Consider the following 55,104-nt stretch of genomic DNA (forward strand, 5'->3'; position numbering starts at 1 on the left):
GGAACCCGCTTGCTGAGCAAAAAATTCACCCGAACCCGATCGGCATGGGACTGGTTGGAGCTGTAGGCCAACAGCACGCCATCCAGATCCTCGAGCGAGAGCCCGCGGCCAAGCTTGAGCGCCGCGGCCTCCACCAGCAGTTCAACGTCGACGTTCGGCATGCCTGCAGCCTACCGTTTCGTGGCTACAGCAGAGGACACCTGACGCCCTGCAACGCGACATGTGTCGAGGTTTGTTTCTCCGGAACCCCGGAATGGCGGGGATCTGTTGCTCATCCCCGGGAAGCTCCGGTGTCTGCCCGCTCACAATCGGGCCTATTCTTGGTCCGTACGTTTTTCCCGCGGCGGCCAACAGAGCACGGAGTTTCCCATGATCATCGGCGTTCCCAAGGAAATCAAGAATAACGAATTCCGCGTGGCCATCACCGCGTCAGGCGTCCACGAGTTCACGACTCACGGACATACCGTGCTGGTCGAGAAGGGTGCGGGCTTTGGTTCCAGCATCACGGACGAGGAATACGCTGCTGCGGGCGCGGAACTGGTCGATGCGGCCGCTGACGTCTGGGGGCGCGCGGAGATGCTGATGAAGGTCAAAGAGCCGATCGCCTCCGAGTACGCCTATTTCCGCAAGGGTCTGGTGCTGTTCACGTATCTGCACCTTGCAGCGGAGCCGGAGCTCACGGCGGCGCTGATCTCCGCCGGCGTCACGGCCATTGCCTATGAGACGGTCCAGGAGGGCCGCTCGCTGCCGCTGCTGGCGCCGATGTCCGAGGTAGCCGGCCGGCTGTCCGTCCAGGTTGGTGCGCAATCTTTGATGGCGCCCGCCGGCGGTCCCGGCATCCTGCTGGGCGGCGTGCCTGGCGTCCGTCCGGCAAAAGTTGTGGTGCTGGGGGCCGGTGTTGCCGGCACCAATGCCGCCGCGATGGCCCTGGGTGCCGGCGCCGAGGTGACCATCCTGGATATTAACATCAACCGGCTGCGCGAATTGGACGCCATTTACCAGGGCAAGCTCAAGACGGTCGCCTCCAACACCTTGGAGATCGAGCGGTCGCTCCTTGAGGCGGATCTGGTGATCGGCTCGGTCCTCATCCCCGGGGCCAAAGCGCCGAAACTGGTGACCAACAATCTCGTTTCCCGGATGAAGCCGGGCTCGGTGCTGGTGGATATCGCGGTGGACCAGGGCGGCTGTTTCGAGGATTCGCACCCCACTACCCACGAGAATCCGACCTTCCTGGTGCACAACTCGCTGTTCTACTGCGTCGCCAACATGCCCGGCGCCGTGCCGAACACCTCCACCTACGCGCTGACCAACGTCACGCTGCGCTACGCCGTCGCGCTGGCCAATCTCGGCGTGAAGGCAGCCCTGCAGCGGGACCCGGCATTGGCAGCCGGACTCAACGTTGCCGGCGGCAAGGTCACCCATCACTCGGTCTCCACCGCCCACGGCCTGGATCTCGCAGCGGAGTGGTCCGAGCTCGTCTGAGGCAGCTGCCGCCCACCTGCCGGATCAATGGAGGGCGACGACCGTGCACGCCCGCCGTCGCTCTCCATCTGGCGGAGGTCACGGCGGCATGGTCGTTGTGTCCCCGATGGAGCTCTTTGGAAAACTTTTGATGCCTGTGCAGCAACATAGGCGGTAGTCTGTTCTTGTGACTGAGCAAACTACACGCGCCAATGATGCCGCCGCCGCCCGCCCAACCCTCTCCGGCACCGCGGATGTCCTCCCGGTGGAGGCCACCGAGGCGATAGCCCGGGCCCAGGCGGTCAGCACCGGTGGCATTCACCCGCATGAGGTGCTGCTGTCCGCGCGGGCGGCCAACATTAAGCAGTCGGCGGTCCGCGACGTTTTCGAGATTTCGATGCAGCCCGGGCTCGTCTCCCTGGCCGGTGGAAACCCTTACCTGCAGTCGCTCCCCTTGGCCGAATTGGGCCGGGTGGCCGAGCGGATAATCGCGGAGCAGGGGCTTGAAGCGCTGCAGTACGGCGGAGGTCAGGGGCTCCTGGAACTTCGCCGGCAGATCTGCGCGGTGATGGCCGAAGAGGGCATTACCGATGCCGATCCCGAGAACGTGGTGATCACGGCCGGCTCACAGTCCGCGCAGGACGTGGCGGCCAAGGTGTTCTGCGATCCCGGGGACGTGGTCCTGATCGAGGACCCCACGTACGTGGGCGCGCTGAACACCTTCGAGGCCTATCAGGTGGACGTCCAGGCCGTGGCGGTCGACGAGGACGGGTTGGTTCCAGCGGAGCTGCGGCGGCGGATCGAGGAAATCACGGCCGCGGGCAAGACGATCAAGATGTTGTACACCATTCCCAGCTTCAACAATCCCTCCGGCGTCACCCTGTCCCCGAACCGGCGGCAGGAAATTGTGGACATCTGCCGCGGGGCGAACATCCTGGTCCTGGAGGACAACCCATACGGACTGCTTCGGTTCGACGGCGATGTGCAGGCACCGTTGCGTGCCGGAAATCCCGACGATGTGCTCTACCTGGGCTCATTTTCGAAGATCTTCGCCCCGGGCCTGCGGATCGGCTGGGCCCTGGTGCCCGCCCACCTGAAGCAGCGTTTCTACCTGGCCAGCGAGGCGGTGACGTTGTGCCCGCCGTCGTTCAATCAGATGCTGGTTTCGGCATACTTCCGCGACTTCGACTGGAAAGGGCAGATCCGCACTTACCGGGCGCTCTACCAGGACCGCTGCCAGGCCATGCTCGATGCCTTGGAGCAGCACATGCCGGCCGGCGTCAGCTGGACCAAACCCGCCGGTGGATTCTTCATCTGGCTGACGCTCCCCGCCCAGATTGATACCTACCCACTGCTGCAGCAGGGCATAGACGCCGGTGTTGTCTTCGTCCCCGGCGCCGCTTTCACCTCGGTTGAAGGGCCCAGCAATAAATTGCGACTGGCCTTCAGCTCCGCCACGGAGGACAACATCCGCGAGGGTGTGCGCCGACTCGCACCGGTGCTCGCGGCAGCCTGCAGCGGCAACTGAGGGTCCCGCTGGCTAACCGCGGGTTAGGGCAGCGGTGGATGTGCCCTGCGGCGGCAGCTGAAGATGAATCGGCGACGCCGGATCCGCAGCCGGTGGCTCCTCCATCGGGACCGTTTTCGGGAATCCTTTGACCGGGACCAGCCGTCCGGCAGCGTCCTCGGGGATGGATTGATGCGCCAATCCCTGCGCCGGGACCACCTGCCGGCCGATGACCAGGATGGGTGTCCCGACGGCAGCCCGCTGTCCCTCCTGGACCAGGATCCGGGCCACCACTCCTGCGAACGGGGCGGGCAGCGCCAGACGAGAGGTGGCCGTTTCGACCTCCACCAGGACGTCGTCGAACGCCACCACGCCGCCCTCCATGACCTTCCAGGAGACGATCTGCGCGTCTGTCACGCCCGCTCCTAATTCGGGCAGACACAACGTAGCGGTGCTGGGCGTTCCCGGGTCAACCACGCGGCTCCCTCAGTAGGCCAACGCGCGGTCGAGGGCCTCCAGCAGGCGGTCAACATCCGGAAGGTAGTGCTCCTCCACTCGCGCCACCGGGTAAGGCATATGGAATCCCCCCACGCGCAGCACCGGGGATTCCAGTGCGTAGAAGCACCGTTCGCTGATCCGGGCCGCGATTTCACCGCCGACTCCGCCAAAGGTGGGTGCCTCATGGGCAACGATCAACCGTCCGGTCTTCTCGACGGAGGTGCTGACCGTTTCGAAATCCATCGGCGAAATGGAGCGCAGATCGATCACCTCAACGCTGTGGCCGTCCTCCTCCGCTGCGTCCGCAGCGGCCAACGCCACCGGAACCAAGGGCCCGTAGACCACGATCGTGGCATCCGTCCCCGGATGGATCACCCGCGCCTGGAAGGGATCGAGGCCAGGGTCGTCCGTGTTGATCTCACCCTTTTGCCAGTATCGGCGCTTGGGCTCAAAGACTATGACTGGATCGGGACACGCGGCCGCCTGCTGAATCATCCAATAGGCGTCGTGGGCGTTGGAGGGGGAAATGATGCGCAGTCCAGCGGTGTGCGCAAACAGCGCTTCCGGTGACTCGGAATGATGCTCAATGGAACCAATCCCACCGCCGTAAGGGATGCGGATCACCACCGGGGTACTGAGCTGGCCGGCGCTGCGGGCATGGATCTTGGCCAGTTGGGTGGTGATCTGATTGAACCCGGGAAACACGAAACCATCGAACTGGATTTCGCAGATCGGGTGGTAGCCCCGCAGCGCCAACCCAATGGCGGTGCCGATGATGCCAGCTTCGGCCAGGGGTGTGTCCACCACACGGTCCGCGCCAAATTCCTTCTTCAACCCCTCCGTCACCCGGTAAACGCCGCCTAAGGCACCGATATCCTCCCCCATCAGCAGCGCCTTGGGATTGTTTTTCAGAGTGGCCCGCAAACCTTCATTGATGGCCTTGGCTATGGTCATGGTGGTCATGCGGCGCCGCCATTTCGCTCGTCGACGGATTCCGCGGCATCAGGAAAGCTGGCTTGGTAGCGCTCAACCCACTCGAGTTCCTCTGTCACCAGTGGATGCGCCTGGGCGTAAACCTGGGCGAAGGAGGCGCGGATGTCAGGCACCGTCATGGCGAGCGTCGCCTTCCGGAGGTAGCCTGCCAGCTCATCGCCATCGGCGCGTATCCCGGCGAAAAAGGCGTCATCGACAAGGTTTTCCTTGCGCAGGTACGTCTCCAACCGGACCAGGGGGTCCTTGGCGCGCCACTTGTCCTCCTCCGCCGCCAACCGGTATTTGGTGGGATCGTCCGCCGTCGTGTGAGCCCCGAGCCGATAGGTGAACGCTTCGATCAGCACCGGCCCTGCTCCCGACCGGGCGTGCTCAAGGGCCCACTGGGAAACGGCATGCACGGCCAGCACATCGTTGCCGTCAACCCGGATGCCGGGGAAACCATACCCGGCGGCGCGGTTCACCAGCGGAACCCTGGACTGTACTTCGGAAGGCACCGAAATGGCCCAGTGATTGTTTTGGCAAAAGAACACAACGGGCGCCTGAAACGAAGCGGCAAAAACCATGGATTCGTGAACGTCTCCCTCGGAACTGGCTCCGTCCCCGAAATAAGCCATCACGGCCGCCGGCACCGCATCCGGGTCCGAAGCAAGATCGCGCTGGATACCCATGGCGTATCCCACCGCGTGCAGGGTCTGTACGGCCAGCACCAGCGTGTACAGATGAAAGTTGGTGTCCTTGGGATTCCAGCCACCGTGGGAAATGCCGCGGAACAGCCGCAGCAGCTGCGCCAGGTCCACACCACGCGTCAGGGCCACGCCGTGCTCCCGGTAGGTGGGGAAAATGTAATCCTGCGGCTCGCTCGCCTGCCCGGATCCGATCTGGGCTGCCTCCTGCCCGGTGAGCGGCACCCAAAGGGCAAGCTCGCCCTGACGCTGCAGGGCTGTCGCCTCCTGGTCAAAGCGGCGGATGGTTGCCATATCCCGATAGAAACTGCGGAGCTTTTCCGCGTCCAGACGCTGCAGGTAAGGGCTGAACGTCCCGTCGTGATGCAGGTTTCCGTGTTCGTCCAGCAGTTGCACCATGTGCACTTCCGGGGCCCCCGCCTCCGCTTCCGCCAAGGCTTCCCTGGCGTCATCGGGACCGGTCAGATCAAATTCCGTGGTGGGTAATTGCGCTTCGGCCACATCTCTCCTCGCCCGCCGCATCCACCGGACCGGCACCCATTACGGACATATGCCCGGCGCAACATACATAACGGCCGGCATATATCCACTGACTATTTGGTCTACTGTAGCGGTCGGGTGTCCCCGGCCCGCTGTCCTGAAGGCTAGAAACTCAGCGGCGCTTTTGTATATTCGGCACAGAGTTCCAGGAACCGCGAGTTGGCCTCGACCTCTCCGATGCTCACCCGAACTCCCTCATTGCCGAAGGCCCGGACCGAAAGTGCCTTTCGCTCGGCCAGCGCCGCAAATTCGGAGCTGTTACTGCCGAGGTTGAGCCAGACAAAATTCCCCTGCGCGTCGGGAACACTCCACCCCAACTCTTTCAGGCCAGCCGCCACCCGCTCCCGCTCGTCCACCAAGCTTTGCACCCTCTCCGCAACTTGGTCGTAATGCTGCAGGGAGGTTACAGCTGCGTGCTCGGCGACCGTGGACACACTGAACGGTGTAGCCGCCACCCGCAGGTACTGGGTCAGTTCGGGCCGGGACACCGAGTACCCCACCCGTAGTCCAGCCAAACCATGAGCCTTGGAGAAGGTCCTCAGGACCACGACGTTCGGGTACTTGCGGTACATGGCGATGCCGTCCACGGCGTCCTCGTCGCGGACGAACTCCAGGTACGCCTCGTCGATCACTATGACAACGTCCGATGGAACGGCTTGGATGAAGTTTTCGACCTCGGCCGTGCGCAGAATGGGCCCGGTGGGGTTGTTGGGCGTGCACAGCAGTATCACACGGGTTCGCACCGTGACAGCCGCCGCCATGGTCTGAAGGTCATGGGTGCCGTCGGGGTGGAGTGGAATCTGGACGCTTTCGGCCCCCGCGAGCCCCACGCAAATCGGGTACGCCTCAAAAGAACGCCAGGCGTAGATCACTTCGTCGGCCTTACCGTCGTCGTTTTGGCCGGCAAAGGTGGCCAGCAGCTGGTTCAAGGCACCAAGGCTGCCTGCGCCCGCCACGATGTCCGACGCAGGCACGTCAAGGAAACGCCCTAGTTCGGTGCGCAGAGTGGTGCTCAGCGAATCCGGATAACGGTTAACGTCGGTCCGGGAACTGATGGCCTCCAGGACGGCGGGAATCGGGCCAAGCGGATTTTCGTTTGACGAAAGTTTAAAGCTCTGCAGCCCCTCGACGACAACGGGCGGCTTCCCGGCGGCGTAGCTGGGCAGTTTGCCCAGAACCGGGCGGGGCGCGATGGCAGCAACGGTGCGGGGGTTCTCAGTAGACATAATTACAGCCTAAACCTCCGCGGCCAGCGGCTCTTCGCCTTGATCCACCGATGTCATTTGGGGTTGATCGGCGCTTTAAACCCGAGATGCCCATCTTTTCAGAGAAAGCCGGACTTACCACAGCTCAAATTCTCTGAAGAAGTAGGGACATCTCGCAGATGCAAGTTTCCATAGCCGGCGCTAAGCATCCTGGCGCGCCGACTCAAAAGTCAGCGCGGAATCCGGGGCCGTCGTTCAAAGCGTTGACCACCTATCGGAACGCTGTTAGCTTTTCCTGTTACGAAGTGATTTCGGCGATCTTCGATCGGGAGTGCCGTTTTGGCTGTTGAACCCCTCGCTTACCTGGACACCGGTGGAGCCTTTCCCTCCATCGTTTTCATCCACGGAATGACCTTCTCCAAGGAGACGTGGGACCCGATCGTTGACCGCCTCAAGGACCGGTTTCGCTGCCTCGCCGTTGATCTGCCCGGGCACGGCGGATCTCCCGGTTCAGGTGCCGACCCGCAGACCGTGGTCGCGCGGATCCGTGCAACGATCGTCGCCAACGCAGTGGTTCGGCCTGTCGTCGTCGGCCACTCGGCCGGCGCCATCCATGCAACCGCTTACGCCGCCTTCCACGATACCGCCGGGGCGGTGAACGTTGATCAGTCCGCTCGTGTGCTGCCCTTCGCCCGCTTCGTGCAGCAGTTGGCGCCAGCCCTCCGCGGACCGGATTTCGCGAAAGCCTTCGAACCCTTCGCGACCAGCATCGGGGTCATGAGGCTAGCCGCGCCCGAACGGGGGCGGGCGCTTAGGACACAACACATCGACCAGAAGCTGGTCCTCGATCACTGGTCCAGCCTGCTGAGTGAAACCCCGTCCGACTTGCAAGCCGGGATCGACAGGATTCTCGACCGTGTGACGGTACCGTACTTGTGGCTTGCGGGAGGGCCGGTCGACGTCGCCGACCGCGACCACCTTCTGGCCCACGTAGCTCAGGCACGCATCGAGACCTGGTCTGACGAGGGCCACATGGCGCACCTGGCCGAACCAGACCAATTCGCCGCCCGCGTCACCCAGTTCGTCATCGACGCAGAGTGAACCGGGACGCGTTGCGGGAGACTCTGCGGACCGGCCAGGGTCGGATCGGTCGTGGATCGACTCAGATGCGCAGTTCTGGTATCGAAAAAAGTCGCTCATGACACAGCTGGCACCTCCCTGCCCACTGGCCCTGGGAGCTTAACCGCGGCAATTACCGGTCTGCAAAACGCCTGCTGGTATGGAATTATGGCGCCATGGGTAAATTCATTGTCCGCGTGCTGATCAATGCCCTGGCCTTGTGGATTGCCAGCTGGGTCCTGCCGGGGCTCCAGGTCGCGTCGTCCGCTGCCACCGGTCTGGTCAAGGGCAACAGCGCGGCCGGCACGGCACTGGCCTTCGTTTTCGTGGGCCTCATTTTTGGCGTGGTGAACGCCCTGGTCAAGCCGATCGTCAAGCTGCTCTCGCTCCCTGTTACATTTCTGACCCTTGGCCTGTTCACGATTGTCATTAACGCCGCAATGCTGTGGCTGACATCCTGGTTGAGCTCGTATACCCCCGTCAGCTTCACGATCGACAGCTTCTTCTTCACGGCCATCCTGGCCGCCATCCTGATCAGCGTCATTTCCCTGATCGCGTCCGCCATTACCGGCGTGGGCAGGAGACGGTAGGGTCCGGCCCCGGACGGTCCGCTTCATCGGTTCCTTTCCCGCTCCGATGCGTCACTGCTTGCCGGCTTGAGTCCCGGTTTCCGCCTTCTGTGGCGGGTTCTGAGGCGTCATGGATTTATCCCTTCCCCGGTAGACGAACTTCCGGTAGGCCACTGCTCCTGTCAACGCCGCCGGTCCCAAAAATGCCAGCACGGCCGCCTTGTGCGCCAACACGGAGGGATCGATGCTCTCGTCCAGCCGGGCCGCGTCGGCAATGTAGGCATCCAGCTCGTGCGCACCAGCCGCTAATTGGCCGGGGTTGCCGATCCATGCTCCGGCGCGGCGGTCGGAGGTCACCGTAGTCCACTGCGCTGAATCCGGGGGCGGCCGCAGATCCAACGCCGCAACGATGTCATCCATGTTCTCCAAGGCGAGCACCCTGATCCCAGGCGCCACTGCGTAGTTTGCTCCCGGAGTCCCTGCAATGTTGATGATCTGCACATTGACGGCCGCGAGGAACACAGGATCGGCTGCCATCGCGGCGGCGTGGATTCCGCCCCCGCTGTGGGCATTGATCATCACTGGATCCGCCGTCTTTGCACCGGCGGCCGCAAGTGCCGCCCTGAGCCATTCCTGAACGAGGATCTGCCGCTGCGCGAACCAATTAGGCTGGCCGGCAGTGAGCGCCTCCAGGTCTCCCTCGACGTCCCAAGGGTTAGCGGCGTCCAGCGGCCACCATTGCTCGGTTCCCGGCAGATCGGCGATCCATGCCACCGTGCCATCGCCCCGGTCTACCCGCTTGATCACCAGGGCCCCCGGAGCAACGCGGTACGCGGCCCGGCTTCCGGCGTACAGGTCGTGCAGCGTGGTGGCCATTACCCCGCCAACCGAGCCGTCCTTTGCAACTGGACCACTCCCGCCCTGGCCGGGGCTGAAATCCGCCGGGCGAAGCTGCGTCAGCTCGAGCTGCCCAGGACGCAGCACCTCGGTACGGTCCAGAAAATACCGCAGACCACCGGCCGCCATCACTCCGAGTGGCTCCGGTGCGCGGCCGCCGTTCCCCACCGTCCGGGTCAGCAGCGTGCCAAGTCCCAGTGGAAGTCTAATCAGACCCGCCAGATATTCCGGAAAGCCGTTGACTGCGCCCTCCGTGCCATCCCGCAAACCGCGGTTTTCTATGCCTGACAGGACCGGCACGGCCTGCGCTGCCAGCACCCACGGGGCAAGGAATGGACCGCCCTGGCGCAGCTGCACACCGCCCAAGTAGGCGGCCGAGGATTTGACGGCCGCCATGGCAGCCGAGGAGCCGGTCTCAGCTTCCTCGTATCTGGTGAACGCCGTTCTGGCCTCGGACGCGATTTCCTGGACCTCCTGCTGGCAGTTCTGGCAGCCCGCCCCGGCAGCCCGCAGTTCCTCCAGCGCGGAGTATGGATAGGAATACACGCCCAAACATGCACGATCCAGGAAGGTCGCCGCGTCCAGGACGGTCATGACCAGCGGCGCCAGCCCGTCCGCGACCCGCTGGAGCGCCGGACCTGCGAGCGCCATCTGCTCCAGCACATACCGGATCGACCCCACTCCGCCGTAAACGGTGTACCCGGGATCTGAAGCCGCGCCGCTGGAACGGCCGCCGGACCCGGGCCAGGCAGCAGGCGGGAAAATATTGACGCCCGGGCTCAATGTGGCCCCCTGCCAACACCGGGAGCGCCCTCATCCCAAGCCAGCTGGTCCGCATAGCGCTGCAGCTCCGCGGACGCCCCGCGCAGTTGGGCAGCCGTATCCCGCATCCGCCGCTCGCGCAGCAGCAACGCATCCTTGAACAGGGTGGCCGCGCGCGAAAACCACTGTATTTGGCCTGCCGCGTGCACCTGCGCGCGCAGTCCGTCCATCAAATCCGCCGCCCGGGCCAGCTCGGCGGCGAGGTGCTGCACGTCCGCGGCCAGCGGCGGCGGGTGACCGGCCGTCGTCGTCATACTGTTTCTCCCTCCTCGTCCCACGCTAGGCCGGAGGCATCGCGGCTGTCAGCGTTCGACTACCGGAATGTGCATAACCCCGGGCCTCCGTCGCCCGGGGCAGGACAAGTACGGCGAACAGCCGCCCCGGGGCCCGGGACCGGACAAGTACGGCGAACATTGACCGCCGCCACTTCATGAAAGAATTGAGCCATGGCTGATACCGTTGCTCCCCGTACGCCCTCCGGACGACTGGCCTTGGCGGCGGTTGCGCCACATATCGCATTAGGCCCCCTGGATGGGCGATACCAAGGCGCCGTCGCTCCGCTGGTGGACTATCTGTCCGAGGCCGCACTCAACCGCGATCGTGTGGCCGTGGAGGTGGAGTGGCTGATCCACTTGACCGACAACGCAGTTCTGCCGGGCGCCGCCCCGCTGAACGCGGAACAGCAGGCCCAGCTGCGGGCCAACGTCACGGAATTTGACTCCGCTGCTGTGGCCGAACTCGCGGAAATCGAAAAGGTCACCGTCCATGATGTGAAGGCCGTCGAGTACTTCATCGGACGCCGGCTGCCCGGCCTCGGCGTGGAAAACCTGACCGCGCTGGTCCATTTCGGCTGCACCAGTGAGGACATTAATAACCTGTCCTACGCCCTCGGCGTCAAGGGTGCGGTCGAGGATGTCTGGCTGCCGACCGCCCGGAAGCTGGTGTCCAAAATTGCGGAAATGGCTCAGGCTAACCGGGCCGTCCCGATGCTCTCGCGCACGCATGGCCAGCCAGCCACGCCCACCACGCTGGGCAAGGAGCTCGCCGTCGTCGTGCACCGCCTCAACCGTCAACTGGAACGGATCGGCCGGACCGAATACTTGGGCAAGATCAGTGGCGCCACCGGGACCTACGCCGCTCACTACGTGGCGGCCCCTGAAGTGGACTGGCAGGCGGTGGCCCGGAGCTTTGTCGAGGGGCTGGGGCTGACCTGGAATCCGCTTACCACCCAGATCGAGTCCCATGACTGGCAGGCGGAGCTGTACGCGGATATGGCCCGGTTCAACCGGATCCTGCACAATTTCTGCACGGACGTCTGGAGTTACATCTCGATCGGCTACTTCGCCCAGGTTCCGGTGGAAGGCGCCACCGGCTCCTCCACCATGCCGCACAAGGTGAACCCGATCCGCTTCGAAAACGCCGAGGCCAATCTGGAGATTTCCAGCGCCCTGCTCGATACTCTGGGAGCCACGCTTGTCACCAGCCGCTGGCAGCGGGACCTGACCGATTCGTCCAGCCAACGCAACATCGGCGTAGCCTTCGGGCACTCGCTGCTGGCTATCAATAACGCCCTGGCTGGCCTCGGCCGCCTTGATACCGCCGAAGCAGTATTGGCGCGGGATCTCGATGCCAACTGGGAGGTCCTCGGTGAGGCCGTGCAGATGGTCATGCGCGCCGAGGCCGTCGCCGGCGTGCCGGGGATGGGTAATCCTTATGAACGGCTGAAGGACCTCACCCGCGGGCAGCGCGTTGATGGGGCCAGGATGCAGGAATTCGTTTCCGGTCTAGGGCTGTCCGCGCCGGCCCAAGCGCGGCTGCTGGCGCTCACCCCCGGCGGCTACACGGGCATCGCCGATGCACTGGTGGACCATCTGGGAGACTAACCGCCCGGCTCAGCCGTCCGCAGCCTCAGTCGTCCGCTGCCATGGTCCGTCCGCGGCTCAGCCGTCCAGTGCTCAGCCGCCCAGCAACCGGGCCCTTCGCTGGCAGCCCGTCCCGTGCTTAGCCGCCCGCCACGGATTGGATGATCAGGACTTCCTGGCCCGGCTGCACCTCGGTGGCAGTACCGCGCAGCCGGCGGACGTCGTCGCGCTCCACGTAGACGTTCACGTACCGCCGCAGGCTCCCCGTCTCGTCGCGGATCCGCCGGTTGAAGATGGGGTACTGCGCACCAAGCACGTCCAGCATTTCGGCCAGCGTGACCGGGCCGTCCACCGAAAGCCGAAGCTCCTCATGCCCATCGGTGAACTGCCGGAGCAGGCTGGGCACCAGCACCGTCACATCGGCTGGCATTGCGCGCTCCGCATTCCGCCGCTCCGGCCGTCTCCAGATCCTGCCACGGTCAGCCGACGACGACGGCGGCCCGGACGCAGAGCACGTCCGGCAGGTGCGCGATGACTTCGGTAAAGGAATTACCCTCATCTGCGCTGGCGTACACCGATCCACCGCGGGTTCCGAAGTAGACTCCAGCCGGCTCCGCCGTGTCGACGGCGGCGGCGTCACGGAGCACCACGTTGAACTCGGACTGCGGAAGTCCGGAGTCCAGCCGCGTCCAGCTGGAGCCGGCATCATCCGTGCGGTGCACGGCCAGCTTGCCGTCCGGCGGGATGCGCTCACCGTCTGCCTTGATGGGGATCACCCAAGCGGTCCCGGAGCGGCTCGGATGCGCCATCATCACGAAGCCGAAGTCCGCTGGCAAGCCGTCTGCAATGGAAGTCCAGGTGTCCGCATTATCGTCCGAGCGGTAGACGCCGTGGTGGTTCTGAGCGTACAACCTGTCCGGCACCTGGGCATCGCGGGCTACCTTGTGCACGCACTGACCAAATTCCGGGTCCGGGTCCGGCATGAAGTAGGCGGAAATGCCGTGGTTGCGCGCTTCCCAAGTTTCGCCGCTGTCGGTGCTGCGGTAGACGCCCCCGGTGCTCATGGCCACATGCAGCGTGCGCTCATCCGTTGGGCTGGGCAGCACAGTGTGCGCCGCGGCTCCGCCGAAGCCCGCGCCCCACTGGCTGCGGTGGGGATGGTCCCACAGTCCCCGGTTGAGCTCGAAGTGTTCTCCGCCGTCGGTGGATTTCCAGACTGAGATCGGCTCGCAGCCTGCCCAGACAACGCCGGGGCGATCCGCCGAGTCGGGATAGATCTGCCAGACGCGCTCCAACGCGCTGTTGGCGTCTTCCGGAAATCTGATCGCGCCCTGCTCGGGCTCGGTCCAGGTAGCCCCCAGATCGTCCGAGTGCGCGACAGTGGGACCCCAATGCTCGCTTCGGACGCCGACCATGATCCGGGTCCGGCCGCCGCGGGTGTCGATGCCGATGCTGGGGATTTCGTTCATGAGGAAATGCGGGCCGCTGAAACTCCATTGTTCCCGGTCCTGGCTTGTGGCCAGCCACAAGCCTTTTTTGGTGCCGATTGCCAAAACCGTTGTTTGCGCCGTTACCATGCTCTATTCGACCATTCCGGCGCGGCAGCCGCAATGGTTTGGCGCGCACTTCCTGACCGGGTTCGTCCACATTCAGTGGGTGCCGAACCGGATGGCGGCGCGGGCCTTCGCCTTCACTGCCTCATCCTCACGGTTTTTAGCCGGCATCTGCGTCACCAGCGATTCGAGCAGCCGCTGCGTGCTCTGGGCGATTTCCCGCACCGCGCGCTCAAACGACTCTTCGTTGGCCTTGGATGGTTTCGTGCTGCCGCTAATTTTGCGCACGTACTGCAGCGCGGCGGCGTCCACCTCCGCCGTCGTTGCCCTCGGTTCAAAGTTGTACAGGGTATGAATATTTCGGCACATATTTCCATGCTAGGCAGTGCCCGTACCGCTGACCATAGTCGTCCGCGGAATCCCCACTCATCGACTGAGCACTTGGTGCGCTTTATCGCGCACGGACTACTCACTCGATGGGAAGAGTGGGTGGGTGTGGGCTGGCTGGGCGCCGACGGGGAGGGGTTCGACGTCGTTGCCATGGTCGAGCTCAGGGTGGCCGGGACCGCGGAGCTCGTCCACACGGACCAGCACCACTCCGCCGACAATCAGGGCGCCGCCCAGCAATTGGATAGGGCGAGGCAGCTCAGCCAACAGCAGCCAGGCCCAGACGACGGCGAAAAGGACTTCGAAGAGAGCCAGGAAGGAGGCCACCTTCGACCCCAAGCCGCGGGTGGCGATGATGCCGGCGACGTAGGCAAAGACAGTGGTCACCAGCACCAGTCCCAGCATCGGCACCAGCCAGCTGACTTCATGGCCGGCAAAGACGGCGTTCTGGGTGGACAGGGTCAGCGGCATGACTCCCAGGGCACCAAGTCCGAAGATCAGCACGGCGCCTGCAGCCATGCCACCGCCCGCCATCAGGACTGGCGGAACATTGTCATCGGCCCGCGCGGACATAACGAAGAAGGCCGCCGAACACACCGCCGCCGCCAGGCCCCAGAGCACCCCTGCTCCATCGAGCGTGTGCGATCCCGCGAGGTCGAGCACCAGCAGCAGTCCCCCCATCGCGCAAATCGCGCCCAGCACTGTGAGCAGGCGCGGGTGCTGATGGCTGCGGAACCAGACCCAGCAGACCAGGAGCACCGGAGAAAGATACTCCAGCAGCAGGGCAACACCAACGGAAAGGTGCTGTACGGCGTTGAAGTAGAAAAGCTGACATAGCGCGATCGGCACGATTCCGTACAGTGCGACCCGGCCCAGCGAGCGCCGGACGGTGGCCCACTGGCGAATCAAAATGATAAGAGTGGGTATCAGCAGGACGACGGCGGCGCCCCCGATGCGTCCGGCCACCGCAGCACCAGGTGACCAGCCGCTCTCGAACAGCGACTTGGCGAAAGATCCAGACAATCCGAAGGCTGCCGCCGAGACCAAGGCAAACCACAGCGCCGATGTGCCGCGTCGGGCGCGTACAGGGGCGAGAGTCATGGGCACTCCTTAAGGCGCAGCTGACACCGCATCCCATCGCGGAGTGTCATGGGTAAAAAGGGTTATACTCATGACAATACTTTGTCGGCATGTCAGGAGTCAACATGGTCTTTAGCAATGACACCGAGCAGGCCCTGCTTTCGGCTGCTGCTTTGATCAACACCGTCAGCGGGTCCCTGGATGCGCTCGCCACCGAGCACGATTTGGACGTCTTCATCGACGAACAACAGTTTTCCGGAGGCCGCACCGGCAGCCTGGCCGAACTTCGTTCGGTGCGCCAGCTCCGTGCCCAACTGCGGGAGATCTGGACGGCGACCGAGGACGAGGCCGCCCGATTATCCAACCTTATCCTCAGCAACGCCCGTGCCCTGCCACAACTGGTCAAGCATGATCAGTGGGACTGGCACCTGCACGCAACCCCGCCGGAGGCGCCGCTGGCCCTGCGGATGGGCACCGAAGCGGCGATGGCGCTGGCTGATGTCATCCGGGCGAAGGAACTGAGCCGGCTGCGCATCTGTGCGGCTGCGGACTGCGAGGCTGTTCTGGTGGACTTGTCCAAAAACCGGTCCCGGCGCTTTTGCGATACCGGGAACTGCGCGAACAGGACGCACGTCGCGGCCTACCGGCGCCGCAAATCAGCAGCAAGCTAGCCCCCGCTGGGACTGCGGCAGTGCTGCGACCCGTCCTGCCGCCGCATAATAAGGCCGTCAGGCATCAGGACACGTCCCCGCTCACTGGCACGTGGCGGGATGCCGTGTGGCTGGCTATTTCATTGTCCCGGCGGAAACCGAACCCTGCAGCTGACGTTGGAAAATCACGTAGACGATCAGCACTGGGACCACTGTCACGGTGACTGCGGCGAAGAGAGCACCAAAGTCGACGGCGTAGCCCATCTGCCCGGCGAAAGCCGCCAGCCCTTGGGACAGGACACGCGGGCCGGCCGCGTTGATGGAGACCGGAATGAGGAACTGATTCCACAATCCGAGGAAATTAAAGATCGCCACGGAGGCCAGGCCCGGCTTGGCCATGGGCAGCATCACCTGAAAGAAAGTCCGCCACTCACCGGCACCATCGATCGACGCAGCCTCGGTAATTTCATGCGGCAGCGTCTTGAAGAAGGAGAACAGGAAGAAGACGGTGAAGGGCAAGGCAAATCCGACATACGTCACGATCAGGCCCGGCAGCGTGTTCAGCAGCCCGATGTTCCGGAGGATGAAGAACAGCGGGACCATGGCCAGGAAGATCGGGAACGTCAGTCCGGCCAGCAGCAGATAGTAGATCGCCTTGCTGCCCGGAAAGGTGTACCGGGCAAGCACGTAAGCGCACATGGCCCCGAGCGTCATCACGATCAGCAGGGCGAAACCAACCACAATAACGGAGTTGAGGAAGTAACTCCCGATCCCGGCACTGGTCCAGGCCCGAATGTAATTGTCGAAGTGCCAGACCTTGGGCAGCGCAAACGGTGAGGAGAAGATTTCCTCGGATGACTTAAAGGAGGACATGAAAGTCCACAGCAGAGGGAGAATGACAATCAGGGACCAAATGGCCAGCGCCGTATGGGAGATGGCGCCGAACACCCTGTCGCCGGGGGATTCGGCCACCTTCCTGGGCTCAAAATGGAGCGACCTGCGCGGTGCGGCTTCAATATTGGTAGCCATTATTCGGACACATCCTTATTGCCGCCGGTTAGCCGGTTGACCAGGAACACAATGCCGGAGAACAGCAACGTCATCACGGCCAGGACGACGCCCATGGCACTGGCCAAACCAAACTGACCCTTGTTGAAGGCCGTGAAAAACAGTTGCTGGGACATCACCAGGGTGGAATTGTTCGGTCCACCGCCGGAATTGAGCGCAGCCATGTAGACGAAGGCATCCAGTGCCAGGATGCCCATATAGATGTAGGCGGTCTGGATGTTGTCCCGGATCAGCGGAACCGTGATGGAGACCGCGGTGCGGATCCTGCCGGCACCATCGATGCGTGCGGCTTCGAACAGTTCGGCGGGTATGCCTTTGATGCCGGCCACGAAGAGCACCATGTAAAAACCAACGAAACTCCATACGATGACGAAGATGGTGGCGATCATGGCAGTGCGTTCGTCACCGAGCCAGGGGAAAGATTTGAACTGGTTCAGGCCGACGGAAGTCAGCATTCCGTTGAGCAGACCGCTGGAGGGATCGTAGATCTGGCCCCACATGATGCCGATGGCGATCGCCGGAATGGTGTAGGGAAAGAAGGAGACCACGCGGTAGAAGCTCGAGTTGCGCAGGCCCTTGATCTGCCCCCTGCTGCTTCCGCCCACGGTCACCAGGGTCGCGAGGATCAGCGAGAGAATAATTGTCACGATAGGCAGCACGATCACCAGCAGGATGTTGTTGCCCACGGCCTTCATGAACGTTTCGTCGGCAAAAAGCTTCTGATAGTTGGACAGCCCAATGAAGTTCATGGTCGGGGTAAAGCCGGACCAGTCAGTCATGGAGTAGTAGAAGGCCTGCGCGAAGGGCGAAATCACGAAAATCAGGTAGATCACCAGAGGCACGCCGAGGAATACAACCATGAAACTGACCTTGTCGAATGTCAGCTTTTTCCGGCGCCGCCGGGCGGCGACAGATCTGCCGCTGCCCGGTTGCACCTTGGTGTCGAGAGGAATCATTTCACTTCAATCTTCTTTACCGAGCTGTCGTTGCGGACTTTGTCCGTGATCTTCTGCAGACCGGACGTCAGGGCCGCGACGTCGGACTTACCGTCCAGGAAGGTGTTCCAGACGACCAGCATGTCCTTGTTCGTGCCGTACAGATCAATGAAATTCCAGGTGTAGATGTTGGAGCCCGCGGCGTCCAGCATCTTGGTCTGGGACACCAGCGCCGTCGAGCCGAAGCCGTCCGCCGGAACGGTGCCCTTGACGATGGTCGGCGCCAGCTTGGTCTTGGCAAAGTTCGTTGCCGCGTCCTTGGAGAGCATGACCCGGAGCAGTTCCTTTCCACCGGCCGCGTTCTTGCCCTGAGTCGGGACGACGAACGGCTCGCCTGCCGCACTGTGCAGTGCCTCGTACGGGAACTTCCCGCCCGAGCTGATGGCCGGAACCGGCGCGCCGGTCATCTTGAAGTCCGCCTTGGTCTGATCCTTCATCTCGTTCTCGATCCAGGACCCGGATGGATACAGCAGCGCGTCCTGCGCGTTGCTCCACTGCGCCTGTGCAGCGGTGAACTGAGTTCCGGAGCCGCCGGGCTTAAAGTAGCCGGCCTTAATCGCCTTCTCCATGGCAGCGAAAACGCTCTGCAGGGCCGGCTGCGACCAGCAGTCCGCCTTGAGGTTCTCCAGTGCCAGCCGGACGTCGTCGCCACCTTCCTTGACGGCGGACGCGATCGCCATTTCCTGGTAGTACGTTGCCGCTTCCTTGCCCCAGACGAAGAGGTACTTGCCCTTGTCCTTGGCCTTGGCGCCGAGCGCCAGTGCCTCGTCCCACGTCTTGGGCACGGTCCAACCGTTTTCCTCGAACAGACTGGCCGAATACCACATGGCGTAGACGGTGAGGACATAGTTCAGGGCCGCCAGCTTTCCGTCGAAGGTGCCCGGTGCCAGCACACCCTCGTACAGGGTGTCCTTAATAACGGTGCCCTCAAGGTTCTTGGCCTCAGTGACGGAGGTCAAGTCCTCCAGCTGGGCCAGGATAGTGCTGAAACCGATGGACTTCGCGCCCGAGTTGTCGATCAGGTCCGGCGGGTTGCCACCCACAAAGCGCGGCTGCAGTTCCTGCGAAATATCCGTCGAGGGCGCAATCTTGGCGGTGGAGCCGGAGTGGAGGGGCTCGAACTTCTTGCCGGCGAAATCCACGTAGTCGATGCCGTAGCCGCCCTTGAAAATCACCGCGTCAACCGTTGCCTTGTCGGCCATCCCGAAGGGGTTGGTATCCGAGACGGTTCCCGTGGGTCCGGCGGGAGTGGTGGTCCCGCCGCCTCCGGCGCAGGACGCCAGCGAGCCGCCCAACGGGAGTAGTACGGCTGCTGCAAGGGCGCCGCGAAGGAAGTTGCGGCGTTCCATCGGTTTGGGATGCATGTTCATTTTTTACTGCCTTCCATTGGTGCTGCCATTGCGGTTTTCTGCGTCATTTTCGTCCCGTGCTTATCTGCACGGACTGCACCGGTAACGGGGCTGATCATGCCTCCCGCCTGATCCGGTCCTTGTACAGGTTCTCCAGCGCCTGGTTGTGCTCGTCGCCACCGGGAATGTTCGCGGAGATGTAGATGGGGGGCGTCTTTCCTGCCGCACGGATGCGCTCGGCTGCCCCGATGGTGAGCAGTTGCGCAATGAACGCCGCCGTGATCGAGGAGACGGCTCCGACTCCTCCTCCGTCCGGGAGTTCAAGGGTCGTATCGCCGAACGGAGCCTTGTTATCAATAACGACATCCGCTATTTCGCTCAGACGCACACCACTGGGATGTTTCGTGGCAACGCCGGCGGTATGCTGCAGGCTGGTGACCGCGATGAGCTTGTGCCCGCGCGACTTCGCCAGCAGAGCCAGCCCGACGATGGAGCCGTTGACGCCCGAATTGGAGGCAATGATGAAAACGTCGTGTTTCCCAACCGGGGAGAGCTTAAAGAGCTCTTCGACGACGGCCGGATCACGCTCCAGCGACGAGCCCTTCAGTGTTCCGGCTTCCCGGCTGCCCCTGAGCACGACATCCCGGAGCGCGATCTTGTTCGTCGGGATCAGGCCGCCGGCCCGGCCGGCGATTTCCATCGCAAAGGCCTCCGAATGTCCCGTTCCAAAAGCCTGTACCACCCCGCCGGCCTCAATGGCGCCCACAATCAGCTCCACCGCGGCATCCAGCGCACCGGCGTTCGCCTCCGCGGCCAGCTGATTCAACCGCGATGCCACCTCCCGCAGATACGTGGAAACTAGTTCAGACACGGTTCCGCCTCCTTCGCTCCGCAGCCGGGCGTGCCAGCTGCTCCATCGGCGCCGCCTTGGACGCCGCCCGGTGCGGTCGCCGGTGCGCCGAAACGGCGATGGCTGAGGCGGCGAGTTTCGTGGTGGACTGGCCAAAGTTTTCCTGCGCCACCAGCAGGTACAGCAGGTCAAGAACCAGCAGCTGGACGTGCTTTGCCGACAGGTCATCCGGCTGCAGGAATTGTTCATGAACCGAGGTGATGATCTGCAGGTCCGCAGCCTCCGCCAGCGGCGAATCTGGATTATTGCTCAGCGCCACTGTCAGCGCTCCGGCGGCGCCAGCCTGCCGCAGCATCTGAATGGTTTCCTCGGTCCGTCCAGTATTGGAAATCCCCACGGCCACGCACGACTGGTCCTGGATCGCGGCGCTCGTCAGTCCGGCATGCACCTCGGACCAGTGGTGGGTGTTAATGCCGACCCGGTAGAGCCGGGACTGCATCTCCTTGGCCATCACGGCGCTTCCGCCGATGCCGTAGATGTCCACGTGAGTGCTCAGAGCAATTCTGCGGGCAATTTTTTTCATCAGGACCAGGTCCATCAGGGATGCCGTTTCCTGCAGCGAGCGGGTATGGGCGTTCATGAGGGTGCTGAGCACATCGCGCGGCGAATCGTCCGGTCCGAAGGCGCGGCCGATATCGGCCTTCCAGGATTCCCTGGCGTCACTGCGGCCCACGTCGGCGGCGATCCCGACCCGGAACGGGACGTAGCCGGCGTAGCCGATCAGCCGGCAGAAGCGGGTTACGGTGGCCGCTGACGTTCCGGTCTGCTCGGCCAACTCCATGATCGAGAGCTCAAGCGGGGCCTGTGGCTGTTCCAAAAGAAACGCGGCGATCTTCGCCATTGCCGCCGGCATTTCCGGTAACTTGGCCTGAATGCGGTTCACCACACCGACCGCAGACCCGGCTGCGGCAGAACGCGTGAACGTAGGCATCATGAAAATCCGTTTCTTCAAATCGATCGTTGTACGAAAACTATTCTCACGGGCCAATGTGTGTCAAGTCACATCGGGCACAGAATGATAACAATGCCAACATTCCTTGCCGTAGACGCCGGCGGGACCTCCACCCGGGCGGTCCTGGTGGATGTCAGTGGACGCTGCCTTGGGTACGGGCAGGCGGGCGCTGGAAACCCTGTTTCCCGCGGAATTGAGGGGGCTTTGGCCTCCTTGGAGCATGCCGTGCGTGCGGCCATGGGAGCGGCCGGATCGCCGGCGGAAGGCTGTGCCTCGGCGGTGGTCGCCATGGCTGGCGCCTCCGTCCATTCGACCCCGGGACCGCTGGCCGAACGCCTCCGACGGCTCGGTCTGAAGGGTGGGGTAGTGATCGATGCTGATCTTTTGGCGATGTTTTTTTCCGGAACATATCAGCCGGACGGCTATGCCTTGGTCGCCGGAACTGGGGCGGTGGCTGCCCGGATCGAGGCGGGTCGGCTTGGCGCCGTCGCCGATGGCACGGGATGGCTGCTCGGCGACGACGGATCAGGGTATTGGATCGGTCATCACGTCGTGCGGGCCGTGGTGGCGGCCCTGGATGGGCGTGGACCGAAAACGGCGCTCACCTCAGCGCTGCTGACGGCGCTGGCTCTGGATCCGGCGGGGGTTGGTCGGCATCAGGGACGGCCGGAGACGGTGCAGCGGCTCATCCACGAGCTCTATGCGCTCCGTCCGGTGGAGCTTTCCAGGTTTGCTCCGCTGGCGTTTGCCGCTGCGGAGGACGACGTTGCCGGGCTGATTCTCGACCGTGCTGCTGCCGCTCTGGCCGGGACGCTCGCCGCCGTTACCGACGGCGCCGTTCCGGGACCTGTGGTTTTTGGTGGCAGCATCCTTACCCGCGGGGTCCGTGTGGCCGCCGCGGTGGAAGCGTCACTTCCTCCGGTGCTGCGCAGTGGCGGGGCCCCGGTCCTGGTTAGCGACGGTGTGGTGGGAGCGGCCGTGTTGGTCCTGCGGCACGCCGGGACGGCAGTGGACGCGGACATTTTTGGTCGGATCAGCCGAACCCTCCAAGCCCTGCGCGCCGGCTGACGCCAGTGCGCACCGAGGCGTGCTAACCGCCGGCCGGTCCGCCGTCGTCGCCCGCCGCGCCGTTTCCGCCGCGATCCTTCGCCTGCCGGTGCGCTGAACTGAGGTTAATCCCGGAGCCTCTACCCAGGTGCTCGGCATTTTCCTTATGGCTCATTGACAGCATTGCCGCGACGACGAGGGTGACTATGAAGGCCACGCCGAAGGCAATGGCGGCCAAATCGTAGCGCGGTGCGTGCGAGGTACCGCCGCTGGAGACCACCAGCGTGACAACCGCGGCAATGATGGCCAGGACCGCGGAGAAGATCAGCGGCGCTTTCACCGAGGTCCGCGGTTCGCCCGGCGATCCTGGTGTTCCATTCGCCACTGTGTGTCCTCCTGTTGATGACTGCCGCCCGCTCCGGGCGGCTGCCGCCGGCTCCGGGCGGCTGCCGCCGGCTCCGGGCCGGGATGCTGCGTACGGCACAACCCGGCGTTCCGGCGATATGTCAGAAATGTTTTACGTTCAGTAGAACCCTATGGTCCAGTTTACGGCCTCGTCGCTCCTCAGCGTGTCCCTGGATCCTGGCGGCCTGCATCCGCCCCTGCCGTCCCGGTGGTGTCGTTTGCCGCGGACGTCCCTGCGGCTGCATTTGTCGTGGCCGCGTTGGCGGCATCGTGGCGGTAACTTAGGCCCGCCAGCAGCAGCAGCACCGCAAGAAATATGGCCGAGCCGCCAACCACGCCGAACAGCGCCTTGGTTCCCAGCGGAATGAAGAACGGCAGCAGCACGCCGGTGACAAAGAAGATGGTTCCGGTCCACAACCAGTCCCGGCCCAGCGCTGATCCATGGCGCGAACGCCAGCCCACAGTGAGTCCGGTGGCGCCCAGAACGATGAAACAGATGCCTAGGCCGACGCCGTAGGCGAGCGGGCCGCGCAGGAAAAGGGAGAGCAGGCCGGCAACTGCGCAGACGACCACCTCGAAGACGAGGGCGCTCCGCAGACCGAGGCGCCGCACAGCTGCCATGGAGTTCAACTGCAGGATGGTGCCCGCACTCGCCAGCAGGTAGATGCCGGTGGTTAAGCTGGTGCCAAGGTCGGTTGGCTGCTGCCAGAACACGGTGACCAGCGCGAACAGCGCCGCGATGACCCCGCGCAGCAGGATCGGCTTATACGGCGCCGTGACGGAACCACTTCCCGACCCGTCGGCGGATTCCTTTGGCGCAGTCACCGGGTATGTCCTTCCTTCCCGCCGTTGGGCGGCCGTTCCGCTCCCGATCCCCGACAGCGCACCAACCATTCTAGCCGCGGGGCGCACGCCGGACCTACCGCCGGTGTGCGCCGACCAGCATCCAGTGCGGGGAACGGGCACGCAGGCCCAGGGTCACGAACCGGAAAAGCATGTAACCGCCGGCAAAGGCGGTCCAGAGCCAGAGCAGACCGGTGAAACCGTCCAGGTCCATGGCCGCGACCCAGGCCAGCAGCGGCAGGTAAAGCAGCAGATTAACCACGCCGGCCAAAGCCAGGTAGCGCGCGTCGCCGGCGCCGATCAGGACGCCGTCGAGCACAAAGACACAGGCCGCCACCGGTTGTCCCAACGCGACGATCAGCAGCGCGGCTGCGAGGGCGGCATGCACGGCGTGATCTGGGGTGAAGATCCAACCGATGCTCTGGGCCACCGCCAGGACCAGCGCCGAGGTAAGCACGCCGAAGCCGAGACCCCACAACACCATGGTCCGGGTCAGCATCCGCACGCTGGACAGGTTACTGGCCCCGAGCTCCTTGCCCACCAGCGCCTGGGCAGCAATGGCCAGCGCGTCCAGGGCAAACGCCAGGAAAGTGAAAATAGTCATCGCCACCTGATGCGCAGCAAGGTTGACCGGCCCCTGTGCCGTGGCGACCAGTACGGTGGCGAAAATGGCCGCCCGCAGGCTCAGCGTGCGCAGCATCAGCCAGCTGCCGACCTTGGAAACGGCGCGGATGCCCCTCCAGTCAGGCCGGATTTTTACGCCGTGCCGACGCAGCCGGCGCAGCACTATGACCAGATATACGGCCGCCATCCCCCATTGCGCCAGGCTGGTGCCAAGTCCCGAGCCGGCCACCGAAAGCTGCAGTCCGTACACCAGCACGGCATTGAGCACGATATTGACCGCGAAGCCTATCCCTGCCACCAACAAGGGCGTCCGGGTGTCCTGCAGCCCGCGCAGCACACCCGTTGCGGCCAGGATCAGCAGCATCGCGGGCAAACCGGGCATCGAAAACCGCAGATATTCGACGGCGAATTGCAGGACCTCCCGCTGCGCCCCCAAGACCGCAAGGACCGGCGCTGCCCAGAACGTCCCCGCCAAGGCAAGGGCGATACCCAGCAGAGCGGCAAGCCACAAGCCGTCCCGCCCCACTGCGAGCGCCTCCGGCAGCCGCCCGGCGCCCAGCAGCCGGGCCACGGCCGGCGTCGTGGAGTAGGCCAGGAAAACCAGCAGGCCGACGGCGGTCTGCAGTACGGTGGACGCCAGCCCCACACCTGCCAGTTGGTCCACACCGAGGTGGCCCACGATGGCCGAGTCGGCCAGCAGGAACAATGGCTCGGCAATCAAGGCACCGAAGGCGGGCACGGCCAGCCGCAGAATTTGCCGGCGGATGGTCAGGGTGGGCACCAGAACAGCCTAGGGCGAATATGTCTTGTGCGTTTTTGTTTTTCCCGCTATGGACGTGACGAAGAACTGTCTTATAATGACGGCCGCTACACCGCTGCCTTCTGGTGAAAATCGAATATTTCTCTCTTGTTATAAATCAGAAAACAGCAGTAACACGAAGATACGGTTCGGATTTCCTTTAGACTCCAATTGCAAGTCATCACTCGAATCACAGGGGAAACAAATGAATAAGAGAACAGCCGGAATTACCCTCGCGGCAGTGATAGGGTTTACCGCCCTGTCCGCAGCTCCCGCTATGGCCGTTACCGGCGCCTACCCCAACTGCAGCGCCGCTGCAGCAGTGGGCGTCTACAACATCCCAGCCGGGGCACCGGGTTATGGCCCTCACCTTGACAGCGATAACGATGGCATCGGATGTGAAAAGTCTGGCGTGCCGTACACGCCTGAGGCCACGGCTCCAGTTGCCGCCCCCGTGCAGGCGTCCCCGGTGGAAGAAGCGCAAGTGGGTCAGATGCCCGTCGGCGGTGCTGACACCGGCGTAGCGATGAAAAGCAACAATGACACCGGAGTTCTTGCCATCGGAGGTGGCCTCGTTCTGGTCATGGCAGCCGGGGGAACCTACGTGGTTCGGCGACGCCATGCGCGTCAGGCGTAGTCATACCGATATCTCGAACTGATCGGACAAATCTTTGCTCATGATTAGTTCAACGAGCGACCGCCGCAGACGCTATTTGGCAACTGCGGCGGTCACCCTACTGTTGCTCACTGGCTGCGCCGCTAACGCACCCGGACAAGCCGCGGTAACTGTGCCGCCGGCCCTGGCCAATTATGCGCCGGCGACCCCGGCGACAAAATTACCGCCACCGCCGAAGCCCGCATCCGATGGTTCAGCGACCGCAACGGCCCCTCCGGCCCGGTTACCGGTCTTGGCTGCCTCCCGTCCGGTGTCGTTTGCCATACCTTCCATAGGCCTGAAGTCCGAACTACTTAAGCTCGGATTGCGAACCGATGGTTCCCTCGAAGTCCCGCCCACATGGCCCGGCGCACCGGCTGGTTGGTACAGCCACTCGCCCACGCCGGGAGAACGCGGACCAGCAGTGCTCGTCGGGCACGTCAATGCGACCGACGGCGGACCTGGAGTCTTTGCGCACCTTCGAAGTCTCAAGGCCGGTGACGTCGTAAAAATCACCCGCGAAAATGGAACAAGTGCGTCGTTTGTCGTCGACCATGGCGAACCGTACCCCAAGAACGCGTTCCCCACGAAGGCTGTGTACGGGAACACTGACGGATCCGAACTGCGCCTTATCACGTGTGACGGATTTAATGCCAACACTGGTGAGTTCGATGACAACTATGTGGTGTACGCGAAACTCGCCCTCTGAGGTATCGGTCCCCGGTCGATGCGGTCCGGGGACCGATACCTGATTAGCCCTTGGTGGCCCCGGCGGTGAGCCCGGTAACGATGTATTTCTGCGTGAACAGGGCAATCACCATGATCGGGATCGTGACCACCACGGCTGCCGCCATCAGTCCTCCCCAGTCGATGCTCGCGTAGGAGACGAAGTTGAAGATGGCTACCGGGAGCGTCTTGGTGTGCGCTCCGGAGAGGACCAGCGCGAACATAAAATTGTTCCAGGAAAAGATGAACGACAGAATCCCCGCCGTCGCAATCCCGCCAACGGACAGCGGCAAGGTGATCCGGTTGAAGGCACCGATGGGGGTCAGCCCGTCCACCTGCGCGGATTCTTCCAGTTCCAGCGGCATCGAATCGAAGAAGGACATCATGATGTACACGATCAGCGGCAGCGCCACGAACATGTGGGACAGGATGAGGACCGAGTAGCCGCCCACCAAATGCATATTCGAAAAAACGTAGTACCAGGGGACCAACAGGCTTACGCCGGGAATGATGCGGGCCATCAGGACCACCAGCGCGGAACGATGCATGGTGAACCGGCTCATGGCGTAGGCCGCAGGCACACCGAGGACCAGGGACAGCGCGGTGGAGCAGAAGGCCACCCAGAAGCTGTTAAAGACAAAGATCAGGTAGTTGTTGCGCCCCAGCACATTGTCGTAGTTGTCCCACGTTGGGGTGAAGAAAACAGCCTTGCTGGCGTCGTAGATGTCCACATTTGTCTTGAACGAGGCCAGCAGCATCCACAGCAAGGGGGCAATGAAGACCAAGACAATCAGGATCAGTGCAACGGCACGGAAGACCTTATAGGCCCGCGAGCGCAAGGGCTTGCGTCGGCGCTTGGGTCCGGGCGCAGCGGCTGTGAGCGGGCGGTCGGCGATTGTTGCGCTCATGAGTTGCTGCCTTTCCGACGGCGGGTGAGGAGGAACATACACGCGACGATAATCAGGAAGAACAGGATCAGCACGGCCGAGGCCAGCCCGTACTTGTTGTAGTCAAAGCTGAGGCCGTAGGCGTATACATTGAGGGTTTCGACTTCGTTGAAGGAGCCGCCGCCCTTTCCCTTGGTGGCGTACAGGATGTCGAACGTTTTCAATGCGTCGATGCTGCGCAGCAGCACGGCCACGATCACCGTGGGCATCAGCAGCGGCAACGTCACGTAGATGAAGCGCTGCCAGGCATTCGCGCCGTCAATCCGCGCGGCCTCGTCCGGCTCTTCGGACAGGGACGTCAGGCCGGCCAGCAGGATCAGGACCACCATTGGGGTCCACTGCCAGATATCGACGAAAACCAGCGTGGGCAGGGCGGTTTCGGTGGAGGAAAGCCAGGGCTGGGACGGCAGGTGGAAGAAATTGAGCAGCTGGTTTGCGAACCCGATGTTCGGATCAAAGATCAGCCGCCACATCATTCCCACGGCCACCGGGGTGGCCACCAGGGGCAGCAGGATTGCCACCCGCACCCATTTTTCGCCCCGGAACGGGCGCCACAGCAGCAGTGCGATGCACATCCCCAGGACCATCTCCACCGCCAGCGCCGAGAGCGTGAAGGCAAAGGTTCGTGCCGTGGCTGGCCAGAACCGGTCCATATCGCCCAAGGCCTGCAGGTAATTGCGGAAGCCAACGAAATGCGAGGCCGCCCGCACCGAGCCGTGGGCGTCCGTCAGGCTCAGATACAGCGTCCACGCCAGCGGAAAGGCAATCAGGACGCCGACAAAAATCATGGCGGGGGCCGCAAACAGCCATTTTCTATGAGCGTTAGCCCAATCCGAATAGGCCTGCCATGCGGATTTCCGCGTTGGGGTCAGGACGGCCATTAGTCACCTCGTCATCGTTGTGGGTTGGAAATGCCGGCAACCGGTTCACAGGTTGCCGCAGCAATGGCCGGCCGCGGATGGAGAGGGCGGTCCGGCCATTGCTGAGGGATGCTCCAGGGCTAGTTGTCGCCGGCCAGGAACTTGTCGAACTTGGTGTTCGCCGCATCCGCGGCGGCAGCTGCGTCTCCACCTGTGATGGCGGTGACGATCGGCTCACCCACAATTTCGCGGGCGGTGGCCACGGTGTTGACCAGCGGACGGTCATGGCCGACGCCGTTCTTGGCGCTGACGGCGATGGCCGCGGCCAGGTCCTTCGGGTACGTCGAGACGCCCTGAGGATCCGCCCATACGGAGTTTCGCGGTCCGGGGACGCCGGCCTTCTGGATCTTCAGGGTCATGGCCTTACTGGTGGCCCACTGAACAAACTTCCAGGCGTTGTCCTGGTTCTTGGACTGGGAATTGATGCCCAAGGCCCATGACGGGACGTTGTACGGCTTGGAGCCGGCCGGCCCGGCCGGCAGCGGCGCAAAGCCAACCGTGTCAGAGACCTTCGACTTCGCCGGATCGGTCGCGTTCTTGTAGAGGCTGTCGGCCTCCGTGTAGAACGCGGCGTTGCCCTGCGTGAAGATGGCCATCGCCTCCGGCCAGCTCATATCGGTGCTGACGTTCTTCGGGCCTTGATCCTTGATCAGACCGCCATAGACCGCGTACGCCTTCTTAGCGGCGTCACTGCCGACGGCGGACTTGCCGGCATCGTCGATGAAGTCACCGCCGTAGCTGTACAGGAAGCTGGAGAACTGGGTGACTGCCGCGGACTTTCCGGTGCGGGCCACGAATCCGGCAACGCCGGGGTTGGCATCCTTGATCTTCTTTGCGTCCGCCTGGAGTTCCTCCATGGTCTTCGGGACCTCGAGGCCGGCTTTCTTCAGCAGGTCCTTGCGGTAGTAAAGCACCTCGCGTTCGGTGATGGTGGGAACACCGACCACCTTGTCCTCATAGGTGGTGGAGGAAATCGGTCCGGCCTGGAAGTCGCTCCAATCCCAGTCGGCATTGCTCTTGACCTTGTCGGTCAGGTCTGCAAGGTAGCCGTTCTTGGCAAAGGTCTTGCCCTCCTGCAGCGGCCGGTACATCATGACGTCAATTTCGTCGGTTCCGGCGTTCAGCTTGACGTTGTACTGGTCCGAAAGCTGGTCCTCGCCAAGCTGGGTGAGCTCCACCTTGACGTTGTTGGCCTTTTCGAACTCGGGAATGGCAGCCTTGATGGAATCCGTCCACACATGGTTGGCCAGGGTCACGCGCAGGGTGCTGGGGCCGTTACCGTCGGCCGAACTTCCATTTGAGCTGCAGGCCGTCAAGGACCCGGCAGCGAGGACAACTGCCGCCGCGGACATGCCGACGACTCGGAAAAGAGGCGCTCGTTTCAAGGTGTCTCCATTTTCTCTTCGGGCTGCGCCGCCGCAACCACGGGCCGATGCATCTTTACATCTGCCATAAGACAAGATAGTAGTGAGTTAGATCATACTTATGCAACTCCAATATGGAACCGATACGATGATTGGCATGCTCGACACGACCCCAGCCCCCAGCCCAGTTTCCGCCGGATTCTTTCCGGTGCGCGGCACCACGGGCCTTTCCAGCGTCCCCTCGGGCCTGCACGGCCAAGTGGTGGACCTGTTGGGCCTGGCGGTCAGCTCGGGGGAATTGCCCGCCGGTTCGGTGGTGCTGATTGAGGAACTGGAGGAACGCTGCCAGGTTTCCCGCTCCGTGATCCGCGAGGCGCTGCGCGTGCTGGCTTCGATGGGGATGGTTGCGTCCCGGCGCCGGGTGGGCGTGCAGATCCTGCCCTCCAGCGAGTGGAATCTTTATGATCCTCAGCTGATCCGCTGGCGGCTTGCCTCACCCGGGCGCATTGCCCAACTGCGCTCCCTCTTTGAGCTGCGTGCGGCCATCGAACCGGAGGCCGCACGGTTGGCCGCCGTGCGTGCGCCGCTTGGGGACGCCAGTGACCTGATGGGGCTGGCTGGGAAGCTCTGGGCAGCCGGCCGCGACGGGGACACGGCGCTGTTCCTGCAGCTGGACATCGAGTTCCACCGGCTGGTGCTTTCCAGCTCCGGCAACGAAATGTTCGGCAAACTCACCACTCTTGTCGCTGAAGTCCTGACCGGTCGGACGAACTATGGGCTGATGCCCGAGCACCCGCACGAGGAGGCACTGCAGATGCACGTGGACGTGGCCAGCGCCATCCAGCGCGGTGACGGGGAGGAAGCGCGCCGGGCAATGCTGTGCATCACTGATCGTGCGATGACAGAGATGCAATCGCTCTGGGCTAAAAACATCATCGAGTAAGTAATAGGTGCTCGATCCAGACCGGTATCGAGCACGAACTGCGCACTCGATGCGTGCCGGGAAGCTATGTGCCTCAGGGCTAATAGGCGCCGGAACCGGAGTCCGCAGCCATGTTGGAAAACCGTGAATAGTGGCCTTGGAACCCGACGACGATCGTTTTGGTCGGTCCGTTGCGGTGTTTAGCGACAATCACGTCAGCCTCACCGGCGCGGGGAGATTCCTTGTCATAGATGTCCTCGCGGTGCAGCAGAATGACCATGTCCGCATCCTGCTCGATGGAACCGGATTCGCGCAGGTCCGAGATCATGGGCTTCTTGTCCGTGCGCTGCTCCGAGCCGCGGTTCAGCTGCGAGAGGGCTACGACCGGCACCTGGAGTTCCTTGGCCAGCAGTTTGAGGGCGCGGGAAAACTCGGAGACTTCCTGCTGGCGGGACTCAACCTTCTTTCCTGAGGACATCAGCTGGAGATAGTCCAACACCACCAGCTTGAGGTTGTGCTGCTGTTTCAGCCGCCGGCATTTGGCCCGAATTTCCATCAGGGACATGTTGGGGCTGTCGTCGATGAACAGCGGGGCGTCGTTCATGCGTCCCATGGTGGTGGCGATCTTGGACCACTGATCGTCCTTGACCGTGCCCTTGCGCAGGTCCTGCAGGCTGATGGTGGCCTCCGCGGAGAGCAGGCGCATGGCGAGTTCATTGCGCCCCATTTCCAGGGAAAAAACCACCGTGGCCAGATTGTGCTTGATCGCAGCCGACCGGGCCCAGTCCAGCGCAAAGGTGGACTTTCCCACCGCGGGGCGGGCTGCAATGACGATCATCTGCCCGGGGTGCAGGCCGTTGGTCAGTTCATCGAGTTCGTAGAAGCCGGTCGGCACCCCCGTCATACCCTCGCCGCGGTGCCCGGACGCCTCGATCTCGTCCACGGTGGATTCCATCACGTCCTTGAGCGCCACATAGTCTTCAGCGGTGCGCCGCTCGGCGACGGCGTATACCTCCGCCTGGGCGGCATTGACGATGTCCTCGACTTCGCCGTCGTTGGCATAGCCAAGCTGGACGATCTTGGTTCCGGCGTTGACCAACCGGCGCAGGACGGCGCGTTCACCGACTATCTCGGCATAGAACCCCGCATTGGCCGCGGTCGGGACTGACTGAATAAGCTGATGCAGGTATGCCGGACCACCAACCCTTGTAATCTCGCCGCGTTTGGTCAGTTCATCGGCGACAGTCACCGCATCGGCAGGTTCGCCCCGGCCGTACAGATCAAGGATCGCCTCGTAGATGCTCTCGTGCGAGGGACGGTAGAAGTCGTTCCCGCGCAGTACCTCGACCACATCCGCGATCGCATCCTTGGAGAGCATCATGCCGCCCAGGACGCTTTGTTCTGCGACGAGGTCCTGGGGAGGCGTTCGGGCGAAATCCGGCTCCCGCAGTGATTCGGCTGTATGCGTGTTACTGACTGACACCGGCCATGCCCCTTTCCTGCCGATCCGGTGCGCGTGGTGCGTGCCGGGAACGGTGGCCAGCGAACTGGCCTGGTGTTGCTGCTGTTTCTGTCCTACCAGCCGCCTCCGACATTCTGTGCCGGCGGCGGAAAGGGGTACCACGCAACGGTAGACCCTCGCCTACCGGAGACCAACCCGGGTGTGCGCCTTCCCTGTGGACAAACTGTTGATACCGCGGCGTGTCTTGTGCACACGATGGGGACAAGACTGTGGAAAACGATTATCTTTGACTGGAAAGGCGGTCCTGACCTGCGTCAACGCTGTGCACACGCTGTGGAGGAGGATATATTTTCACCCAACCTTCATCCACAGGTTGCGTGTTGACAAACCCTCGGGCGGCTCACCGGAGCGGCGCCGAAGGGCAGCGGACCCGTCATTCGTCCGGCCTGACTCTGGGCGCCGGCCGCCTGTCCGGCCAATATATGCCGCGGTCAACATGCATGGATGGGAAGGATACGGCGGAATGCATGCAGCGGGTGACCAGACAGGGCACCGGAGCTGGGCGCGCCAGCTCCGGTGCAATAGGCCGTCCGGGCCAGGATTCCCGCTTCCAGGCCAACCATCCCGTCGGCCCCCAAGTGGCATATGCTCAGCTCATGGACTGGTTCATTGTGGGTCTCATCGCGGTGGTAGGAATTGTCGTTCTGGTCTGGGCTGCGCGGGCGGGCGGCCCGCGCTCGAGCGGCCTGTCCGATGCCGACCGCTATCAGCTTGACTTGGCCCGGAAGTCGGCAGCCCATACGCAGGATCAAGTCCGCCGGGCCGCCGCCCTGCGTCCCGACCACCCGGCCCAGCGCACGGGCTACTCCCAGGCGGGCGCCTACCGAAGCGGCCCCGCCCAGGGCCAGAATGAGACGCACGGGCAGAATTTGCGCGGTACCGGCTCCGGGCCCCGCGACGGACAGAACGCCGGGAGGTTTGCCGGACAGGGACCAGCGATGCCAGGGCAGGTGAATGGCGCGCTGCTGCTGCAGCTGCAGGGAATGCTTCGGGGTGGTCAGAAAATGCAGGCGGTCAACCTCCTGCGCGAACAGACGCAGATGACGTTGTCCGAGGCCAGGAACTTTATCGACCGGCTGCGCTGACCCGGAACGAAAACAAAAGGGCTCCCGTCCAAATGGACGGGAGCCCTTCCGGCAGCCGACGAGAACGTCTGCTGCTAACTACTTTGCTGCGACGACATCCAAGTCGATAACCACGGCGACGTCACTGTGAAGGCGGACGTTGGCGTGGTACGAGCCGACACTCTTGATGTGCGCCGGCAGTTCAACCTTGCGCTTGTCGATGGTGCCGAGTCCGGCAGCCGCGACAGCTTTTGCGACATCTTCGGCCTTGACGGTGCCGAAGAGGCGGCCGGATTCGCCGGCCTTGACGACGAGCCTGACCGGCTTGGCGGTCAACGCCGAGCCTTGGGCCTGTGCCGCTTCAACCGAAGCGTGTTCCCGGGCGGTGCGGGCAGCCTGGATGGACTCCACCTGCTTCTCGCCGCCCTTGGACCAGGTCAGGGCGAAACCGCGCGGCAGAAGGTAGTTACGTGCGTAACCATTCTTCACCTCAACGATGTCGCCCGCAGCGCCGACCCCCGTTACTTCGTGGGTCAAAATGAGCTTTGCCATGTTCTTATCTCCTTCGCTTAGCCGCGGCCGGCGCCGGAGTAGGGCAGCAGGGCAACTTCGCGGGCGTTTTTAATGGCCTGAGCGATCTTGCGCTGTTCCTGGACGGTGACGCCAGTCACTCGACGGGCACGGATCTTTCCGCGGTCGGAGATGAACTTGCGCAGCAGTGCTACGTCCTTGTAGTCGATGACGGTGATGTCAGCGGCCTTCAAGGGATTGGACTTTGGTTTGGGCTTACGGAGTTCAGCCTTAGCCATCGTGGAGCTCCTTAGTGTTCGTGGAGCCCGTGGATATGGATCCGCGGGATGGTGGTGGCGGCGGTTGCCGCCTTGAGTAAAAGGTGGAGCTAGAAGGGGGGTTCCGAGGAATCCGAGCCGGATCCCCAGCCTGCCGAACCACCGGAGGGCGCACCCCACGGGTCTTCGGCGGGCGAGGACTGGCTCTGGCCACCATTCCAGCCGGAGTTACCCGAGCCGGAATTGCCGCCGCCACCGCTGCCGCCGCCAAAGTTGCCGTTCCCACCGCCGGAGCGCTGGGTGCGGTTGACTTTCGCCGAGGCGTAACGCAACGAGGGGCCGATTTCGTCGACCTCCAGTTCCATCACGGTTCGCTTTTCGCCTTCTTTGGTTTCGTAGGAACGCGACTTCAGCCGGCCATTGACAACGACCCGGGTTCCCTTAGTCAGGGATTCCGCGACGTTTTCGGCCGCTTCGCGCCAGACCGATGCGCGCAGGAACAGCGTTTCGCCGTCCTTCCACTCATTGGACTGGCGGTCAAAAGTCCGCGGAGTGGATGCAATGGTAAAATTCGCCACTGCTGATCCGGACGGTGTGAACCGCAGTTCCGGATCACTGGTGAGATTACCGATGACGGTAATTGTGGTCTCGCCTGCCATCTGCTGCCTCCTGGTCTGTTCCTGCGGGTAAGGACGGGAAAGTGTTGCCGACGTTACTCGGCTGCGACCTTCTGGTCCTCGGGACGGGTGATCTTCACGCGCAGGATGGTCTCGGCGAGGCCCAACTGGCGGTCAAGTTCCTGTGTGGTAGCCGGAGCTGCGGTGAAATTCACCACGGCGTAGATACCTTCGGTCTTCTTCTGGATTTCGTAGGCCAGCCGACGACGGCCCCAAATGTCAACCTTGTCGATGGTTCCACCATCGGTGGTGATGACACTGAGGAACTTCTGAAGCGACGGCTCAACGGTACGCTCTTCGACCTCGGGGTCGATGATTACCATTAATTCGTAAGGACGCATGTGTGAACCCACCTCCTTTGGGCTAAACGGTTACGGTACTTCCGTAACAGGAGGTTCATTTGCGGTGCCTGCTGCGCACAAACCGGTATTTCCCCGGTGCGGGCGCCAGCACAGACTTGAATATCTTACCGTACCGGCGGCATCGGCCCGAACCAGCTGTGCATAACCATCCGTTGTCCGGGGCGGCCCTCCGGCGGCAGAACGGCCGGCGGACGGCGGGTCAGACGATGGTGCGGAAGAACACCTCGGCCACCCGGGTCAGCCGGTGCGGGTCTTCCACGCCGCAAAGCTCCCGGGCCGAATGCATGGACAGCAGCGGGGTGCCCACGTCCACGGTGCGGATGCCGAGCCTTGTCGCGGTCAGTGGACCGATGGTCGAACCGCACGGCATGACGTTGTTGGACACGAATTCCTGATACGGAATGCTCTCCTGCCGGCACAGACGCGCCCAAATGGCCGCCCCCGCCGCATCCGTAGCATAGCGCTGGTTGGCATTGATCTTCAGCAGCGGCCCGCCGTTGAGGATTGGACGGTTCGCCGGGTCGTGCCGCTCCGGATAATTCGGGTGGATGGCATGGCCGGCGTCGGCGGAGACGCAGAAGGAGTTGTTGAAGGCCCGACGGCGTTCACTTACCGTCGCGCCGAGGCCGTCGGAGATGCGGGTCAGGACGTCTTCCAGCACCGGACCGCACGCGCCCGAGCGGGAGGAACTACCCACTTCTTCGTGATCGAATGCCGCCAGAACGGCTATCGGACCCTCAGCCGGCTGCTGGTCGGCCGCGGCGATCAGGGCCACCAGGCCGGCATGCACGGAGGAGAGATTATCGAGTCGGCCGGAGGCAAAAAACTCGTTTGCCGCACCGAACAACGCGCCGTCCTGGGTGTCCGCCGCGACGATATCGTAGCCGCCGATATCGCCGGCCCGCACCCCGGCCCGTTCCGCCAGCAGGCCGATCAGATCCGAGGTCTCAGGTTCACCGAGACCCCAGATCGGATTCATGTGCTGCTGCTTATCAAGTTTCAAACCCTCCCCAACGCCGCGGTCAAGGTGAATGGCCAGCTGTGGAAAACGCAGCAGCGGACCAGTTCTCACCAGTGTCTCGGTGCCATCCAGGGCCACCAGCCGCCCGGCCAACTGGAGTTCGCGGTCCAGCCAGGAATTGAGCAGTGGTCCGCCGTAGACCTCCACCCCGGCCTGCAACCAGCCAAACCGGCCGGTGCCCGGCTTGGGTTTGAGCTTGAAGGAGGGCGAGTCCGTGTGCGCACCCACGATATTGAATCCGCTCACCGCGGTGGCGTTGGCGGGCACCAGCCACGCAATCAGGGCCCCGTCCCGGATCACGAAGAACCGCCCGGGTGCCGCGTCCCACGCGTCCGCCTCGTGCAGCCGGGTGAAACCAGCGGCGCTCAGCCGGGCGCCGGCTTCGTGCGCTGCATGGAAGCTCGACGGCGAGGCCCCGACGTAGGTGGCGAGGTCCTGGATGTGGTTAACGGCAGCTGTCATACAGCGATTCAATCAAAGATCCGGGTGGCTGGGGACCACCAGGCCCGATTCGTAGGCGTAGACCACCACCTGGACCCGGTCACGCAGCGAGAGTTTGGTCAGGATCCGCCGGACATGGGTCTTCACCGTCGCCTCGGACAGATGGAACTTGTGCGCGATTTCGGCATTGGAAAGACCGGCCGCGATGGCCGGCAGCACCTCTGTTTCGCGCGGTGTCAGGTCCTTCAGCAGCGGATCTGCGGCCACAGCAGGGCGGCGTGGCCTGGAGCGGACAAAGTTCTCCACTAAACGTGCCGTGACGCGCGGGGCCACCACCGCGTCCCCGCTGGCCACCAGCCGGACCGCCTGCGCCAGTTCGGCTGGCGCCACATCCTTGAGCAGGAAAGCACTGGCTCCGGCCCGCAGACCCGAGAAAGCATACTCGTCCAGGTCGAACGTGGTCAGGATGATGATACGGGCCGCGGCTCCAGAGGCCGTGATGGCCCTGGTTGCCTCAATGCCATCCAGCACCGGCATCCGGACGTCCATCAGCACCACGTCGGGATTGAGCTGCGCCACCAAGGCCACGGCTTCGGCGCCGTCGCCAGCCTCGCCCACCACCTCCAGGTCCGGCTCGCCCTCCAGAATCAGCCGGAAACCCATCCGCAGCAGCCGCTGGTCGTCGACCAGCAGCACCGAGATCCGCCGGTCCATTCCGGCCACCGGATGGGCCGTGCTGCCCGCCGAACCGCCGCCGTTGCTGATGCCACCTCCGCGCAGCCGTTCGTGCCGCCGCTGGCCGGGCACTTTAAGACGGCATCGACCCGCCATCCGCCAGCTTGCCCCGGGCCGGCCGAGACCGTTCCCGAGAAAATGCTGGCACGTTCCTTCATACCGATGATTCCCTGCCCCGTTCCCACCGACGCCACCGCCACCAAGGGCCCGCCGCCGTCGTCGGACACCGTCAGACGCACCACCGGGTGCAGGTGAACTATCTGCACCTGCACCCGCGACACCGCCCGTCCATAGCGAAGCACATTGGTCAGCGACTCCTGCAGGATCCGGTAAACAGCCAGCGCAAAAGCCGGATCGGCCGGCAGCACCGGGCCCGTCGTCGCCACCGCGAGCGGCAGTCCGGCGGTTCGGAATCCCTCGAAAAGCGCTTCCAGCCCGGCGTGTTCGGGCAGCGGCCGGCGCCCCGCGGTTTCCGGCGGGCTGTCCTGATGCAGCACTCCCAATACCCGCCGCATGTCAGCCAGCGCCATGCGGCCGGTCTGGGACAGGTCCGCGAGAACCTCCGCGGCGCGTTCCGGACTGCGTCTGACCACCACGGCGGCGCCATCGGAGAGCGCGATCATCACGGTCAGGGAATGCGCCACCACGTCATGCATCTCACGGGCAATCCGGTTCCGCTCGGAGACCGAGGCCAGCCGGGCATTCCGCTCCGCCCAAGCCCGCAGCTCCCCTTCGTGCTCCCGATCGCGCCGCACCCCGATGCCGATCCCGGTGGCGATGACGTTGGACAGCAGCACCACAACAGCGGTGACCACGCCCGCGAGCGCACGCTCGGGACCGGCAGGAAGCGGCACGTCCTGCGGCAGCTCGAAGAAGAAAACGAACACAATTATCAGCGGCAAACTGACGGCGGCAGTAGTGATGAAACTGAAAGCCCGGGTGCGCCGCACCGCCACCGCATACAGACCGAACCACAGGCTCAGGCCGGTATTGCTGGCGAAGGGCTCCAGCAGCAATAGAGCTGTCTCGACAACCGCCAGCAGGGCAACCACGGCAACCGGACGGAACCGGCGGAACATCAGGGCAGCGGCGGACACGATCGTCAGGACCAGGTGCAGCGGATGGCCCACGAGCAGCTGCGCAACGACGACGGCCACTGAGGCCAGCAGGTAGACCACCACAATAACCAGGTCCATGACGCGCTGGTGTTCGTAGAAATAGCGCCGGAACGTGCCCCGGCGGTGGCGGAGAACTCGGCCACCGAGGTGCCGCCTGCCGCCGCCGTTCCTGCCTCCCCGGTTCCGCTCATCGCCGCCGGTCCGGTTGCCCGCTCTGGCCAGCCAGCTTAGACGTCCCGCTTCTTGAGCAGAAGCACCGCAGGGATCAGGAACAGCAGAATCCAGCCAACAAAGATCAGCGCCCCGGCGCCGGGATCGATAAAGCCATCGCGGTGGCCGATTTCCAGCATCCGTCCGCCGGCGACGCTGGGAACGTATTCGTTCACATGCTGCCAGAATTCGCCCGGGACCAGTCCCAGCAGCTGAGTGGCGAAGGGCATCACAAAGAACAGCGCGACCAAAATGATGATGCCGCCGGCCGAGTTGCGCAGCAGCGCCCCCATGGACAGCCCGATCAAAGCAACCCCGGCCACATACAGGCCGCCGAGGAGGATGCCCCGCAGCACGCCGTCGCGCTGCAGGTCCATGTCCACGCCATACGCTTTCAGGATCGGGATGGAAATCAGGAAGGTGATGAAGGCAGCCACGATGGTCAGGACGTAGGAGACAGCCACCAGCACTATCGCCTTGGCAGCGAATGCCGGCAGCCGCTTGGGAACGGCCGTGAAGGTGGAGCGGATCATGCCGGTGGCAAATTCGGAGGAGATGAACAGCACCGCGAGCGCTCCGAGGATAAGTATGCCCAGCTGCAGACCCGCATTGGGCACCCCGTAAATCTCAAATCCGGCCGGCAGCGAGTGTTCGGCCGCCGTTTCGCTCATCGGGACAGCCGCCGGTGCGATGGCGCCGTCTCCGCGCGGAATTCCGCCGGACTGCATGATCTGCTCCAGCACGGTGCCCCGCAGCCAGGCGGCCATGGCCCCGACACCGATTACGGCCACCAGGGCCAGGATCAGCAGCAACCGGGTGGACATCAGCGAGCGGAATTTGATCCACTCGCTCTTGAGGACACCGACAAAGCTGACGCCGGCGGTGCCCGCCTGGGACGGAACGGCGGCGGTGGTTGAGGTGCTCATGGTCCCTTATTTCCTTTTTCGGTTGCGGCACCAGCCGGGGCCAGTGAGTGCGAGTGGTACTCCACCTCGTCCTTGGTCAGGTCGAAGTAGGCATCCTCCAACGAGCCGTTCATCGGCGTGAGTTCGTAGATCAGCACCTGGTTGTCCAGGGCGATCCGGGCGATCTGGGTGGGAACAAGGCCGGTGATCTCCAGGGTTTCGTGTTCCTTGTTGTCCACCGTGACACCGTGCCCGGCCAGCAGCCGGCCCAGCTCGGTGGCCTGTTGCGTCCGCACCCGGGTGCGCGCCTCCGCGGTGCCCGCAATAATGTCCTTCACCGGCGCGTCGGCAATAATGCGTCCCCGGCCAATCACAATCAGGTGGTCGGCCGTCTGGGCCATCTCGCTCATCAGGTGTGAGGACAGGAACACCGTTTTGCCCTGGCCGGCCAGGTAGCGGACCAGGTTGCGGACCCAGAGAACTCCCTCCGGGTCCAGCCCGTTGACCGGCTCATCCAGGATCAGGGTCTGCGGATCGCCCAGCAGCGCAGCCGCAATGCCCAGGCGCTGACCCATGCCCAGCGAAAAACCGCCGGCCTTCTTCCTGGCCACCTGTGTAAGCCCCGTCATTTCGATGACGTCGTGCACGCGGCTGGTCGGGATCTGGTGGGTAGCCGCCATGGCCAGCAGGTGGTTATAGGCGCTGCGGCTGGTGTGCACGGCTTTGGCGTCGAGCAGGGCCCCGACTTGATGCAGCGGGTCTCGGTGCCGGGCGAACGGCAGGCCGTTGACGGTGACGGAGCCGGCAGAGGGCCGGTCCAGGCCCACGATCATGCGCATCGTCGTCGATTTACCGGCCCCATTGGGCCCGAGGAAGCCCGTCACTTGGCCCGGTTTCACGGTGAATGTCACACCGGCGACGGCGGTCTTGTCGCCGTAGTTTTTGGCGAGGTTTAGTGCCTCGATCATCTGTACATCCTCTTTTACATCGAATTGCCGTGCCCGGCTTGACGCCGAATATGGACTGCGCTTCCCACGCTATCCATTAGATGGCTCGATATCTTCGACCTCCGGGATGATCCTGGGCACGGCCCGGTACTCCGCAGGGATGACCTGCGCTGCTAGCGGGAACTGATCGAAGCGAATTTCCTGATGCACAGCGGGACGAAAATCACCAGCATCACCAGCGCGCCTATGAGGACCGTCCCCACGGCATGCTCAATGGGCCAGGCGTCAGGTACCGGGGCGGACCCGAGGTTGCCGAACAGCTTGCGTGCCGCGTGGACCAGCGCGGAAACTGGATTCCAGTCCGCGAATACCTGCAGCGGCCCGGGCAGGTTACTGGACTGGACGAAGGCGTTGGAGATGAAGGTGAGCGGAAACAGGACCATGAATGAGGCGTTGTTGATCGCCTCGGGCGTCTTCACTGTCATGCCAAGCAGGGCCATCACCCAGCTGAACGCGTACGAAAACAGCAGCAGCAGCCCAACGCCTGCCAGGAATGAGGGAACTGTCGCGTTCACGCGCCAGCCCACCACCAACCCCGTCGCCATCATGATCAGCACCGAAATTGCGTTCAGCACCAGATCACTGTTGGTGCGCCCGATCAGCACGGCGGACGGACTCATCGGCAGGGTTCGGAACCGGTCGATGATGCCCGCTTTCAAATCCTGTGCCATCGCGGAGCCGGAAAACGTTGAACCGAACACCACGGTCTGACCGAAGATCCCCGCCATCAAGTACTGCGTGTAGTCCGTCCCCTTGACCGCAATTGATCCGCCGTACACCTGGCTGAAGAGCAGCACGAACATAATCGGCTGCAGCACTGCGAACAGCAGCATGTCCGGGGACCGCTTCATTTTAATCAGGTTGCGTTTCGTCACGATCCATCCATCTGAGGCCCACATAGCCACGGGATGGAGCTGCAGTGGGACTAAGGCGGCGCTCAATTGGCCTGCTCCAATTTCTTCTCAGCTCTCTTTTCCGCCTTTTTCTTCACTTTCTTCTCCGCCACGGATTTCTCCGCAGCAGCGTCATCCGCGTTCGCCTCTTCCTCGGCGATATGCCCGGTGAGCCTGAGGAACACATCGTCCAGCGTGGGCCGGCGGATTCCGGCGTCGTGCAATTCAATTCCCGCCGCGTTCAGCTCACCCAGCATCCGGTGCAGCGACGATGGGCCGTTGACCACGCCCACGGTGAGGCTTCGTCCGTCACTGCCCAGCGAGGGCACGCCGTCGCCATGGCGGACCAGGATGTCCCGCGCCGCGTCGGCGTCGTCCTGCCCGATCAGCGTAACTTCAACGCGGTGGCCCCCGATCTGGGCCTTGAGCTCATCCGCCGTGCCCTCCGCGATGACCTTCCCATCGTCGATCACGGAGATGCCGTCCGCCAGCTGATCGGCCTCCTCCAGATACTGTGTGGTCAGCAGCAGCGTGGTGCCGTCGGCCACCAGCGACTTGATCACCTCCCACATGGCGAGCCGTCCGTGCGGGTCCAGGCCCGTGGTGGGTTCGTCCAGGAAAAGGACTTTGGGCCGGATCACCAGGGCACCGGCCAAGTCGATCCGCCGGCGCATTCCGCCGGAAAATCCCTTTACCGGACGGTTCTGGGCCGCGGTCAGCTCGAACATCTCAATCAGCTCGCTGGCACGCTGCTTGGCCGACTTCGCGCTGAGATGGTAGAGCCGTCCGACCATTTCCAGGTTCTCAAATCCCGTCAGGTTTTCGTCAACTGCGGCATACTGTCCCGAGACGCCGATGATCCGGCGGGCAGCCTTGGGATCACGCAACACATCGATGCCCGCAATCGATGCCGACCCGCCGTCGGGCCTGGTCAGTGTGGTCAGTACCTTGACCGTCGTCGTCTTGCCTGCGCCGTTAGGCCCCAGCAACGCCTTCACCGTGCCTTCCGGAACCGAAAGTGTCAGTCCGTCCAGAGCGTGGACCGGCCCACCTTTGGCCTTATAGACCTTCGTCAGGCCCGCCGCCTCAATCAACATCCGCTGCCTTCTTCCCAAACCTACCGGCTTTGCCTGCACGAAAGTGAACTACATCACAGGGTACCTTCCCACGCCCTGCCGCGGGGAGTTAAGGACGGGTAAAAGCGGCGCGTTCCGGTCAGCCTCCGCGGCGGCGGCGGCTACGACTCTACGGGCAGCGGCCTGGCCGCGGGAGCAGTCAGGATGGAGGCAATAATCGCCACTCCGATGGCCAGCAGGGCGTAGCGGATGGTGAAGTGGTCGCCCAGGAAGCCCAGCAGCGGTGGACCGGCAAGAAAGGCCACGTAGCCAATCGTGGAAACCACCGACACCCGTGCGGCTGCCCGCTTCGGATCGTCCGCGGCGGCGGACATGCCCATTGGAAATCCCAGCGCGGCGCCGGCACCCCACAGCACAGCACCCGCTCCGGCAACCCAGATGCTCGGACCAAACACGAAGACCACGAGTCCCAGCAGTGAAGCCCCCAGGCTGGCGTACAGCACCGGGACGCGGCCGAACCTGTCGATGTAGCGGCCGCCAATGAAGCGGAAGATGGTCATCGAGGCGACGAAAACAGCGAACATGATGGCGCCGGCCGACTCGCTGGTGTGCAGTCCATCCACGGAGGCCTTGGCTATCCAGTCATTGGCGGCGCCCTCGGTCAATGCGGCCCCGAGGACCACCAGTCCAATCAGCACCGTCCGCAGTTCCCGCCAGGCATTGCGGCCGGGCTGTGCCGCCGCCGGCACCTGCGGCGCGATCCGAACGGCCTCCGCCTGGCGCTGTTCCGGCAGGTAATAGCGCGTCGCCACCAGGAGCACCAGCACCACAAACACGGCTATGGCGGTCAGATGCAGGGACAGACTGACATGCAGGGTGGACATGCCCGCGCCCAGCAGTGCCCCCACAAACGCCCCACCACTGAATCCGGCATGGAAGCGCGGCATGATCGTGCGGCCCAGATGCCGCTCCACCTCAGCGCCCTCGATGTTCTGCGACACATCCCACAGGCCTATACCAACGCCAAAGAGGAACAATCCAACAATGATCAGCGGCACCGAGGTGATCAGCAGCGCCATTGAAATCACCAGCCCACCCAGGGCGGCGGTGCAGCCTCCGAGCCGGGAGGTGTTGGCCGTTCCGATCCGGCCCACGATGGTGCCGGCCAGTGGAAGGGCCAGCACCGAGCCGGCCGCCCCGGTCAGCAGTACCGCCCCCATTTCGCCTGGGCTCAGGCCCAACACACGGGTGACGGCCGGAATCCTGGCCGCCCAGCTGGCGAACGCCAGCCCATTGATGGCGAAAACGACAAAAGTGGCAATGGCCGCCCTGTTGACCTGCTCCGGCTTCACGCCGAACGCCGTTCCACCATGCGGAGGGAGCTTTCGTCGATCTCTATCACTCTGGTCTCCCTTGGCACGTGCGGCGTCATGTCGAGGATATCCCAGCCGGGTAGCGCCAAGGGTCCTCGCTTCATGGAACCTAAAGCCTTACCCGCCACATCACCGCCATTGGCTCAGGCGACGACTCTGCATATGACCCCCATCATCTGGGTATGTACACGTCTGCCCGGTGATCGATCCGGAGCAATTGGACGATGATCTGCACATCGTCGATTGAGTAGATGACGCGGTAAGGGCCACGCCGGGCCGAGTAAAAGCCGGCAAGCTCCCGCTCCAGTGGCTTACCGACCCGCTGCGGGTTCCTCGCAAGGTCACCATAGACGAACTCGACAATGGCTGGGACGATTCGGGGCGGAACGCTCTGCATGTCCCCGCGAGCGGCCGGGGAAAAAATGACTCGATAGGCCACGATCCGGCGTCAGCCCTTCGGCACGCCGAACTCGGCCCGGATCTGTTCTTCGCTGAGTCCACGGCCCGCATCGACATCTTCCGTGGCGCGGGCGAGATCCTCACGGATATTCGGCTGCGAGAGCCAGTAGAGAGTTTCCTGCAGCGCTTCCCATTCGTTGGCGCCGACGATTACCGCCGCCGGTGAACCATTCTTGGTGATGATCACTTGGTCATGGGTTTTGGATGCCGCGTCGACGAGTTCGGAGAGCTTGGCCTTGACGGTCGAAAGCGGCAGCGTTTGCATGTTCACTATTGTAGTCCGAAAAGTGGTCATTAGCGGACTCTTATTCAGGTCAATTGTGCACTACAGCCACGGCAGCGATGCCGTGCCCACTCAGCGGGCGCGCTCCACCCGCTGTTCGTCCCACACCGGCTCGTCCGATTCGTAAACCCTGCCGTCGCTGCCGAAGACGAAGTACCGCTCGAAGCTGCGGGCAAACCAGCGGTCGTGCGTGACGGCCAGCACGGTTCCTTCGAATCCGTCGATCGCTTTCTCCAGCGCCTCGGCGGAATGCAGGTCCAGGTTGTCAGTCGGCTCATCGAGCAGCAGCAGGGTCGCGCCGGAGAGCTCCAGCAGCAGAATCTGGAACCGGGCCTGCTGGCCACCGGAGAGTGAGTCATATTTCTGCTCGGACTGCGACGCCAGGCCGTAACGATCCAAGGCACCGGCCGCCGCCTCCCGGCCCATGCCGGAGCGGTGCTCGTCCCCACGGTGCATGATGTCCAACAGCGTACGGTCCACCAGGTCAGGCCGGGCATGAGTCTGCGCAAAGAAGCCGGGCCTGATGCGTGCACCCAGCTTCACCGACCCTTCATGCGGCACCGGGGCAATAGCCACGTCGGAAACCGGTTGATGCTCGGTGTCCGGATCCGAGCCGCCGGCGGCCAGCAGCCGGAGAAAGTGCGACTTTCCACTGCCATTGGAGCCGAGTACGGCAACCCGGTCACCGAACCAGATCTCCGCGCTGAAGGGCTTCATCAGCCCAATGAGTTCCAGCTTCTGCGCCACCACCGCCCGTTTGGCCGTTCGACCGCCCTTGAGCCGCATCTTCACGTGCTGCTCAAGGGGCAGGGCTTCCGGGGGCCCTGCCTCGAGGAATTTGGCCAGCCGCGTCTGGGCGGCGTGATACCGGTTGGCCATATCGGAGCGGAATGCGGCCTTGTTCTTGTACATATTCACCAGCTCTTTGAGCTTGATGTGCTCCTCATCCCAACGCCGGCGCAGTTCCTCAAAGCGGGCATTCCGGTCATCCCGCGCCTGCACGTAGGACCCAAAGCCGCCGCCGTGGGTCCAGCTGGAGGCTCCGTTGATACCCGGCTCCAGTGTGACGATCCGATTGGCTGCGTTGGCCAGCAGTTCGCGGTCATGACTGACAAACAGCACCGACTTCTCCGAGCCGGCCAGCTTCGACTCCAGCCACCGTTTTCCGGGCACGTCCAGATAATTGTCCGGCTCGTCCAGCAGCAGGATCTCGTCGGGGCCGCTGAACAAGGCTTCCAGTACCAGCCGCTTCTGCTCGCCACCACTGAGGGTCGACGCCTTGCGGTACTGGGCTTTGTAGTAATCCACACCCATCGCCGCCATTGTGACTTCGTCCCAGGTGGTCTCCATTTCGTAGCCGCCTGCGTCGCCCCATTCGGCAATGGCGTGCGCGTACGCCATCTGGGTGGGCTCGTCGTCGCGCTCCATCATGGCCAGTTCAGCCGCATCGACGGCTTCTCCGGCGATCCGCACCGCTGGCGGAGCCACCGAGAGCAGCAGCTCCCGGACGGTGGAATCATCCCGAACGGAACCGACAAACTGACGCATCACACCCAGATTCCCGGACTTGGTGACGACGCCTTCGTCGGCGGTGATGTCTGCGGAGATGATCCTCAGCAGCGTTGTCTTGCCGGTGCCGTTAGGGCCTATCAGAGCGGTCTTGGCACCGTCTGACACACGAAAATTCACCCCGTTGAGCAGCTGCCTGCCGTCGGAAAGGAAGTAGTCAATATTTGCAACGTCTATATGGCCCACATCTACAGTCTCCCATTCCGTCGCAGGGCAAGGCCCTTCGCCGGTCGGGAATTCCCCGCCCAGCGCAACGGCAAAAGGATTATGCCGGCCCGGCGTCGAGGACTTAGGGCTTTTTCGCGAACAGGTTCTCGGCGACCATCGTCCACCCGGATGCCGCTTCGGTATCGGACTTCCAGCCCAGCGGGACCAGCCATACAGCCGGCACCCCATGGTCGCCTTTGATCTGCAAACCGCCGGCAGCGAAGGCATCCAGTTTGCTGCAGTCAGACCGCAGCAACGCACCGGTCGCCCCCACTCGCAGCAGGCAGACACCGTCGGAGCCCTGCGGCGCCACGAAAAGGCTCTGTCCCTCAAGCCGGGCCAGCAGCCGCACTTTCGACAGCTGAATGTGCTCATCAAACGCGGTCAAGGACTCACTTGGGAGGACGTCTTCAGGTTTCTGTGCTTGCGCCAGTATCGGGATCAGGTCGGCTGCGGCGGGTGGCGCCACTGGGGTGGGTGCCGGTGGCGCAATGGGCACCGAGGTCGACGGCGGTGTGCCAGGTCTGGTTGAGGGCGCCGGCGTCGGTTCCTGCTCCGGGGGATCAATCGGAACTGGCGTGCGCGTCGGCGGGTCCCCTGGCAGCGGCGACGGCGTTGGCGATGGGGTCGGTTGGACCGGAGGATCCACCGGCACGGGCGACGGCGATGGCGACGGGATTGGCGACGGCGACGGTTGGACCGGAGGATCCACCGGCACGGGCGACGGCGATGGCGACGGGATTGGCGACGGCGACGGTTGGACCGGAGGATCCACCGGCACGGGCGACGGGATTGGCGACGGGGTTGGCGACGGCGACGGTTGGACCGGAGGATCCACCGGCACGGGCGACGGGATTGGCGACGGGGTTGGCGACGGCGACGGTTGGACCGGAGGATCCACCGGCATGGGCGACGGAGGGTTATCGGGCAGAGGCGACGGGGATGGCGCAGCGACCGGAGGATTAGTGACGGCTGGAACCGGCTCCGGCGTGGGCGTCGGGTTGGCAGGAGGCCGATCCATGGGGTCGCCGATGGTCGGCCCAGCGGGTACTGACTCGATTGGCGCCGGTTTCGCCGCTGGCTGGGTTACAGCTGACGGTACTTCCGGGCTGACAGGCACGGTCGGCGGAAGAGAATTACCGATTCCGCCTACCAGCGCAGGCAGGGACGGGACCACGGGATTCAATGGCGGCCGCCACGGGACCCCCGTCATCGGCAGGTCCGCCAAACCGGGCGTCATCGTAAAGTACGCCGACGTTCCGGTGGCTGCGGTCGGCAGCAGCACCGTGCCCACGTCGGGATTGAGGGCGCTGATCATCATCGCGTTGCCAACGTAGATGCCCACATGAGACCAATGCTGGAGACCGTCTGGATTTTGAACCACCAGATCTCCGGGCCTGGGCTCCGTGGTCGGAAGCATGACGCTCCACTGCTCCGTGCGCGGCAGCGAAATTCCGGCATGCCGGTACACCCACTGCACGAAGCCGGAGCAATCCCAGCCCAGAGTTGCGCTGGTTCCGCCCCAGACATAGGAATGTCCCAATCCGGAATAGGCAGCGGCAAGGATGACCGTCTGGCCCTGCGGCGAGATCGATCCGACCAGTTCGGGACGCCAGTCTGGTGCCTGGAATCCAGCGGCGGCCGGCGTTCCGTTCCGGATTTCCGCCAGGGAAACCACCGGGCTCTTGGCAAAGGAGAGTTGGACGTTGGACGGGGAATGGATACCCGCTGCGGCACTTACGCTCGATGGCGCCGGGCCGAACAACGACCATTGCCGGTCCGCCGTACTGCCGTCGGGCAGGAAACGCGAATGTCCCTGGCCCAAAGAGTCCGTGCTCACCAAATGGATGCCAATAAAATCCACCCCGAACAACAGTACGCAGGCGACGGCCAGTGCTTTCCGGTGGCCCCTCGCCGGGACAGGCGGTTCATGCACGGAGGTAACCTCCTGAAACGGCTTGGCGGGTTCTAGCGTGGCGGTACTTTTGGCGGGTTCTAGCGTGCGGTACTACAGAGGCTACGCCCAAAGCTGCCTGAGTCAACAAGTGTTTTTGCCCCGCTGTCCCCCTTGCGGCTGCCGGCTTGCGGCGCCGGTTTTCACCCGGCTCTGCCCGGGACAGTGTTGCAGCCGTCAGAAGCCGGAGGTATCCACCGGAACGCGGGACTGAAGACGCTCGCCGTCGACGTGGCTGTACGCCGTGACCAGACGTCCGCGGCCCAGGCCGCCGATGGATGACGTCGGGAATTGGGCCACGATTGTCGCTCCGTCGAAGGTCACACCGGAGTGATCATGATGCTCCTGGTCAACCTGGTCGTGGTTGAAGGTGGAAAAATCCACCAGATCACCGTTGACGAATTCGATGGACAGCCGACGCTGATGCGAATAGTCGGCGCTGGCTGCGACCAGTCCCAGCAGATACGTGCCATGTGTCGGCAGCGACTTGTCGAGGTCGAACTCAACCCGCAGCAGCTCACCGCTCTCGGCGGCGGAGACCTTTGTGAGTTGCGGAGGGGCTGAATGTGGAGCACCCATGCCAGGACATCCTCCCGTAGCGGACCATTAGGGGGAGCGTAGCACCCGGTCCGCTGCGGGGCCACAATTGCTTGAATTCGGACGGCGGAGGGACGCTACTGACCGGGGGCGCGGATGATCCGGCGGGCGGTGGCGACGGCGATGGCAGCGGTTCGATTGTCCACGCCCAGCTTGTCGTAAATGTGAACCAGATGCGTCTTTACTGTCGCTTCGGAGATGAACAGTGCCTTGGCCATGCCGCGGTTGGTCATTCCGGTTGCCAACAATTCCACCAATTGCACCTCTCGGATGGAGAGGGCAGGCTCAGCACTGCGAATCCGTCCCATCAGTCGTGCGGCCACCGCCGGGGCCAAGGCCGTCTGCCCCGCCGCCGCGGACTGCACGGCCTGGCGGATCTGTTCCGGCGGCGCATCCTTGAGCATGTATCCGCTGGCTCCAGCCTCCACCGCCGCCAGAATGTCCGCGTCCGTGTCAAAGGTTGTCAGGATCAGCACCGGCGGTGGCGAGGGGCGTTGCCGGATCCGGGCGGTCGCCGTAACCTCATCCATGCCGGAGCCCATCTGCAGGTCCATCAGCACCACGTCCACGGGTTCGGCCAAAGCATCGAGGCGGTCCAGTTCCTTGAGCGCCGCAGCGCCATCGGCCGCTTCCGCAGCCACCGTAATGCCCTCGAACCCGCTCAGCATGGCCCGGAGCCCGGCCCGAACCACTGGGTGATCATCGACCAGCAAAATCCGGATTACGTTCGTCATCCGCGGCCACCGACCCGGTTGCCCTCCGGGCGGACGTTGTCGCCGAATGAGGGACGGTCCGCCGCGGGCGCAACTGACACCGCCCGGGCTGCGCCGGAACTTGAAACAGCTGATGCCATCTTGTCGGTCGGGGTGCCCGCACCTGCGGCGGGGGCCGGTGAATCGGGAGCGGCGGCAGGGGCCGGGACCGAGGCCGAGGCGACCGAGGCAGCGCTGGCGGAAACCAAGGGCAGCCGGATGGCCACTACCGTTCCTTCCCTCGGCGCCGATTCCAGTTCGAGGGAACCGGCCAGCGCCGAGATCCGCTCCCGCAGCGAACGGATACCGTACCCGCTCCCATCGGACCGGATCCCCGGACGGACGTCGAGACCCGCTGGGTCGAAACCGACGCCGTCTTCATAAATGTCCAGAGTCACCTCACTTCCCAAAAACGCCAGGGTCACGACGGCGCTGCTGGCTTTGGCATGTATCCAGACGTTGGCGAGGCTGGACTGCGCCGCACGGAGCAGGGCCACGGTATATGGCTTAGGCAGTTCCTCGGCACTGCCCTCCAGCGCGAAGCGGCAGCGAAGGCCCACCCCGCGCGCGGCGGCCTCGCACTCCGTTTTTTCACACAGCCGCCGCAGGCTCTCCACCAGCGAGCTCTCCTCCAGCTGCGGCGAGCTGAGACCGCGAACAAAGTTCCGCGCCCGGCCAGGTTGTCCGAGGCGGCCTGTTGCACGGTGGCAAGCCGCTGCCGCGCGACGGCCACGTCCCCGGCCGCCAGCGAGGCATCCGCCGCACGGGAGACAAGCACGATCGAAGACAATCCCTGAGCCAGGGTGTCGTGGATTTCCCGGGCCAGCCGTTCCCGCTCGGTCAGCACACCGGCGTCGTGTTCGGTCTGCGCCAACTGGGCCCGCGTGCGCCGAAGTTCATCCGCGATCAGGCGCTGCTGACTGCCATCCAGATACAGCGCGCGATAAGCCAGCGACGTCACCACTGAAAAACCGGCACCCACCAACGGTCCCAGCACCATCGCCACCGCCGGCACCGCCAACCCGCTGGCGGCCCACTGGGACACAATTACGGCGGCCGTCATCAGCGCAATCGTCAGCAGCGCCGCCCAACGCCGCAACAGATGCAGGTGCAGGAAGAAAAGCGGAAAGGCCAGCGAGGAGAATTCCGCGCTGCCGGCGAGAAGTATGCCCCACAGGACCGTGACGACGCCCAGCCACAAGATGGCATAGGGATGCGGGTCGAATTTCGCCCGGCCGGCGGCGGAACGCTTCTCCAGAACTGTTCCACCGACGTACACGCCAGCCAGCACGACGGCAAGGGCGGTTCCACCATATTTCAGGCCGGATGGAGCGGTGGAAAGCAGCAGCCGGGCCACGGCGACGGCGAGCAACAGGGCGAAGCCCACGTGCAGCGCCACCCGCAGAAAGCGCAGGATGGGCTCTCCGGAAGACGGCCGGACATCCGGTTTGGATCCGCGCAGTGCGGATCCGTGCAGTGCGGATCCGTGCAGGGGAGGGGCAAAGTCGGCGTCGGGCATCCACCCAGTTTATCTGCCGGCCTGCTGCGCTGACTCAACCAAATGGTTGAGCCGGCAACCAACCGTACGGACAGTGCGGATCATCCATCCCCCCGATGTTGCACTGCCGCTTCGGAGGGAAAGTTGAACTAAGGGAATTCCCCAACACCCTGACATCCAATCGAAAGAAGTAGAACCATGTTTCTCGCCCTCCGTGACATCCGTTTTGCCCGGGGCCGCTTTGCCCTGATGGGCGCCGTCGTCGCCCTGATCACCCTGCTGCTGGTGATGCTCTCCGGGCTGACGGCCGGTCTGGGCAACCAGTCGACCTCTGCCATTGCCGAGCTGGGCCGCACCGGGACCAGCCCGGGCAGCAGCAAGCCGGTCGACACCATTGCCTTCGGTGCACCGGCAGGGAATGAGCCCAAGGCTTCCTTCACAGAGAGCGAAGTGACAGCTGCGCAGGTGGACACCTGGAGACGGCAACGGGGCGTCGGCAGCGCGGAGGCCGTCGGTATCAGTCAGACGCGCTTCCAGGGCACGGGCGACACCAAGGGCACCGCCAACGTTGCCGTTTTCGGAGTGGACCCGGATGCCCGGCTGGCACCGGCACCCGTTACCGCCAACACGGTGGTGATCGGCAAGTCCATCGCCAAGGATCTCTCTCTCACGGTCGGCGAAAAAGCCAGTGTCGGCGGAACGGCCCTGACCATCAGCGCCATCGTGGACGACCAATGGTACTCGCACACCGGCGTCGTCTGGACGGCACTGCCCACCTGGGCCACGCTGGCGCACCTCACCGACTCCCGGCAGTTGGGCACGGTCGTGGCTGTAAGTTACGCCAACACCGCCGGGAACTCTTCCGCGGGCGTGGACGAGGATGCCCGCGAATGCCGCAGCCCAAACGGTAAGCACTTCCCGCACCGGATCCTTCCAGGCGTTGGGCTCATTCCGAAGTGAGAACGGCTCGCTGATGCTGATGCAGGGTTTCCTTTACGGCATCTCCGCCCTGGTGATTGTGGCATTCCTGACCGTCTGGACCGTTCAGCGCACCCGCGACATCGCGATTCTGAAGGCCATTGGCGGGTCCGGCGGCTACCTGCTCCGCGACGCCATGACCCAGGCCGCCATGGTACTGCTGGCCGGTGCCGGAATCGGTGGCGGACTGGGCGTCCTCGCTGGATTCTTCGCTTCGACGGCAGCTCCGTTTATGGTCTCGGCGGCCACGACGGTCCTTCCCATCGCCGGCATCATCGCTCTCGGACTTGCCGGCGCTGCCATGGCCGTGCGGCGGGTCACCAAAGTCGACCCGCTGATCGCCCTCGGCGGCAACTGAGCACGCGCCCCTTTCCACCCACACACCCCACCCCAGTAAAGGAACCTTTGCCATGACTTCCCTGTCTTCCAGCAATGCCAGCGCATTCCAGCCGCTGCTCAACCTCGTCAACGTCAGCCTCGAGTACCCGGACGGCGAAGGCACCCTGAAGGCCCTGGACGGCGTGAGCCTTACGGTTGGTGCCGGGCAGATGTTTTCCCTGGTCGGTCCCTCCGGCTCCGGAAAGTCCAGTCTCCTGGCCGTCGCCGCCACCCTGGTCCGCCCCACCCGCGGACTGGTGTCCATCGATGGCATCGATGTCACCGGGCTCAAGGGCGGCAAGCTCACTGCCCTCCGCCGGGACAAGGTGGGCATTATCTTCCAGCAGCCAAACCTGCTGGCATCTCTGACGGCGGCGGAGCAGCTGGTCATCAGCGACCATCTGCGGGGCACACGGTTGACGGAGGCCCGGTCAAAGGCCATGGAACTGCTGAACGTCGTCGGTCTGGCCTCCTGCGCCGACAAGCGTCCACACCAGCTCTCTGGCGGGCAGCGCCAGCGCGTGAACATTGCCCGGGCATTGATGGGCGAACCCAAAGTGCTGCTGGTCGATGAGCCGACGGCTGCATTGGACCATGAGCGCAGGTCCTCGATCGTGCAACTGCTGCGCCGGGTCACGGACGAGTTCCAGCTGGCCACGGTGATGGTCACGCACGACACGGAATTTGTGCCGCTGACCGATGCGGTGGCGACCATGCGCGACGGCCGGCTTACCACTCCTGCGCTGATTGCCGCCTGAGCTCCCGGCCCGGGTGTCAGAGCCGCGCTTCGGCGTGCCCAGCGGCCGCCCGGGTACCCGCGTGGGATACTGAATGCTGAATCGAGCGGAAGCGAGGAAGGGCACTGCCCGGCCGCCAGGGGCGGCTCACGGGGGTACCCGGCTAAGACGATGAAAAAACGTCCAGTAGTGGTGCGTCTGGTGGGTGCGGTGCTGGCCCTCGTGCTGATCTGGCACGGGCTGGCCACGGTGATCTACCTGAGCGGTTCCACCCGACTGGCCAATATCGCCGGCCCGGGAACCATCAACGCGTATATGACCCCGATCTTTAAACAGTACTGGTCAGTCTTTGCCCCGGACCCGATCCACGAGGACACCGAGTTGGAAATCCGGGCCACGGTGGACGGAAGCAGCACTGAGTGGTTCAACGTCTCCAAGGCCGACGTGAATCGCTCCATCCTGCACCACCCGGTGCCCTCCCGGCTGTACCTGACCAATTTCCAACTGACCTCGCACTACCAGGTTTCGGCTTCCCTGCTGCCCGAGGATCTGCAGCAGGTGCCGGGTAAGTCCTATGTTGGCCAGGATTGGCAGCAACAGCTTAAGCAGGACCTTGCGGCGAACGGCAGCACCGCGGACGCGGAGGCCGTGGCGCAGTTCATCAAGGACGAGACTGCGATGACGTCAATGGCCAGTTCGGTGGCCAGGGCGCGCTGGGGTGACGGCGTCACGAGGGTTCAGATCCGAATCGCCACCATCCCGGTTAAGCCTTATCCGGTCCGCAAGGACCCGAACTACCAGGTCAAAACCACGTATTTTGATGCCGGTTGGCGGCAGATCGTCAAGGTGCCGGACATTGATCTTGCGGCCATCGCATCCATGTACGGTAAGAAGGCGGTGACGGCGAATGCCGGTCAATAACACTGGTCCGTCCCACACCCCCGCGCAGACGACGCCGCCTCCGCTGCCGGCCGCGACGGCCACTGCCGACGACGACGGCATCAGCCGCCCGCCGAAGGGTGCTTCGGTGCCTGCGTCAGCCCGGACGGCGGCGAAACTGAACGTCTTTGGACGGCTGGAGTCCTGGCTGCTGGATGGCAAGCGGGCGCAGTATGGAACGTCCATACTGCGCATCCTGCTCGGCGCTTGCGCCGTAGCGATTGTGGCAACCAACATCATGGACCGCAAGTACATCTGGGGCACTGCCTCTGGATGGGCGCAGCCGTACCGCGAAGACAGCATCTGGAACTTTTGGCTTTTCAAGTTCTTCGGAGCCTCTGATCCGGATTGGATGCTGATAGCCAAGCTGGTGCTGTTCGCCGTCTTCGGTGTCCTGATGGTGCTGGGCTGGCGGACCCGCATCGTCACGGTCGTCACCTGGCTGATGTTTACCTCGCTCGCGGCTCTCGGACCCACCTCCTCTGACTCCGCGGACAACGCTTTTCGGATCATGCTCCTCTACAGTTTCTTGACCGACGGTTCGCTCAAATGGTCCCTGGATTCTCGCCGGCGCCGGATCAAGGCGGAAAAACTCTCCACCGGAAGGCGTGTTTCGGCCGCCGCAGGCACCTTGATTCCGCCTTGGATCGGGGTCATAGTTCACAATCTCGCCGTGGTCGCCATCGGCGCCCAGGTGATCGTTATTTATCTGATTGCCGGTCTGGCCAAGGCCCGGGGCGCCTTGTGGCAGAACGGGACGGCCATCTACTATCCGATGTACTCGGAGAACTTCAGTCCCTGGCCGCAGCTGAACCACCTGCTGGTTGCCAATAACCTGATGGTTCACCTGATTTCGTGGGGCTCGGTGGCCATTCAGATGCTCTTTCCGCTGCTGCTGCTTAACCGCTGGACCCGACGCCTCGCCGTCGTCGGCATGATCGCCATGCATGCCGGCATCGGCATATTTCTCGGACTGAGTGTTTTCTCGTTGGCCATGGTCGCCGCCGACGTCATCTATGTCCGGGACTCGACAATGGAATCAATCTCGAATTGGGTCAGGTGCAAGTGGGGCACGAATGCCCGCCGGCAGAAAAAACCTTACGTCCAAGGTCCCGACGACGCCGCCAATCCCGACCCGGCCTAAGCACCCCTGATCGGGCTTCCGCGGGAAATCTGGAGTTCCACCGTTCCTTATAGACCCAATGGCGG

The 55,104-nt window shown here is 63.7% G+C and carries 57 protein-coding genes and 3 pseudogenes (1 of these 60 running past the window's edge); 16 read left to right on the forward strand and 44 right to left on the reverse strand.

What is annotated here, in order from left to right; translation table 11 throughout:
* Positions 1-161, reverse strand: the beginning of a protein-coding gene (locus tag IV498_RS00280) for a PucR family transcriptional regulator (protein WP_269044558.1). It extends 1,066 nt beyond the left edge of the window; 161 of the gene's 1,227 nt are visible here — the first part of the coding sequence; it begins with the start codon at positions 159-161; its stop codon lies off the left edge, out of view.
* A gap of 208 nt (positions 162-369) precedes the next feature.
* Here IV498_RS00280 and ald point away from each other — a divergent pair, with 208 nt between their 5' ends.
* Together ald and IV498_RS00290 are read left to right on the forward strand one after the other, a co-directional pair.
* Complete coding sequence (gene ald, locus IV498_RS00285; RefSeq protein WP_269044559.1) at positions 370-1,482, forward strand: alanine dehydrogenase; 1,113 nt, start codon at positions 370-372, stop codon at positions 1,480-1,482.
* Positions 1,483-1,648: 166 nt separating this feature from the next.
* Positions 1,649-2,989, forward strand: coding sequence for an aminotransferase-like domain-containing protein (locus tag IV498_RS00290; protein ID WP_442951248.1), 1,341 nt, complete (start codon positions 1,649-1,651; stop codon positions 2,987-2,989).
* Positions 2,990-3,001: 12 nt separating this feature from the next.
* Here the strand turns inward: IV498_RS00290 and IV498_RS00295 are convergent, their stop codons facing one another.
* From IV498_RS00295 to IV498_RS00310, 4 genes are all read right to left on the reverse strand, one after another.
* Positions 3,002-3,445 carry a biotin/lipoyl-containing protein gene (locus IV498_RS00295; protein WP_269044560.1) on the reverse strand — a complete coding sequence of 148 codons (444 nt, stop codon included), beginning with the start codon at positions 3,443-3,445 and terminating at the stop codon, positions 3,002-3,004.
* 9 nt (positions 3,446-3,454) lie between these two features.
* The gene (locus IV498_RS00300) at positions 3,455-4,429 is read right to left on the reverse strand and encodes an alpha-ketoacid dehydrogenase subunit beta (protein WP_269044561.1); all 975 of its coding nucleotides are present in this window, start codon (positions 4,427-4,429) and stop codon (positions 3,455-3,457) included.
* Complete coding sequence (gene pdhA / locus IV498_RS00305) at positions 4,426-5,664, reverse strand: pyruvate dehydrogenase (acetyl-transferring) E1 component subunit alpha (protein ID WP_442951251.1); 1,239 nt, start codon at positions 5,662-5,664, stop codon at positions 4,426-4,428. Before pdhA ends, IV498_RS00300 begins: the two co-directional genes overlap by 4 nt.
* A 122-nt stretch (positions 5,665-5,786) precedes the next feature.
* Positions 5,787-6,908 carry a histidinol-phosphate transaminase gene (locus IV498_RS00310; RefSeq protein ID WP_269044563.1) on the reverse strand — a complete coding sequence of 374 codons (1,122 nt, stop codon included), beginning with the start codon at positions 6,906-6,908 and terminating at the stop codon, positions 5,787-5,789.
* 318 nt (positions 6,909-7,226) lie between these two features.
* Between IV498_RS00310 and IV498_RS00315 the strand changes: the two genes are divergently transcribed.
* Together IV498_RS00315 and IV498_RS00320 are read left to right on the forward strand one after the other, a co-directional pair.
* Positions 7,227-7,988: an alpha/beta fold hydrolase gene (locus IV498_RS00315; RefSeq protein ID WP_269044564.1), complete on the forward strand. Its 762-nt coding sequence runs from the start codon at positions 7,227-7,229 to the stop codon at positions 7,986-7,988.
* A gap of 194 nt (positions 7,989-8,182) precedes the next feature.
* The gene (locus IV498_RS00320) at positions 8,183-8,596 is read left to right on the forward strand and encodes a phage holin family protein (protein WP_269044565.1); all 414 of its coding nucleotides are present in this window, start codon (positions 8,183-8,185) and stop codon (positions 8,594-8,596) included.
* 51 nt (positions 8,597-8,647) lie between these two features.
* Here IV498_RS00320 and IV498_RS00325 read toward each other — a convergent pair whose 3' ends face one another.
* Positions 8,648-10,255, reverse strand: a complete 1,608-nt coding sequence (locus tag IV498_RS00325) for a hypothetical protein (protein ID WP_269044566.1) — start codon at positions 10,253-10,255, stop codon at positions 8,648-8,650.
* Complete coding sequence (locus IV498_RS00330) at positions 10,252-10,548, reverse strand: hypothetical protein (protein ID WP_269044567.1); 297 nt, start codon at positions 10,546-10,548, stop codon at positions 10,252-10,254. The genes IV498_RS00325 and IV498_RS00330 overlap by 4 nt, the downstream gene beginning before the upstream one ends.
* Before the next feature lie 192 nt (positions 10,549-10,740).
* On the opposite strand from IV498_RS00330, the gene purB reads away from it, so the two are divergent.
* Positions 10,741-12,177: an adenylosuccinate lyase gene (gene purB, locus IV498_RS00335; RefSeq protein WP_269044568.1), complete on the forward strand. Its 1,437-nt coding sequence runs from the start codon at positions 10,741-10,743 to the stop codon at positions 12,175-12,177.
* Positions 12,178-12,295: 118 nt separating this feature from the next.
* Here the strand turns inward: purB and IV498_RS00340 are convergent, their stop codons facing one another.
* From IV498_RS00340 to IV498_RS00355, 4 genes are all read right to left on the reverse strand, one after another.
* Positions 12,296-12,586, reverse strand: a complete 291-nt coding sequence (locus IV498_RS00340; RefSeq protein ID WP_269044569.1) for a MoaD/ThiS family protein — start codon at positions 12,584-12,586, stop codon at positions 12,296-12,298.
* Positions 12,587-12,635: 49 nt separating this feature from the next.
* Positions 12,636-13,733 carry a WD40/YVTN/BNR-like repeat-containing protein gene (locus IV498_RS00345; RefSeq protein WP_269044570.1) on the reverse strand — a complete coding sequence of 366 codons (1,098 nt, stop codon included), beginning with the start codon at positions 13,731-13,733 and terminating at the stop codon, positions 12,636-12,638.
* Between the two features lie 72 nt (positions 13,734-13,805).
* A complete protein-coding gene (locus IV498_RS00350) occupies positions 13,806-14,078 on the reverse strand; it encodes a DUF2277 domain-containing protein (protein ID WP_269044571.1) in 273 nt (90 codons plus the stop codon).
* Between the two features lie 96 nt (positions 14,079-14,174).
* Positions 14,175-15,197: an EamA family transporter gene (locus IV498_RS00355; protein ID WP_269044572.1), complete on the reverse strand. Its 1,023-nt coding sequence runs from the start codon at positions 15,195-15,197 to the stop codon at positions 14,175-14,177.
* A 104-nt stretch (positions 15,198-15,301) separates the two neighbouring features.
* Between IV498_RS00355 and IV498_RS00360 the strand changes: the two genes are divergently transcribed.
* Complete coding sequence (locus IV498_RS00360) at positions 15,302-15,847, forward strand: CGNR zinc finger domain-containing protein (protein ID WP_269044573.1); 546 nt, start codon at positions 15,302-15,304, stop codon at positions 15,845-15,847.
* Positions 15,848-15,961: 114 nt separating this feature from the next.
* On the opposite strand, the gene IV498_RS00365 is transcribed toward IV498_RS00360, so the two are convergent.
* From IV498_RS00365 to IV498_RS00385, 5 genes are all read right to left on the reverse strand, one after another.
* Complete coding sequence (locus IV498_RS00365) at positions 15,962-16,855, reverse strand: carbohydrate ABC transporter permease (protein WP_269044574.1); 894 nt, start codon at positions 16,853-16,855, stop codon at positions 15,962-15,964.
* Entirely contained in the window at positions 16,855-17,850 is a 996-nt protein-coding gene (locus IV498_RS00370; protein WP_269044575.1) for a carbohydrate ABC transporter permease, read from the reverse strand. The genes IV498_RS00365 and IV498_RS00370 overlap by 1 nt, the downstream gene beginning before the upstream one ends.
* Positions 17,847-19,259: an N-acetylglucosamine/diacetylchitobiose ABC transporter substrate-binding protein gene (gene ngcE, locus IV498_RS00375; RefSeq protein ID WP_269044576.1), complete on the reverse strand. Its 1,413-nt coding sequence runs from the start codon at positions 19,257-19,259 to the stop codon at positions 17,847-17,849. The genes IV498_RS00370 and ngcE overlap by 4 nt, the downstream gene beginning before the upstream one ends.
* Before the next feature lie 94 nt (positions 19,260-19,353).
* Positions 19,354-20,109 (reverse strand): SIS domain-containing protein, encoded by a 756-nt coding sequence (locus IV498_RS00380; RefSeq protein WP_269044577.1) that lies wholly within the window; start codon positions 20,107-20,109, stop codon positions 19,354-19,356.
* On the reverse strand, positions 20,102-21,082 hold the full coding sequence (locus IV498_RS00385) for a MurR/RpiR family transcriptional regulator (RefSeq protein ID WP_269044578.1): 981 nt from the start codon (positions 21,080-21,082) through the stop codon (positions 20,102-20,104). Before IV498_RS00385 ends, IV498_RS00380 begins: the two co-directional genes overlap by 8 nt.
* A gap of 90 nt (positions 21,083-21,172) precedes the next feature.
* Between IV498_RS00385 and IV498_RS00390 the strand changes: the two genes are divergently transcribed.
* Positions 21,173-22,168, forward strand: coding sequence for an N-acetylglucosamine kinase (locus IV498_RS00390; protein WP_269044579.1), 996 nt, complete (start codon positions 21,173-21,175; stop codon positions 22,166-22,168).
* Between the two features lie 22 nt (positions 22,169-22,190).
* On the opposite strand, the gene IV498_RS00395 is transcribed toward IV498_RS00390, so the two are convergent.
* The 3 genes from IV498_RS00395 to IV498_RS00405 all read right to left on the reverse strand — a co-directional run bounded on the left by IV498_RS00395 (position 22,191) and on the right by IV498_RS00405 (position 24,800).
* Complete coding sequence (locus tag IV498_RS00395) at positions 22,191-22,532, reverse strand: hypothetical protein (RefSeq protein ID WP_269044580.1); 342 nt, start codon at positions 22,530-22,532, stop codon at positions 22,191-22,193.
* A gap of 179 nt (positions 22,533-22,711) precedes the next feature.
* Positions 22,712-23,377, reverse strand: a complete 666-nt coding sequence (locus IV498_RS00400) for a hypothetical protein (protein ID WP_269044581.1) — start codon at positions 23,375-23,377, stop codon at positions 22,712-22,714.
* 94 nt (positions 23,378-23,471) lie between these two features.
* Positions 23,472-24,800, reverse strand: a complete 1,329-nt coding sequence (locus IV498_RS00405) for an MATE family efflux transporter (RefSeq protein ID WP_269044582.1) — start codon at positions 24,798-24,800, stop codon at positions 23,472-23,474.
* A gap of 223 nt (positions 24,801-25,023) precedes the next feature.
* Between IV498_RS00405 and IV498_RS00410 the strand changes: the two genes are divergently transcribed.
* The gene (locus tag IV498_RS00410; protein WP_269044583.1) at positions 25,024-25,455 is read left to right on the forward strand and encodes an excalibur calcium-binding domain-containing protein; all 432 of its coding nucleotides are present in this window, start codon (positions 25,024-25,026) and stop codon (positions 25,453-25,455) included.
* Between the two features lie 171 nt (positions 25,456-25,626).
* On the opposite strand, the gene IV498_RS00415 is transcribed toward IV498_RS00410, so the two are convergent.
* On the reverse strand, positions 25,627-25,758 hold the full coding sequence (locus IV498_RS00415; protein ID WP_269044584.1) for a hypothetical protein: 132 nt from the start codon (positions 25,756-25,758) through the stop codon (positions 25,627-25,629).
* Here IV498_RS00415 and IV498_RS00420 point away from each other — a divergent pair.
* Positions 25,745-26,182, forward strand: a complete 438-nt coding sequence (locus IV498_RS00420) for a sortase domain-containing protein (protein ID WP_269044585.1) — start codon at positions 25,745-25,747, stop codon at positions 26,180-26,182. The two genes, IV498_RS00415 and IV498_RS00420, sit on opposite strands and share 14 nt — an antisense overlap.
* A 43-nt stretch (positions 26,183-26,225) precedes the next feature.
* Here IV498_RS00420 and IV498_RS00425 read toward each other — a convergent pair whose 3' ends face one another.
* The 3 genes from IV498_RS00425 to IV498_RS00435 form a co-directional block, all read right to left on the reverse strand.
* Positions 26,226-27,107 carry a carbohydrate ABC transporter permease gene (locus tag IV498_RS00425; RefSeq protein ID WP_269044586.1) on the reverse strand — a complete coding sequence of 294 codons (882 nt, stop codon included), beginning with the start codon at positions 27,105-27,107 and terminating at the stop codon, positions 26,226-26,228.
* Complete coding sequence (locus IV498_RS00430) at positions 27,104-27,934, reverse strand: carbohydrate ABC transporter permease (RefSeq protein ID WP_269044587.1); 831 nt, start codon at positions 27,932-27,934, stop codon at positions 27,104-27,106. Before IV498_RS00430 ends, IV498_RS00425 begins: the two co-directional genes overlap by 4 nt.
* A 212-nt stretch (positions 27,935-28,146) precedes the next feature.
* Positions 28,147-29,451: an ABC transporter substrate-binding protein gene (locus tag IV498_RS00435; RefSeq protein ID WP_269044588.1), complete on the reverse strand. Its 1,305-nt coding sequence runs from the start codon at positions 29,449-29,451 to the stop codon at positions 28,147-28,149.
* 127 nt (positions 29,452-29,578) lie between these two features.
* Between IV498_RS00435 and IV498_RS00440 the strand changes: the two genes are divergently transcribed.
* On the forward strand, positions 29,579-30,373 hold the full coding sequence (locus IV498_RS00440) for a FadR/GntR family transcriptional regulator (protein WP_269044589.1): 795 nt from the start codon (positions 29,579-29,581) through the stop codon (positions 30,371-30,373).
* A gap of 79 nt (positions 30,374-30,452) precedes the next feature.
* Here IV498_RS00440 and dnaB read toward each other — a convergent pair whose 3' ends face one another.
* Complete coding sequence (gene dnaB, locus IV498_RS00445; RefSeq protein ID WP_269044590.1) at positions 30,453-31,835, reverse strand: replicative DNA helicase; 1,383 nt, start codon at positions 31,833-31,835, stop codon at positions 30,453-30,455.
* Positions 31,836-32,350: 515 nt separating this feature from the next.
* Here dnaB and IV498_RS00450 point away from each other — a divergent pair.
* Complete coding sequence (locus IV498_RS00450; RefSeq protein ID WP_269044591.1) at positions 32,351-32,959, forward strand: hypothetical protein; 609 nt, start codon at positions 32,351-32,353, stop codon at positions 32,957-32,959.
* A 78-nt stretch (positions 32,960-33,037) separates the two neighbouring features.
* Here the strand turns inward: IV498_RS00450 and rplI are convergent, their stop codons facing one another.
* The 16 genes from rplI to IV498_RS00530 form a co-directional block, all read right to left on the reverse strand.
* Positions 33,038-33,490, reverse strand: a complete 453-nt coding sequence (gene rplI / locus IV498_RS00455) for a 50S ribosomal protein L9 (protein ID WP_269044592.1) — start codon at positions 33,488-33,490, stop codon at positions 33,038-33,040.
* A gap of 17 nt (positions 33,491-33,507) precedes the next feature.
* The gene (rpsR, locus tag IV498_RS00460; RefSeq protein WP_003800144.1) at positions 33,508-33,747 is read right to left on the reverse strand and encodes a 30S ribosomal protein S18; all 240 of its coding nucleotides are present in this window, start codon (positions 33,745-33,747) and stop codon (positions 33,508-33,510) included.
* An 89-nt stretch (positions 33,748-33,836) separates the two neighbouring features.
* On the reverse strand, positions 33,837-34,385 hold the full coding sequence (locus tag IV498_RS00465) for a single-stranded DNA-binding protein (RefSeq protein ID WP_269044593.1): 549 nt from the start codon (positions 34,383-34,385) through the stop codon (positions 33,837-33,839).
* Positions 34,386-34,438: 53 nt separating this feature from the next.
* Positions 34,439-34,744, reverse strand: a complete 306-nt coding sequence (gene rpsF / locus IV498_RS00470) for a 30S ribosomal protein S6 (RefSeq protein ID WP_269044594.1) — start codon at positions 34,742-34,744, stop codon at positions 34,439-34,441.
* 220 nt (positions 34,745-34,964) lie between these two features.
* Positions 34,965-36,248, reverse strand: coding sequence for a M18 family aminopeptidase (locus IV498_RS00475; RefSeq protein ID WP_269044595.1), 1,284 nt, complete (start codon positions 36,246-36,248; stop codon positions 34,965-34,967).
* Positions 36,249-36,260: 12 nt separating this feature from the next.
* Positions 36,261-36,941, reverse strand: coding sequence for a response regulator (locus IV498_RS00480; RefSeq protein ID WP_269044645.1), 681 nt, complete (start codon positions 36,939-36,941; stop codon positions 36,261-36,263).
* A complete protein-coding gene (locus tag IV498_RS00485) occupies positions 36,875-38,158 on the reverse strand; it encodes a sensor histidine kinase (RefSeq protein WP_269044596.1) in 1,284 nt (427 codons plus the stop codon). Before IV498_RS00485 ends, IV498_RS00480 begins: the two co-directional genes overlap by 67 nt.
* A 149-nt stretch (positions 38,159-38,307) precedes the next feature.
* Positions 38,308-39,216, reverse strand: a complete 909-nt coding sequence (locus IV498_RS00490; protein WP_269044597.1) for an ABC transporter permease — start codon at positions 39,214-39,216, stop codon at positions 38,308-38,310.
* Entirely contained in the window at positions 39,213-40,163 is a 951-nt protein-coding gene (locus IV498_RS00495; RefSeq protein WP_269044598.1) for an ABC transporter ATP-binding protein, read from the reverse strand. Before IV498_RS00495 ends, IV498_RS00490 begins: the two co-directional genes overlap by 4 nt.
* 152 nt (positions 40,164-40,315) lie before the next feature.
* Positions 40,316-41,101 (reverse strand): ABC transporter permease, encoded by a 786-nt coding sequence (locus IV498_RS00500; RefSeq protein WP_269044646.1) that lies wholly within the window; start codon positions 41,099-41,101, stop codon positions 40,316-40,318.
* A 38-nt stretch (positions 41,102-41,139) separates the two neighbouring features.
* The gene (locus IV498_RS00505; protein ID WP_269044599.1) at positions 41,140-42,192 is read right to left on the reverse strand and encodes an ATP-binding cassette domain-containing protein; all 1,053 of its coding nucleotides are present in this window, start codon (positions 42,190-42,192) and stop codon (positions 41,140-41,142) included.
* 140 nt (positions 42,193-42,332) lie between these two features.
* On the reverse strand, positions 42,333-43,523 hold the full coding sequence (locus IV498_RS00510) for an MFS transporter (RefSeq protein WP_269044600.1): 1,191 nt from the start codon (positions 43,521-43,523) through the stop codon (positions 42,333-42,335).
* 193 nt (positions 43,524-43,716) lie between these two features.
* Positions 43,717-43,983: a type II toxin-antitoxin system RelE family toxin gene (locus IV498_RS00515; RefSeq protein ID WP_269044601.1), complete on the reverse strand. Its 267-nt coding sequence runs from the start codon at positions 43,981-43,983 to the stop codon at positions 43,717-43,719.
* A gap of 9 nt (positions 43,984-43,992) precedes the next feature.
* Positions 43,993-44,268, reverse strand: a complete 276-nt coding sequence (locus tag IV498_RS00520; RefSeq protein WP_269044647.1) for a type II toxin-antitoxin system Phd/YefM family antitoxin — start codon at positions 44,266-44,268, stop codon at positions 43,993-43,995.
* A gap of 90 nt (positions 44,269-44,358) precedes the next feature.
* The gene (locus IV498_RS00525) at positions 44,359-46,041 is read right to left on the reverse strand and encodes an ABC-F family ATP-binding cassette domain-containing protein (protein ID WP_269044602.1); all 1,683 of its coding nucleotides are present in this window, start codon (positions 46,039-46,041) and stop codon (positions 44,359-44,361) included.
* Between the two features lie 103 nt (positions 46,042-46,144).
* Positions 46,145-46,450, reverse strand: coding sequence for a hypothetical protein (locus IV498_RS00530; RefSeq protein WP_269044650.1), 306 nt, complete (start codon positions 46,448-46,450; stop codon positions 46,145-46,147).
* Positions 46,451-46,553: 103 nt separating this feature from the next.
* On the opposite strand from IV498_RS00530, the gene IV498_RS00535 reads away from it, so the two are divergent.
* Positions 46,554-47,399: a hypothetical protein gene (locus tag IV498_RS00535; RefSeq protein ID WP_269044651.1), complete on the forward strand. Its 846-nt coding sequence runs from the start codon at positions 46,554-46,556 to the stop codon at positions 47,397-47,399.
* Between the two features lie 26 nt (positions 47,400-47,425).
* On the opposite strand, the pseudogene IV498_RS18770 reads toward IV498_RS00535, so the two are convergent.
* The 4 genes and pseudogenes from IV498_RS18770 to IV498_RS00555 all read right to left on the reverse strand — a co-directional run.
* A pseudogene (locus IV498_RS18770) lies at positions 47,426-47,998 on the reverse strand (C40 family peptidase); the annotation flags it as partial.
* A gap of 195 nt (positions 47,999-48,193) precedes the next feature.
* Positions 48,194-48,595: a hypothetical protein gene (locus IV498_RS00545; protein ID WP_269044603.1), complete on the reverse strand. Its 402-nt coding sequence runs from the start codon at positions 48,593-48,595 to the stop codon at positions 48,194-48,196.
* Positions 48,596-48,690: 95 nt separating this feature from the next.
* Positions 48,691-49,347 carry a response regulator gene (locus IV498_RS00550; protein WP_269044604.1) on the reverse strand — a complete coding sequence of 219 codons (657 nt, stop codon included), beginning with the start codon at positions 49,345-49,347 and terminating at the stop codon, positions 48,691-48,693.
* 203 nt (positions 49,348-49,550) lie between these two features.
* Positions 49,551-50,884: pseudogene (locus tag IV498_RS00555) on the reverse strand (sensor histidine kinase); the annotation flags it as partial.
* Positions 50,885-51,061: 177 nt separating this feature from the next.
* Here IV498_RS00555 and IV498_RS00560 point away from each other — a divergent pair.
* The 4 genes and pseudogenes from IV498_RS00560 (at position 51,062) to IV498_RS00575 (ending at position 55,039) form a co-directional block, all read left to right on the forward strand.
* A pseudogene (locus IV498_RS00560) lies at positions 51,062-52,199 on the forward strand (ABC transporter permease).
* 52 nt (positions 52,200-52,251) lie between these two features.
* Positions 52,252-52,977, forward strand: coding sequence for an ABC transporter ATP-binding protein (locus IV498_RS00565; RefSeq protein ID WP_269044605.1), 726 nt, complete (start codon positions 52,252-52,254; stop codon positions 52,975-52,977).
* 150 nt (positions 52,978-53,127) lie between these two features.
* On the forward strand, positions 53,128-53,877 hold the full coding sequence (locus IV498_RS00570; protein ID WP_269044606.1) for a DUF5819 family protein: 750 nt from the start codon (positions 53,128-53,130) through the stop codon (positions 53,875-53,877).
* Positions 53,864-55,039: an HTTM domain-containing protein gene (locus tag IV498_RS00575; RefSeq protein ID WP_269044607.1), complete on the forward strand. Its 1,176-nt coding sequence runs from the start codon at positions 53,864-53,866 to the stop codon at positions 55,037-55,039. Before IV498_RS00570 ends, IV498_RS00575 begins: the two co-directional genes overlap by 14 nt.
* Positions 55,040-55,104 lie beyond the last annotated feature (65 nt).

The organism is Paenarthrobacter sp. Z7-10 (genome assembly GCF_026932795.1).
GTDB lineage: Bacteria > Actinomycetota > Actinomycetes > Actinomycetales > Micrococcaceae > Arthrobacter_M.

Bases quoted from the DNA above. Each gene is read 5' to 3' on its own strand.
- ald (WP_269044559.1), top strand. From the start codon at position 370: ATGATCATCGGCGTTCCCAAGGAAATCAAGAATAACGAATTCCGCGTG.
- IV498_RS00300 (WP_269044561.1), bottom strand. From the start codon at position 4,429: ATGACCACCATGACCATAGCCAAGGCCATCAATGAAGGTTTGCGGGCC.
- pdhA (WP_442951251.1), bottom strand. From the start codon at position 5,664: ATGCGGCGGGCGAGGAGAGATGTGGCCGAAGCGCAATTACCCACCACG.
- IV498_RS00310 (WP_269044563.1), bottom strand. From the start codon at position 6,908: ATGTCTACTGAGAACCCCCGCACCGTTGCTGCCATCGCGCCCCGCCCG.
- IV498_RS00320 (WP_269044565.1), top strand. From the start codon at position 8,183: ATGGGTAAATTCATTGTCCGCGTGCTGATCAATGCCCTGGCCTTGTGG.
- IV498_RS00330 (WP_269044567.1), bottom strand. From the start codon at position 10,548: ATGACGACGACGGCCGGTCACCCGCCGCCGCTGGCCGCGGACGTGCAG.
- purB (WP_269044568.1), top strand. From the start codon at position 10,741: ATGGCTGATACCGTTGCTCCCCGTACGCCCTCCGGACGACTGGCCTTG.
- IV498_RS00340 (WP_269044569.1), bottom strand. From the start codon at position 12,586: ATGCCAGCCGATGTGACGGTGCTGGTGCCCAGCCTGCTCCGGCAGTTC.
- IV498_RS00345 (WP_269044570.1), bottom strand. From the start codon at position 13,733: ATGGTAACGGCGCAAACAACGGTTTTGGCAATCGGCACCAAAAAAGGC.
- IV498_RS00350 (WP_269044571.1), bottom strand. From the start codon at position 14,078: ATGTGCCGAAATATTCATACCCTGTACAACTTTGAACCGAGGGCAACG.
- IV498_RS00355 (WP_269044572.1), bottom strand. From the start codon at position 15,197: ATGACTCTCGCCCCTGTACGCGCCCGACGCGGCACATCGGCGCTGTGG.
- IV498_RS00360 (WP_269044573.1), top strand. From the start codon at position 15,302: ATGGTCTTTAGCAATGACACCGAGCAGGCCCTGCTTTCGGCTGCTGCT.
- IV498_RS00365 (WP_269044574.1), bottom strand. From the start codon at position 16,855: ATGGCTACCAATATTGAAGCCGCACCGCGCAGGTCGCTCCATTTTGAG.
- IV498_RS00370 (WP_269044575.1), bottom strand. From the start codon at position 17,850: ATGATTCCTCTCGACACCAAGGTGCAACCGGGCAGCGGCAGATCTGTC.
- ngcE (WP_269044576.1), bottom strand. From the start codon at position 19,259: ATGAACATGCATCCCAAACCGATGGAACGCCGCAACTTCCTTCGCGGC.
- IV498_RS00385 (WP_269044578.1), bottom strand. From the start codon at position 21,082: ATGATGCCTACGTTCACGCGTTCTGCCGCAGCCGGGTCTGCGGTCGGT.
- IV498_RS00390 (WP_269044579.1), top strand. From the start codon at position 21,173: ATGCCAACATTCCTTGCCGTAGACGCCGGCGGGACCTCCACCCGGGCG.
- IV498_RS00410 (WP_269044583.1), top strand. From the start codon at position 25,024: ATGAATAAGAGAACAGCCGGAATTACCCTCGCGGCAGTGATAGGGTTT.
- IV498_RS00415 (WP_269044584.1), bottom strand. From the start codon at position 25,758: ATGGCAAACGACACCGGACGGGAGGCAGCCAAGACCGGTAACCGGGCC.
- IV498_RS00425 (WP_269044586.1), bottom strand. From the start codon at position 27,107: ATGAGCGCAACAATCGCCGACCGCCCGCTCACAGCCGCTGCGCCCGGA.
- IV498_RS00430 (WP_269044587.1), bottom strand. From the start codon at position 27,934: ATGATTTTTGTCGGCGTCCTGATTGCCTTTCCGCTGGCGTGGACGCTG.
- IV498_RS00440 (WP_269044589.1), top strand. From the start codon at position 29,579: ATGATTGGCATGCTCGACACGACCCCAGCCCCCAGCCCAGTTTCCGCC.
- rplI (WP_269044592.1), bottom strand. From the start codon at position 33,490: ATGGCAAAGCTCATTTTGACCCACGAAGTAACGGGGGTCGGCGCTGCG.
- rpsR (WP_003800144.1), bottom strand. From the start codon at position 33,747: ATGGCTAAGGCTGAACTCCGTAAGCCCAAACCAAAGTCCAATCCCTTG.
- IV498_RS00465 (WP_269044593.1), bottom strand. From the start codon at position 34,385: ATGGCAGGCGAGACCACAATTACCGTCATCGGTAATCTCACCAGTGAT.
- rpsF (WP_269044594.1), bottom strand. From the start codon at position 34,744: ATGCGTCCTTACGAATTAATGGTAATCATCGACCCCGAGGTCGAAGAG.
- IV498_RS00475 (WP_269044595.1), bottom strand. From the start codon at position 36,248: ATGACAGCTGCCGTTAACCACATCCAGGACCTCGCCACCTACGTCGGG.
- IV498_RS00480 (WP_269044645.1), bottom strand. From the start codon at position 36,941: ATGGACCGGCGGATCTCGGTGCTGCTGGTCGACGACCAGCGGCTGCTG.
- IV498_RS00485 (WP_269044596.1), bottom strand. From the start codon at position 38,158: ATGGACCTGGTTATTGTGGTGGTCTACCTGCTGGCCTCAGTGGCCGTC.
- IV498_RS00490 (WP_269044597.1), bottom strand. From the start codon at position 39,216: ATGAGCACCTCAACCACCGCCGCCGTTCCGTCCCAGGCGGGCACCGCC.
- IV498_RS00495 (WP_269044598.1), bottom strand. From the start codon at position 40,163: ATGATCGAGGCACTAAACCTCGCCAAAAACTACGGCGACAAGACCGCC.
- IV498_RS00500 (WP_269044646.1), bottom strand. From the start codon at position 41,101: ATGTGGGCCTCAGATGGATGGATCGTGACGAAACGCAACCTGATTAAA.
- IV498_RS00505 (WP_269044599.1), bottom strand. From the start codon at position 42,192: ATGTTGATTGAGGCGGCGGGCCTGACGAAGGTCTATAAGGCCAAAGGT.
- IV498_RS00520 (WP_269044647.1), bottom strand. From the start codon at position 44,268: ATGCAAACGCTGCCGCTTTCGACCGTCAAGGCCAAGCTCTCCGAACTC.
- IV498_RS00535 (WP_269044651.1), top strand. From the start codon at position 46,554: ATGGGCACCGAGGTCGACGGCGGTGTGCCAGGTCTGGTTGAGGGCGCC.
- IV498_RS00545 (WP_269044603.1), bottom strand. From the start codon at position 48,595: ATGGGTGCTCCACATTCAGCCCCTCCGCAACTCACAAAGGTCTCCGCC.
- IV498_RS00550 (WP_269044604.1), bottom strand. From the start codon at position 49,347: ATGACGAACGTAATCCGGATTTTGCTGGTCGATGATCACCCAGTGGTT.
- IV498_RS00565 (WP_269044605.1), top strand. From the start codon at position 52,252: ATGACTTCCCTGTCTTCCAGCAATGCCAGCGCATTCCAGCCGCTGCTC.
- IV498_RS00570 (WP_269044606.1), top strand. From the start codon at position 53,128: ATGAAAAAACGTCCAGTAGTGGTGCGTCTGGTGGGTGCGGTGCTGGCC.
- IV498_RS00575 (WP_269044607.1), top strand. From the start codon at position 53,864: ATGCCGGTCAATAACACTGGTCCGTCCCACACCCCCGCGCAGACGACG.